Origin of the sequence: Prevotella sp. P5-126 (assembly GCF_002251185.1) — a bacterium.
In the GTDB taxonomy this organism is placed as follows: Bacteria; Bacteroidota; Bacteroidia; order Bacteroidales; family Bacteroidaceae; genus Prevotella.
On sequence record NZ_NPIZ01000067.1, the window covers coordinates 55,110 to 110,301 of the forward strand.

At 44.8% G+C, this 55,192-nt stretch carries 42 protein-coding genes, 2 tRNA genes and 1 pseudogene (1 of these 45 running past the window's edge); 12 read left to right on the top strand and 33 right to left on the bottom strand.

All coding sequences use genetic code 11. The features are described 5' to 3' along the window. The 5 genes from CIK90_RS07510 to CIK90_RS07530 all read right to left on the bottom strand — a co-directional run. A protein-coding gene (locus CIK90_RS07510) for a DUF3375 domain-containing protein (protein ID WP_094464748.1) crosses the window boundary here: on the bottom strand, nucleotides 1-1,413 show its 5' portion. The gene continues 45 nt to the left of window position 1, outside the view; 1,413 of the gene's 1,458 nt are visible here — the first part of the coding sequence; its start codon is at nucleotides 1,411-1,413; its stop codon lies beyond the left edge, outside the window. Nucleotides 1,414-1,443: 30 nt separating this feature from the next. Continuing rightward, on the bottom strand, nucleotides 1,444-1,959 hold the full coding sequence (locus CIK90_RS07515; RefSeq protein ID WP_094464750.1) for a hypothetical protein: 516 nt from the start codon (nucleotides 1,957-1,959) through the stop codon (nucleotides 1,444-1,446). Nucleotides 1,960-1,963: 4 nt separating this feature from the next. Next, nucleotides 1,964-2,146 carry a DNA cytosine methyltransferase gene (locus CIK90_RS07520; RefSeq protein WP_094464752.1) on the bottom strand — a complete coding sequence of 61 codons (183 nt, stop codon included), beginning with the start codon at nucleotides 2,144-2,146 and terminating at the stop codon, nucleotides 1,964-1,966. Nucleotides 2,147-2,246: 100 nt separating this feature from the next. Continuing rightward, nucleotides 2,247-3,806 (bottom strand): RNA-binding domain-containing protein, encoded by a 1,560-nt coding sequence (locus CIK90_RS07525; protein WP_094464754.1) that lies wholly within the window; start codon nucleotides 3,804-3,806, stop codon nucleotides 2,247-2,249. A gap of 80 nt (nucleotides 3,807-3,886) precedes the next feature. Beyond that, a complete protein-coding gene (locus CIK90_RS07530; protein ID WP_094390873.1) occupies nucleotides 3,887-4,102 on the bottom strand; it encodes a helix-turn-helix transcriptional regulator in 216 nt (71 codons plus the stop codon). 476 nt (nucleotides 4,103-4,578) lie between these two features. Here CIK90_RS07530 and CIK90_RS07535 point away from each other — a divergent pair, with 476 nt between their 5' ends. Beyond that, nucleotides 4,579-5,835 (top strand): ATP-binding protein, encoded by a 1,257-nt coding sequence (locus CIK90_RS07535; RefSeq protein WP_094464784.1) that lies wholly within the window; start codon nucleotides 4,579-4,581, stop codon nucleotides 5,833-5,835. Nucleotides 5,836-6,160: 325 nt separating this feature from the next. On the opposite strand, the gene CIK90_RS07540 is transcribed toward CIK90_RS07535, so the two are convergent. Then, a complete protein-coding gene (locus CIK90_RS07540; protein ID WP_094464756.1) occupies nucleotides 6,161-6,673 on the bottom strand; it encodes a macro domain-containing protein in 513 nt (170 codons plus the stop codon). 100 nt (nucleotides 6,674-6,773) lie between these two features. After that, entirely contained in the window at nucleotides 6,774-7,187 is a 414-nt protein-coding gene (locus CIK90_RS07545) for a hypothetical protein (RefSeq protein WP_144007243.1), read from the bottom strand. A 759-nt stretch (nucleotides 7,188-7,946) separates the two neighbouring features. Between CIK90_RS07545 and CIK90_RS13960 the strand changes: the two genes are divergently transcribed. Continuing rightward, entirely contained in the window at nucleotides 7,947-8,354 is a 408-nt protein-coding gene (locus tag CIK90_RS13960; RefSeq protein WP_144007244.1) for a hypothetical protein, read from the top strand. Here the strand turns inward: CIK90_RS13960 and CIK90_RS07550 are convergent. Then, nucleotides 8,291-9,247, bottom strand: a complete 957-nt coding sequence (locus tag CIK90_RS07550; protein ID WP_094440827.1) for an NAD-dependent epimerase/dehydratase family protein — start codon at nucleotides 9,245-9,247, stop codon at nucleotides 8,291-8,293. The two genes, CIK90_RS13960 and CIK90_RS07550, sit on opposite strands and share 64 nt — an antisense overlap. A 175-nt stretch (nucleotides 9,248-9,422) precedes the next feature. Here CIK90_RS07550 and kbl point away from each other — a divergent pair, with 175 nt between their 5' ends. The 5 genes from kbl to CIK90_RS07575 all read left to right on the top strand — a co-directional run bounded on the left by kbl (nucleotide 9,423) and on the right by CIK90_RS07575 (nucleotide 15,179). Continuing rightward, nucleotides 9,423-10,610: a glycine C-acetyltransferase gene (gene kbl, locus CIK90_RS07555; RefSeq protein ID WP_094390869.1), complete on the top strand. Its 1,188-nt coding sequence runs from the start codon at nucleotides 9,423-9,425 to the stop codon at nucleotides 10,608-10,610. A 379-nt stretch (nucleotides 10,611-10,989) separates the two neighbouring features. Continuing rightward, nucleotides 10,990-11,799: an N-acetylmuramic acid 6-phosphate etherase gene (locus tag CIK90_RS07560; protein WP_094390870.1), complete on the top strand. Its 810-nt coding sequence runs from the start codon at nucleotides 10,990-10,992 to the stop codon at nucleotides 11,797-11,799. A gap of 291 nt (nucleotides 11,800-12,090) precedes the next feature. Next, nucleotides 12,091-12,693 (top strand): dTDP-4-dehydrorhamnose 3,5-epimerase, encoded by a 603-nt coding sequence (rfbC, locus tag CIK90_RS07565; RefSeq protein ID WP_094464760.1) that lies wholly within the window; start codon nucleotides 12,091-12,093, stop codon nucleotides 12,691-12,693. Nucleotides 12,694-12,778: 85 nt separating this feature from the next. Next, the gene (locus CIK90_RS07570; RefSeq protein WP_094464762.1) at nucleotides 12,779-14,029 is read left to right on the top strand and encodes an adenylyltransferase/cytidyltransferase family protein; all 1,251 of its coding nucleotides are present in this window, start codon (nucleotides 12,779-12,781) and stop codon (nucleotides 14,027-14,029) included. Next, nucleotides 13,995-15,179 carry a sugar MFS transporter gene (locus CIK90_RS07575; RefSeq protein WP_094464786.1) on the top strand — a complete coding sequence of 395 codons (1,185 nt, stop codon included), beginning with the start codon at nucleotides 13,995-13,997 and terminating at the stop codon, nucleotides 15,177-15,179. Before CIK90_RS07570 ends, CIK90_RS07575 begins: the two co-directional genes overlap by 35 nt. A 506-nt stretch (nucleotides 15,180-15,685) precedes the next feature. Here CIK90_RS07575 and CIK90_RS07580 read toward each other — a convergent pair. The 9 genes from CIK90_RS07580 to CIK90_RS07620 all read right to left on the bottom strand — a co-directional run bounded on the left by CIK90_RS07580 (nucleotide 15,686) and on the right by CIK90_RS07620 (nucleotide 29,018). Then, a tRNA-Ser gene (locus tag CIK90_RS07580) sits at nucleotides 15,686-15,773 on the bottom strand. 133 nt (nucleotides 15,774-15,906) lie between these two features. After that, complete coding sequence (locus CIK90_RS07585) at nucleotides 15,907-16,698, bottom strand: TatD family hydrolase (protein WP_094464788.1); 792 nt, start codon at nucleotides 16,696-16,698, stop codon at nucleotides 15,907-15,909. Next, entirely contained in the window at nucleotides 16,698-17,675 is a 978-nt protein-coding gene (locus tag CIK90_RS07590; protein WP_371327163.1) for a polyprenyl synthetase family protein, read from the bottom strand. The genes CIK90_RS07585 and CIK90_RS07590 overlap by 1 nt, the downstream gene beginning before the upstream one ends. Nucleotides 17,676-17,706: 31 nt before the next feature. Continuing rightward, entirely contained in the window at nucleotides 17,707-18,435 is a 729-nt protein-coding gene (locus CIK90_RS07595; RefSeq protein WP_158214624.1) for an energy transducer TonB, read from the bottom strand. Between the two features lie 220 nt (nucleotides 18,436-18,655). Further along, complete coding sequence (locus CIK90_RS07600) at nucleotides 18,656-19,594, bottom strand: 4-hydroxy-3-methylbut-2-enyl diphosphate reductase (RefSeq protein WP_254046305.1); 939 nt, start codon at nucleotides 19,592-19,594, stop codon at nucleotides 18,656-18,658. Then, entirely contained in the window at nucleotides 19,591-20,697 is a 1,107-nt protein-coding gene (gene meaB / locus CIK90_RS07605) for a methylmalonyl Co-A mutase-associated GTPase MeaB (protein ID WP_094390510.1), read from the bottom strand. The genes CIK90_RS07600 and meaB overlap by 4 nt, the downstream gene beginning before the upstream one ends. 90 nt (nucleotides 20,698-20,787) lie before the next feature. After that, nucleotides 20,788-21,882 (bottom strand): DUF1573 domain-containing protein, encoded by a 1,095-nt coding sequence (locus CIK90_RS07610; protein ID WP_094390511.1) that lies wholly within the window; start codon nucleotides 21,880-21,882, stop codon nucleotides 20,788-20,790. Nucleotides 21,883-21,896: 14 nt separating this feature from the next. Continuing rightward, the gene (locus tag CIK90_RS07615) at nucleotides 21,897-27,317 is read right to left on the bottom strand and encodes an alpha-2-macroglobulin family protein (protein ID WP_094464764.1); all 5,421 of its coding nucleotides are present in this window, start codon (nucleotides 27,315-27,317) and stop codon (nucleotides 21,897-21,899) included. Between the two features lie 375 nt (nucleotides 27,318-27,692). Next, a complete protein-coding gene (locus CIK90_RS07620; RefSeq protein ID WP_094464766.1) occupies nucleotides 27,693-29,018 on the bottom strand; it encodes an MATE family efflux transporter in 1,326 nt (441 codons plus the stop codon). Nucleotides 29,019-29,130: 112 nt separating this feature from the next. Here CIK90_RS07620 and CIK90_RS07625 point away from each other — a divergent pair, with 112 nt between their 5' ends. Both CIK90_RS07625 and CIK90_RS07630 read left to right on the top strand, forming a co-directional pair. Beyond that, nucleotides 29,131-31,191, top strand: coding sequence for an acetate--CoA ligase family protein (locus CIK90_RS07625; protein ID WP_094464768.1), 2,061 nt, complete (start codon nucleotides 29,131-29,133; stop codon nucleotides 31,189-31,191). A 40-nt stretch (nucleotides 31,192-31,231) separates the two neighbouring features. Further along, a complete protein-coding gene (locus CIK90_RS07630) occupies nucleotides 31,232-33,727 on the top strand; it encodes a GH36-type glycosyl hydrolase domain-containing protein (protein WP_094390515.1) in 2,496 nt (831 codons plus the stop codon). 166 nt (nucleotides 33,728-33,893) lie between these two features. Here CIK90_RS07630 and CIK90_RS07635 read toward each other — a convergent pair whose 3' ends face one another. The 12 genes from CIK90_RS07635 to rsfS form a co-directional block, all read right to left on the bottom strand. Then, entirely contained in the window at nucleotides 33,894-34,463 is a 570-nt protein-coding gene (locus CIK90_RS07635) for an aminodeoxychorismate/anthranilate synthase component II (protein WP_094464770.1), read from the bottom strand. Next, on the bottom strand, nucleotides 34,460-35,884 hold the full coding sequence (locus CIK90_RS07640; protein WP_094390517.1) for an anthranilate synthase component I family protein: 1,425 nt from the start codon (nucleotides 35,882-35,884) through the stop codon (nucleotides 34,460-34,462). Before CIK90_RS07640 ends, CIK90_RS07635 begins: the two co-directional genes overlap by 4 nt. After that, nucleotides 35,871-37,079, bottom strand: a complete 1,209-nt coding sequence (gene trpB / locus CIK90_RS07645; RefSeq protein ID WP_094440174.1) for a tryptophan synthase subunit beta — start codon at nucleotides 37,077-37,079, stop codon at nucleotides 35,871-35,873. Before trpB ends, CIK90_RS07640 begins: the two co-directional genes overlap by 14 nt. A 36-nt stretch (nucleotides 37,080-37,115) precedes the next feature. Continuing rightward, complete coding sequence (trpA, locus tag CIK90_RS07650) at nucleotides 37,116-37,892, bottom strand: tryptophan synthase subunit alpha (protein ID WP_094390519.1); 777 nt, start codon at nucleotides 37,890-37,892, stop codon at nucleotides 37,116-37,118. Nucleotides 37,893-37,952: 60 nt separating this feature from the next. Then, a complete protein-coding gene (locus tag CIK90_RS07655) occupies nucleotides 37,953-38,576 on the bottom strand; it encodes a phosphoribosylanthranilate isomerase (protein ID WP_094447147.1) in 624 nt (207 codons plus the stop codon). Then, entirely contained in the window at nucleotides 38,573-39,379 is an 807-nt protein-coding gene (locus CIK90_RS07660; protein ID WP_094464772.1) for an indole-3-glycerol phosphate synthase TrpC, read from the bottom strand. Before CIK90_RS07660 ends, CIK90_RS07655 begins: the two co-directional genes overlap by 4 nt. A gap of 4 nt (nucleotides 39,380-39,383) precedes the next feature. Beyond that, a complete protein-coding gene (gene trpD, locus CIK90_RS07665) occupies nucleotides 39,384-40,385 on the bottom strand; it encodes an anthranilate phosphoribosyltransferase (protein ID WP_094464790.1) in 1,002 nt (333 codons plus the stop codon). Nucleotides 40,386-40,698: 313 nt separating this feature from the next. After that, nucleotides 40,699-41,697: a hypothetical protein gene (locus CIK90_RS07670; RefSeq protein WP_094390522.1), complete on the bottom strand. Its 999-nt coding sequence runs from the start codon at nucleotides 41,695-41,697 to the stop codon at nucleotides 40,699-40,701. A 710-nt stretch (nucleotides 41,698-42,407) separates the two neighbouring features. After that, nucleotides 42,408-43,361: a glycoside hydrolase family 5 protein gene (locus CIK90_RS07675; protein WP_094390551.1), complete on the bottom strand. Its 954-nt coding sequence runs from the start codon at nucleotides 43,359-43,361 to the stop codon at nucleotides 42,408-42,410. Nucleotides 43,362-43,424: 63 nt separating this feature from the next. Next, nucleotides 43,425-44,294: a phosphatidate cytidylyltransferase gene (locus CIK90_RS07680; protein WP_094464774.1), complete on the bottom strand. Its 870-nt coding sequence runs from the start codon at nucleotides 44,292-44,294 to the stop codon at nucleotides 43,425-43,427. Further along, complete coding sequence (gene ftsH / locus CIK90_RS07685; RefSeq protein ID WP_094464776.1) at nucleotides 44,291-46,357, bottom strand: ATP-dependent zinc metalloprotease FtsH; 2,067 nt, start codon at nucleotides 46,355-46,357, stop codon at nucleotides 44,291-44,293. Before ftsH ends, CIK90_RS07680 begins: the two co-directional genes overlap by 4 nt. Before the next feature lie 52 nt (nucleotides 46,358-46,409). Next, nucleotides 46,410-46,769, bottom strand: a complete 360-nt coding sequence (rsfS, locus tag CIK90_RS07690) for a ribosome silencing factor (RefSeq protein WP_094390525.1) — start codon at nucleotides 46,767-46,769, stop codon at nucleotides 46,410-46,412. A 147-nt stretch (nucleotides 46,770-46,916) separates the two neighbouring features. On the opposite strand from rsfS, the gene CIK90_RS07695 reads away from it, so the two are divergent. From CIK90_RS07695 to CIK90_RS07705, 3 genes and pseudogenes are all read left to right on the top strand, one after another. Further along, nucleotides 46,917-46,987: transfer RNA gene (locus CIK90_RS07695), tRNA-Gln, on the top strand. Between the two features lie 820 nt (nucleotides 46,988-47,807). After that, a pseudogene (locus CIK90_RS07700) lies at nucleotides 47,808-48,146 on the top strand (type II toxin-antitoxin system RelE/ParE family toxin). Nucleotides 48,147-48,148: 2 nt separating this feature from the next. After that, nucleotides 48,149-48,478, top strand: coding sequence for a helix-turn-helix transcriptional regulator (locus CIK90_RS07705; RefSeq protein WP_094434324.1), 330 nt, complete (start codon nucleotides 48,149-48,151; stop codon nucleotides 48,476-48,478). Between the two features lie 217 nt (nucleotides 48,479-48,695). On the opposite strand, the gene CIK90_RS07710 is transcribed toward CIK90_RS07705, so the two are convergent. From CIK90_RS07710 to CIK90_RS07725, 4 genes are all read right to left on the bottom strand, one after another. Then, nucleotides 48,696-49,853, bottom strand: a complete 1,158-nt coding sequence (locus tag CIK90_RS07710; protein WP_094440178.1) for an OmpA family protein — start codon at nucleotides 49,851-49,853, stop codon at nucleotides 48,696-48,698. 13 nt (nucleotides 49,854-49,866) lie between these two features. Next, nucleotides 49,867-50,472: a hypothetical protein gene (locus CIK90_RS07715; protein ID WP_094464778.1), complete on the bottom strand. Its 606-nt coding sequence runs from the start codon at nucleotides 50,470-50,472 to the stop codon at nucleotides 49,867-49,869. A 166-nt stretch (nucleotides 50,473-50,638) separates the two neighbouring features. Further along, nucleotides 50,639-53,755, bottom strand: coding sequence for a hypothetical protein (locus tag CIK90_RS07720; RefSeq protein ID WP_094464780.1), 3,117 nt, complete (start codon nucleotides 53,753-53,755; stop codon nucleotides 50,639-50,641). 238 nt (nucleotides 53,756-53,993) lie between these two features. Next, nucleotides 53,994-55,034 (bottom strand): site-specific integrase, encoded by a 1,041-nt coding sequence (locus CIK90_RS07725; protein WP_094464782.1) that lies wholly within the window; start codon nucleotides 55,032-55,034, stop codon nucleotides 53,994-53,996. Nucleotides 55,035-55,192 lie beyond the last annotated feature (158 nt).

Consider the following 55,192-nt stretch of genomic DNA (forward strand, 5'->3'; position numbering starts at 1 on the left):
CTCATAGTCAAACACAATGGCCTGACGCTTCTCTTCGTCAACAGACTTATGGGGAAACTGCCCCAATGCACCAAAATAAGCAAACAGTTCAGGAAGGCCCTGCTTCAAGGGAAATTGCTCCACGACATCTTGTAGTGTCACTTGGCTCTTATCTTTCATCGCCTCACGAATGTTTCGCACCAGCACTTTGCGATCTACATAGACATTGCTGAATACTTTGCCCAGTTCGCCCAGTTCTTCTATTGAAAGCGTGTCGGTCTCCGGCATGGTGTTATACTCAGTATTCTCACCCTGCTCAAATGTTATTTTCCTGTCAAACGGAATGTTAATCTCCATCCCATCATCAACAGACAGCGATATATCAGGCTTCTGGCCTTTTTTTGATATTTCAATCAGCGTGTTCTTGATTTCCTGAACCACCCGTTTACTAACATCTGCGCGCGACATCTCATTTTCCCGAATGATACGGCTCAGTTTATCAGCCATCTTGTCGTTGGTCTGATAAACTTTGCGTCCAGATTCGTACAAGTACTCCACCATGTTTTGCAAGAAGGTGTCGCCACTATCAATGTTCTTTTCCTTCAGTGTCTGGAACAGTTCAGCTATCAAGTCGTCTAACTCCGACTGCATTTCACGTGCCAGCAGGAACTCCCAAAATGCATAGAAGCTCTTACCCTGCGAACTGGACTTCAACTCATCCAGCGCGTCAAATGTATATTGCAAAATACCGCCCTTCTTTAGACCTGGGTCGATCTGTTTCTGATAGATTTCCTTGATGATGTTCTTGAAATTGTCGTCCACATCCTTGAAGTCCGTCAATAACTCTTTGGCCAATTTGTTGATTTGCAGGAACCTCGGGACAATCTCATATTCCTCATACACCTTCACGTCCTCGCCCATCTGTAGCTGCTGAATCTGATGCTCAATTTCCATCTTCTTGTCTTCCAGCAACTGCAAACGCTTCTCCCTGTCCTCGTTGGTATATTCTACCAACTCTCTCAGCTGACTGATTATCGACTTAAACTTTGATTCTGTGCCGATGTACTCTTCTTGCTTCAACCCCGCCAGCCAGTCTATCACCTTGCTTGAGTGCGATGATAACTCATAATGGATTTCCCCGTCTTCATTTCTGTAGTTGGTCAGAAAACCGCTATCCGTCCACTTTCTGATATATTTGGTCGCCTTTTCTTCATATGTATCTGTATAGAGGATGTCGCTCTCATCATCCTCATCGAACCCATGACTGTTCAGGTATTCCGCCAACAGACTGTGTATATTCTCGTGAGAAACAGCCGCCACATCACCATAGACTCTCGTCAAGAAGTCAATGATGATTCCGCTGCTCCGAGCCTTCAGTAGCGCCACGCTCGGAGAAGTTTTTAGAATATCTAATATATTATTCTGATTTACCATGTCAGCAATAGTCGTTTTCCTTTACTTCCCTTAATAACCAATCAACAAGATTCCTTTTAGAGGCAATCTCAACCTGTTGGACACATACAATGTCTCCAAAAAGGTCTTTACTTCGTTATAGTCATGGGTAATGGCGCCACCGCCAGTGTATTCGTTAAGAACAGCAATCACAAGGTACTCGATATCGAACATCATGCAGGCCTGGAAGATGTCTTTTAGGAATTGGTTGTTTCTCACGGCGCGCCCTGCTTCAACTTCTATAACAATTCGATGCTCTCTGTTTACTGCATCAGCATAGAAAGATTTGTCAATAGCATTATTCTCGCCAAAGAGCACCGGAACATCTATCTTCTCGTCACGTCCTTTACCTTTCTCCACATCATATCCGCAAGCCTCAAGATGCGGACGCAGGAGAGCCAACACGTCGTTCGACACCCTATGCTGTCCGTCAGCAAGAGTTGCCTCAATCTTCTTGAAACAATCAATGACCACTTGTATCTCAGGTGTCACACCATGTGACCGTGGAAAGAATTGAAAGTTTATCATATTACTATGTATTTAATTTGTTTCTGCTTATAACAATAACTTTGCAAAGAATTGTATTAGGATGATTCTTTTCATAGGTCGCATGAACGCTTGGCTCGAACTCATTAGCCCAAACCACTCGGAACCCAGCCTTTTCAAAACCAAGGTCAAGACCTCCGCAACCAGCAAAGAATGATATCACGTTCATTACAATTATTCTTTCTTCTTTTTATTTTTTTATTCTTGCTTACTTCTTACCATCTTCTTGTCCTATCGAGAGACTATCAAACGCCTATCCTACGTCCTTGCTACGATATTGTTTGAAGATTTTCTCTACCATTATCAGTTAGCGCATATTTCTGTTTCGGACTGTTTGGAATATCTTTTATCGTCGGTTCTACCAAGCCTGTATCAACGAGGGGTTTGAGGATAGTCTGGCGGAATCTGCTTTTGTTTTTCTCACCAGCACAATCCATCAACTCTGTGATAGAGCTAGAAGCCCTAAACAAGTAGTCAATTACAGACACCATCTTCTTCAACTGCACTTCGCTCAACTGGGGACAAACTGGGGACAGAACTAGGGACAAAGCTTGGGACAAACTGGGGACATCTACGATGTTTCCTGCGATGTTTTCTACGACATCACCGTCAATTTTACCGCCATTCTCATTGTTATAACTCTGTGAGACTTTCACATCAACCTTGAATGCCGTGATAAGATTAACGTTGAACTCTGCGGGTTGGTTGCCATTTTCCTTCAAGTCAGTCTGGACTTGTCCTACACCTCGATTGAACATATTGACATAGCCCAGCGTCTTCATGGCACTGGCTACAAGTGGATTGCGATAATCGTTCACACTTGGGAAATTCTCAGGGCGGGCATTGCCATACAAGCCGCCCGCATTCAGAATCTCCAGATGGCTGGCAAACTCATAAAAGCGAAGTGGCGTATTACTCTGCATATCGCGGTGCATACAGGCGTTGAGAAGAAGCTCTCGGATAGCCTGATAGGGGTAGTTGCTGACCATCTCCTCGCGAAGGATAGAAACAAAAACGGGTTTCTTCTTGATGACAGACAACTCCAAAAGCGATTCTATACGTGGCAGCAGTTCGCAATAGTTGCCTTCCAACTGCATTTCGTTCTCTACCTCACTGGTCACGTCCTCACCCTTGAAACACACATACTGCACATAAAGACCTGGCATAAAACGGCGCGGCTTGTAGCCAAATAGAACAACTGCTGCGTATGTGGGGCATTTGTGCTCCGTGTCATACATACCCACAGCGGCCATCTGTTCCTCGATGGGACGAGTGTCAGATTCCACCAACTCATTACCTAATAGCGGTATCAGATATTTTGTGCGCAACAAGTCCGTATTGATATCATTCAGTTTGGCAGCCAAACAAGGCATGGTGTCAAAGGTGGCCATGAAAGACATTCTTCGTTCTGCAAGGATGCGTTCTTCTGCCTCCGTAGCTATGTCGCGACGAGGACCGATACGTATAAAAGTGCGACCACGATAACGAACAGGCGGCAGATCGGATGGGCTGACCTCAGCAACCAACAAGTCACCTTCCGGAAACTGGAAACGGTCAACACTCATAACAGGTATAGGCAGGATGTTTCCGTTGCTGCGTATGGCTGCAATCTTCTTCAGTAATTCATCAGTGACCTTCAACCCCGACAACTCTCCGTTGTCGTAAGCGCCCAATATCAGGTAGCCATTCTTGCGCGAATTGGGCAGATCGTTAGCAAAGGCACAGATAGCCTCTTGGAACTTATCCATGTCACCTGTTGACGTGGTTCGCTCCACACGATAGGTTTCCGTGCTATACAGCAGTTCTTGTATTTCGTCTTTTGTTATCATTTGACTTCGTCTTCTTCCTTCTTGCAAGGCATAGCCAAAACAAACTTTAGCTCTGCTCTTGCTTCGTACGTCATTTCGACTTATTTCTCTTGATTGAATTCTTCCTGTCTCACCAACTCCTGCACAGGCACTTCAAGCGCATTGGCTATTGCAATGAGGGCTTCAAGGCTGGGCTGAGTGGTATTGGTGACCCATTTGGACACTGTAGCAGGATCCTTACCGAGTTTGTCGGATAGCCACTTGTTGTTTAGGTCACGTTCTGCGAGAACGACTCTTATACGATTTAACTTTGCCATGATAGATTTCTGTTGTTTGACGGCAAAGTTACAAAAAATAATCGAGACAAATGCTGATATGCTCAAAAAACTCCATAAATAAGCCAAAATTTGATTAAAAGACCAATCTTTTGATGAGTACATGACAATATTCATGCTTATTATTAAATATAATGTGTATTTGAAATATCTTTTGAAATGACTGACAACCATATGGTTTTCTCCGCGGAAATCGCATTCATATATGGAAGCAATGATAGTTCGAAGAAAGATGTGTTTGGTTCGGAGAAAAGTTCAGAGAAAATCATAAAAAGTTCGTTTCTCCAAATGCTTTGAGATTGTCTCAATTTGAAACTAAATTTTGGTCACTCTTCCTATCTCTGCATTAAAAATATGTCAAGATTGGCAGTTTTTTAATGTAAAACTTGTGTAGTAGAATAAAAAACGTTATCTTTGCATCGTAAAAAGTTGCCAATACTGGCAAAAATATAATGCAAATGATGGAGATAAAAAGAGACAGGTATCTAAAGCAGTTGATAGAAAGCCGTCAAAATAGCTTTATCAAAGTTGTAACAGGTATTCGTAGATGTGGCAAATCATATCTGCTGAACGTCTTGTTCTATCACTACCTATTAGATAATGGAGTGGCTGATGACCACATCATCCGCATTGACCTTGAAGACCGCATGAACAAGGAACTGAGAAATCCAGACACTATGCTTCACTATGTTCATGACAGAATCAAGGACAAAGAACTGTATTACATCATTATTGATGAAGTGCAATTGATGGATGAGTTTGTTGATGTGTTGAATAGTTTCCGTCATATTGATAATGCCGACACATACGTGACAGGCAGCAACTCTCACTTCCTGTCTTCGGATATCCCAACGGAGTTTCGTGGCAGAGGAGAAACCATCCATGTGAATCCGCTATCTTTTGCGGAGTTTTATTCTGCCGTTGGCGGTGACAAGCAGGATGCATGGCGTGAATATTACACCTATGGAGGTTTGCCACTTATACAGTCTTTTGAGACCGAAGAAAAGAAAATCAACTACTTGAAGGGTTTGTTTGAAACAGTTTATTTGGCAGATATTATCGAAAGGCATAAAATCAAAAACGATAATGAACTGCGTGAGTTGGTGCTAATTTTGGCTTCGTCTATAGGTGCTCCATGCAATCCTACTAAATTGTCGAACACCTTCAAAAGCGTTAAGAATGTAAGCATTGGCAGTCAGACGATTGCGAATTACCTCACCTATCTGTCTGAGTCGTTCCTGTTAAATAAAGCAATACGTTACGATATAAAAGGGAAGAAATACATCAACACACTATCCAAATACTATTTCTCGGACATCGGTTTGAGAAATGCTATCCTCGATATGCGCCAACAGGAAGAGACGCACATCATGGAGAACATCATCTACAATGAATTACTTGTACGTGGTTACAGTGTTGATGTCGGAATGGTTGAAATAAAGAAGCAGGACAAGGATGGCAAGTGGTTGCGCATCCAACTTGAGGTGGACTTCATCGCCACTCTTGGAAGCAAGAAATATTACGTGCAGTCAGCCTTGTCCATCCCTGACAGGGAGAAAGAGATACAGGAATCTCGCCCACTTACAAACATTAATGATTCTTTCAAAAAGGTTATCATTGTGAAGGACCACATCATGCCACGTCGCAATGAAGAAGGCATACTAACAATAGGTCTTTTCGACTTCCTTCTAAAAGAGGATAGTTTGGATTTATAGAACAAATAGTCCCTTACTTGGGATTTCTATTTTTGTTTGGCTTTACAGCCCCTTTTACATTCTCTTATCGTTTACGCGTATTTGTAATCGCATGATACACAATAGCGTTTATATTTGAAGAGGTGAAGTAAGTATAGATAACTACCGAAAGGTATAGATAGATAAATCCGCATAGCTCAGGTGAGTTATGCGGATTTTCTTTTTAGTTATTCCTTTCCAATAATAGAACGATACATGAGTAATTATGTTTTTTCTAGTATCAAGCCAGACTTTGCGATGCAGGATGAGTGATATTTAAGGAGCTGAGCTATAAGGCCCAGTTCCCCTACATATAATACCGGGCATCATCTTCAGAGAAGCAACAAATGATAACCTCTCCATCGTAGCCGTTTCGGATATGTTCGCAGATAACACGTTTTGCAATTTGTGCTGCTTCAGCTTTCGGAAAGCCAAATACTCCGGTACTGATACATGAAAAAGCAATACTCTTCAAATGATGTTCCTCTGCAAGTTGCATCGCGGTATCATAACAAGATTCCAGCATTTTGCGTTCATTGTCAGAGCCACCATACCATATAGGTCCAACGGTATGAATGACTTTCTTACAAGGCAGTTGATATGCTCCTGTCATTTTACTTTGACCCACATTACAGCCACCTAAGGTTCTACACTCTTTCAGAAGTCCAATACCAGCGGCTGTATGAATAGCGCCGTCCACGCCACCTCCACCCAGCAGAGTCTTGTTGGCAGCATTAACGATGGCATCTACTTCTAACTTAGTTATGTCACCTACAACAATTTTTATTTTCTCTCCGGTTTCAGATGTAATCGTTTTCATATCTTATATTTACTTGATTTTATGCCACAAAATTACGAAAAAAAAATCGAATGTTGTTCAAAAACATACCTATAACAGATACTTTTCTTCATTATGCATTTTACAATTCCTCTTCAGAATAAGAAAACATCAGAGAAATCACCAAGAGATGTGGCATTTCTGCCGACTCTTCCGTTTGCCAATACGTTGACTCTTGCAGGTCAAAAGCTTTGTCTCCAGTGTGATTTCCCTTTTCGTTCTCGCTATTAGCATATTTCACCTGCCATTGGTCGCGAGCAATGCGTTGCCCGTTGACATCTCTCAGATATATCTCAGCAACAGAGAGCGGAGTACCGTCTTGTGTATCGAAACACTGTAGAGCGATGTATCTGCCAGTTGCCGATTTGCAAAACTTCACACTCTGCCATCCGTTTCCTGACACCATAGCGCCGGTAGTAACGGGAATGACAGAATTGAGCTCGGGCTTGTTGCCTATATTATTGTGTTTGTTAGTCTTGACAAGGGTATCGTCCAACGTTTGGCAAGGGTATTGTCCAACGTTTGGCAAGAGTATTGTCTTACGTTTGGCAAAGTTTTTTTCAACGTTTGACAAAAGTATTATCCAACGTTTGACAAAAGTATTATCCAACGTTTGATAAAAGTATTATCTAACGTTTGATAAAGGTATTATCTAACGTTTGATAAAGGTATTATCCAACGTTTGATAAAAATATTATCAAGGTTTGAAAAAGCGTTGATAAACATCAGCACCCCCAATTAGACATCAACACCATGGCCCACTTAGTATATCTTGTTTACGATAGATGAAAAAAATTTGCGTGGTCGATGGTGGTCGATGGTGATCGAAAATTTTAGGCTTCGACTACCACTTAAATCTCTAAGCTACTGCATGTTATACTATAGGTATGGTCGAGTGGTCGAAATTTTCTTGAAAACTGAATTTTCTGTATGCGAACATTGCGCCACGCCGTGCATTGTGGAATCAAGGCTAAGAGAAGCAAATAGGGTTGGATTCCACATTGGGAAACCAGCCCTATCTTTCACATCATACAAATGTAATATGACGAAACATATTACTTTTTCTTCTTGCCAAACACGCCTTTGACTTTTCCAAATGCACCTTTAGCCGCAAATTTCACTCCATTCGCGCGAAGGAAACAACACAGACAATCCTCAACAGTACATCGACGAAGTAATAACATTTGCCCAAGAGGCAGCCCGCCGAGGATGTATTGTTGTTTTACGTCTATGGAACGAAGGGGACCATAATCAGATGAACGATTCCATTCTGAGAATGATAGCCGGTTATCAGCCTCAACCGTGGACTTCGAGAAACGACGGATGGAAACTTGCAGACAATCTGCTTATCGAAAATGACAACATGTTCGACTGGTCTGACCTCCAGCAGAAGAGCTATGGAGATGAAGAAGTGTTGGATTTCATCCTTCGTTTTCTCGCCATGGCAGAATTAAAGCGAGCTTTATTCTGCTCATTTGGCTTAACGAAAACGTTGGATTTCATCCTTCGTTTTCTCGCCATGGCAGAATTAAAGCGAGCTTTATTCTGCTCATTTGGCTTAACGAAAACGTTCTCCACTTGTATGTTCTTTCGATATGTTTATCCTTTGAGTTTTATGGTAAGTTTCTCAAGCATATCCTTTGTCATGGTGTCGAGGTCGTAGGTCGGACACCAGTCCCATTCATTTCGAGCGCAAGAGTCATCCATGCGGTCGGGCCAGCTCTCTGCGATGCTCTGTTTCAACGGATCTACATCGTAAACCATTTCAAACTCAGGTTTGTACTTCTTGATTGCAGCAAAGACGGTCTCTGGTCCAAAGCTGAGCGAAGCGATGTTGAACGCGTTGCGGTGAACAAGGCGTGTGGGGTCTGCCTCCATAATGTTGATGGCAGCCTTCAATGCATCCGGCATGTAGATCATGTCCATGAGTGTGCCCTCCTTAATCGGACAGACAAACTTCTCGCCACGAACGGCTGAGTAGTAGATGTCAACAGCGTAGTCTGTAGTGCCGCCGCCTGGAGGTGTCATGTATGAGATAACACCAGGATAGCGCACAGCGCGAGTATCTACACCATACTTGTTGAAGTAGTAATCGCTGAGAAGCTCTGTTGTTACCTTTGATACGCCGTAGATGGTGCGCGGACGCTGGATGGTGTCCTGCGGTGTGAGCATCTTTGGCGTGCTCAAACCAAACGAACCGATTGAACTCGGAGTGAATACAGCGCAACCGCACTCGCGAGCTACTTCGAGGATGTTCCATAGGCCGTCAATACCGATTTTCCATGCCAGGCGTGGCTTCGACTCTGCAACAACAGACAGTAATGCTGCGAGGTTGTAGATGGTGTCGATGTTGTACTTTTTCACTACATCGGCAATCATCTGAGGATTTGTTACATCGCATTCTGCCATTGGTCCTGCCTCTGCAAGTTCCCCTTTAGGCTCAGCGCCTTTTATGTAACCAGCTACAACATTTGCGTTTCCGTAAATGCTTCTTAACTTCCTTGTAAGCTCTGAGCCAATCTGGCCTGTTGATCCTATAACCAAGATAATGTTCATAGTATTATGTATTTTTAGCGTTTATAGGTACAAAGGAAAGCATTTTTTTCCAAATAGCAATACAAAACCGCTCATTTTTTTGTTCTATTGAAAAAAAACAAAAAAACCTTTTTTAGTTTGGAAAAAAATGAGTTATTTTGCATTTCAATAACTAAAACTTTTAAATAATCCTATTATGTACGGAAAAGTAAAAGAACATCTCGCAAGCGCATTGGAGAATCTGAAGCAAGCAGGCCTCTATAAAGAGGAGCGTATCATTGAAAGCCCACAGCAGGCAGCTATTCAGGTAAAGGGCAAGGAAGTGCTCAACTTCTGTGCAAACAACTATCTTGGTTTGGCTAATAACCCACGCCTCATTGAGGGTGCAAAGAAAATGATGGATCGCCGTGGTTTCGGTATGTCGTCGGTAAGATTCATTTGTGGTACACAGGATATCCATAAGGAACTTGAGGCAGCCATCTCAGAGTATTTCCAAACAGAAGATACTATCTTATATGCAGCATGCTTCGATGCCAATGGTGGCTTGTTTGGCTCGTTCCTCTCTGAGGAGGATGCTATCATCTCTGATGCACTCAACCACGCTTCTATCATCGACGGTGTGCGTTTGTGTAAGGCAAAGCGCTACCGCTATGCTAATGCAAACATGGAGGAATTGGAGAAGTGCTTGCAGGATGCCCAGGCTCAGCGCTTCCGTATCATTTGCACCGATGGTGTGTTCTCTATGGACGGCAATGTGGCACCTATTGATAAAATCTGTGACTTGGCAGAGAAATATGATGCTCTTGTCATGGTTGACGAGTCTCACTCTGCAGGTGTTGTGGGTGCAACGGGTCATGGTGTGAGTGAGCTTTGCAAGACATACGGTCGTGTAGATATCTATACCGGCACTTTGGGCAAAGCCTTCGGTGGTGCTCTCGGTGGATTCACTACTGGTCGTAAGGAGATTATCGACATGCTGCGCCAGAGCAGTCGTCCGTATCTCTTCTCCAATTCGTTGGCTCCATCAATCATCGGTGCAAGCCTTGAGGTGTTCAAGATGCTGAAGGAGGATAACACCATTCACGATCGCCTCGTAGAGAATGTAAACTACTTCCGCGACAAGATGCTCGCTGCCGGCTTTGACATCAAACCTACTCAGAGCGCTATCTGTGCTGTAATGCTCTACGATGCTCCGCTGTCTCAGCGCTATGCAAACCGCCTGCTTGAGGAAGGCATCTATGTTACGGGATTCTATTACCCCGTAGTTCCGAAAGGTGAGGCTCGCATCCGCGTTCAGCTCTCTGCCGGTCATACACGTGAGCAACTTGACAAGGCTATCGCTGCATTTATCAAGGTGGGCAAGGAACTTGGTGTGCTGAAATAGTATTACATCATTAACTGAGCCCGCTTTGAAAAAGGGCTCAGTTAATGATGTAATCTGAAACAAACTGCAAATTTGAAACATAAAATCTCCCGATATATTACTAAGAGGGTGCATCAAAAGTGATGTATCCCTCTTTTGTTTTTCTGAAAGGTACCTTATAATACTTTTCTCGCCATGGCAGAGTTTAAGTGTACTTAACTTCGTTGACTTTCCTCACGTTCGGAAAACTTCAAGCGAGCTTGATTTTTCGCTCACTTAAACGGAAAGTTAACTCTGCTCATCTGGCTTAACGAAAACGATCAAAAAAAACATCCTAATATGAACATGGTTCAATAATTTATTGTATTTTTGCACCTAACATCCAAAAAAGCATCACACAATGGACAAACGAATTACAGAGCAACCATCACACTATGACCATCTCGAACAAATGACCATAGCACAAATCACAGCTGATATAAACTGCGAGAACATGAAAGTTCCCGTTGCCATAGGCAATGCACTACCGGCAATCAACAAACTCATCGCTACGATAGAACAAAAACTGAAGTGTGGCGGAAGGCTATTCTATGTGGGATGTGGAACAGGCGGACGACTTGCAACACTCGACACCATAGAAGTGCAAAACACATACGGCACTGACGGCACACAAATACAAGCTATATTCCCTGGCGGAACGGAGTGTCTGACACAAACACGTGAGTCGCGTGAAGATGACACAAAAAACAGTTGGCAACAACTGATCGACAAAAACATTTCCACTGCCGACATCGTTGTAGGCATCTCAGCCAGCGGAACCACTCCGTTCGTACTTGCAGCATTGCAACACTGTCGTGCTAACGGCATCACAACAGGATGCATCGTCAACAACCCCAACTCACCCATAGCCAGCCAAGCCGACTATAAAGTGGAGGTTATAACAGGACCCGAGTTCGTCTCGGGAAGTACCCGAATGAAAGCCGGCAGCTCACAGAAACTGATATTCGACATGATAAGCACCACAGTACAGATACGTCTCGGACGTGTTGAAGGCAACAAAATGGTGAATGCAAAACTCATCAACGCAAAGCTCATCGACCGTGCTGTGAGAATTTTCATGGAGCGCAATCCCAAATACAAAGACTATGATGAAGTAAAAAAACTCATATTAAAAGCCGGTAGCGTGAAAAAAGCCGAAGCACTTCTATAAGGTATAAAACGTTTTTTAACCATTCAACAGAGGCTATTGCCATCAAGACATTCGTCACATCACCGGCAATTCCCATACTTATCATTACTCATAGACAATGGCTGTTTTGCAGATGCTGACAACAATACAGAACACTTTTCCATCATCTGCTATGAAGAAACACAGCAGCAAAAATGCAACAATAAATTTTGCAATGTCACAATAATACGCTAACTTTGCATAATACAACAATATCATATCGTTAGCGAATACATCGCAATTTCCTATCAACCCCTATAGAACAGGGTCATTATGAATGTAATAAAAACAAATATCGAAGGCGTACTGATTCTTGAACCAAAAGTGTTCAACGATGCACGCGGCTATTTCTTCGAATCCTTCTCACAGCGCGAATTCGACGAGAAGGTCAAACCAATACTGGGCCACACTATACGCTTCGTACAAGACAACGAGTCGATGTCAAGCTATGGAGTCATGCGCGGACTGCATTTCCAACGACCACCATTTACACAAAGTAAACTAGTGCGGTGTGTCAAGGGAGCTGTACTCGACGTTGCAGTAGATATACGTAAAGGATCACCTACATTTGGTCAACACGTTGCCGTAGAACTGACAGAAGACAACCACCGACAGTTTTTCATCTCCAAAGGATTTGCACATGGTTTCGCCGTACTATCGGAAACGGCAGTTTTCCAGTATAAGTGTGACGAATTCTACCACCCAGAGGCTGACGGCGGCATCTCTATCATGGACCAATCGTTGGGCATCAACTGGAAAATACCCACCGACCAAGCCCTACTGTCAGAAAAAGACACCAAACACCAGATGTTGGTCAACTTCGATAGTCCGTTCAATATAAATACAAATCTATATATTGAATCAGAGACACGCTGACGCCATTACCACTATAGAAATACAACCCAAAACTCATAAACAGGATGCACTTGTAACGTTGTGTCCACCTATTACAACAAAAAACATGAAGAAAAAAGTATTTGTAAGCGGCTGTTACGACCTACTACATTCCGGACATGTGGAGTTCTTTCAGCAAGCAGCACAATATGGCGACCTATACGTGGGCATCGGATCCGATGCCACCTATTTGGAATATAAACACCGCAAACCTATGTTTCCGCAAGAAGAACGCCTCTTCATGGTGAAAAACATCAAGGCGGTAAAAGAAGCCTATATCAACCAAGGAAGCGGAGTGATTGACTTTCTGCCCACACTCGACTTGGTGAAGCCCGACGTCTTTGTGGTCAATGCAGAAGGTGGTTCTGACGAGAAACGTAAACTCTGCAAAGAAAGAGGTATAGAATATGTGGAATTGCAACGCACACCACACGAAGGACTCCAAGCACGTTCGTCATCATCACTAAAGGCTGAACTTGCCAAAGGGCAACAAGAAACAGATACGACACAGGCTGGAAGCACAAACGGTGAATCTATCCCCACCCGACTGGACTTGGCAGGCACATGGATAGACCAACCATACGTGAGCATGCACCATCCCGGATGGGCCATCACCATCTCACTCGAACCAACATTTGAAGTAAGAGACCGTTGCGGACTATCAACATCAACACGAAAAATGATACAGAAGATATGGCCTGTGAAGCTCCCTAAGATGGATCCGGAAATGTTGGCGCGACTGGTATTCTGTTTTGAAAACAATCCTGAACGCCACGATGGAATCATATCAGGCGCACAAGACTCAATCGGCATCTGTATTCCAGGACTCTGCAGACACTATTACGACCACAATTTCTGGCCGGAAAAGATAGAGACAACACAGGACGAAATGACACTCCGATTCCTTGAAGACCATCTCGTAATGATACCGATGGCTCCCAGACGACCAGGATGTAGCGTGGTAGAGGATAAAGACATCACCCCCGACAAGGTGAAAGCTTTGGCTGATGCTGCTGATGCCTGCTGGACTGCCATCCTCGCACACAATATTGACGATTTTGCCGCAGCTTACAAAGCATCGTTTGAAGCACAAATTGCCATGTTCCCTGGCATGGTCACCCCCTCCATCAACGGCGAGAAGCTCCACGAAGCAAGCGTACAACCCACAATAGACCAATACAGCGCCATGGACGATGTACTGGCTTGGAAAATGCCTGGTGCAGGTGGAGGAGGATATCTCGCCTTGGTAGTAAAGGACAGTAAGAAATTTACAAATGCTCACCATGAAGCCATCAATCTTCAAATACGAAGGGCATAATTACCTTATCCCCTTCTTGCTCATCAGCTCCCTGTTTTTTATGTGGGGCTTTGCACATGGTATATTGGAAGTGTTAAACCCCCACTTCCAGGAATCATTCCATATCAGCAAAGCCATGTCGGCACTGACACAGGCTGCTGTCTATGGAGCTTATTTCCTCATGGCACTACCCGCAGGATGGATTATTCAGAAATGGGGATACCGCAAAGGGGTAACGACTGGACTCATGTTATTCGGCATCGGTGCACTGATGTTCATACCTGGATTACTGGTTAATAGCTTCTACTATTATGTGTTGTCACTATTCGTCATTGGGTGTGGACTGACATGTCTTGAAACAAGTGCAAACCCATATACTACCGTTCTCGGACATCCCGACAAGGCAGAGAGTCGAATCAACCTATCACAATCGCTCAACGGCATAGGATGGATTGTGGGACCGTTGGTGGGCGGTCAGCTGTTGTTCACTGGAGTAAGCATCGCCGTTCCCTATGCTATCGTTGGCATACTTGTACTTGTCGTGGCATTTATATTCTCTCGTGTCAAACTACCTGACCCTCGCAAAACCCATGAAGCGGAAACGCAAGAAACGAGAAAAGACATACCGATCAACGTTGTCGCCTTTACTTTCGGCATGCTCACTTTGTTTCTCTATGTAGCCGCTCAAACTGGCGTAAACAGTTTTTTCATCAATTACGCCGTAGAGTGTATCCACATCGAAAAACAAGAAGCCAGTATGTATCTTGCTTTTGGCGGCATGGGATTGTTTTTTGCAGGACGCCTGATAGGAGGAGTGTTGATGAACTATATCAAACCCAAATATATATTAATGGTATGTGCCATGCTCACCATATTCTCCACTCTTGTCATTGTCACTTGTAACGGTTTGGTATCGCTTGCAGCCTTCTTCGCTTTATATTTTGGTGAGAGCATCATGTTCCCTACCATTTTTTCCTTGGCATTAAGAGATGCAGGAACCCATACCAAGATAGCCTCATCGCTGCTCATTATGACCATTGTGGGTGGTGCCGTTGCTCCAATACTGATGGGATATATTGCCGACACAACAGGCAGCATGGCTACATCATTCACCATTCCCCTACTCTGTTATGTCGTAATTGCAGGATATGCCGCAACAAGAAGGAAATAGCGAACAACCATTCCACGTCAAGCATAAGAATTACTGTGTAGGCGGTATTTCCCCTTTCTTACCGTAACATCTCCCATCTATTTCCCATATTGCCCGTAAGTTCATTGGGACTTACTTAGGAGTTTCAGCGGACTTACTTAGGACTTACTTAGGAAATAGCACGCACAGGGAAGGAAGATTTCCTTTGGGCTTTTAACAATACAAAACGATATACGTATGTAAAGAAACAATATCAGAATTAGATATTTTACATCGTTACAGTTTTACAGTTTTACAGTTTTCAAAAACGTTTTTTGAGGCTCATTAGATAGTTTTTTGTGGTTTTTAACTGGTAAAAACGCTACGAACCCATCGTTTTTGCTTTTCAAAAACTGTAATACTGTAATACTGTAACGGCATGATGTTTTATACAAGTAAACATATTTCCATATCAGCACTCTATTAAAAGGTTTTCTAACAAGCACACAAAAAGGGAACCTGATTGATTCCCTTTAAGTTATTTTTCGCGGAGAGAGGGGGATTCGAACCCCCGAACCGGTTTTGCCGGTTACACGCTTTCCAGGCGTGCCTCTTCAGCCACTCGAGCACCTCTCCTTTGCGTTAGCGGATGCAAAATTACTACTTTTATTTTGCATTGGCAAGAAAAAGACAGAATATTTATATCCCGCAAACATCAACTTCGCCATGCGAAACAACCACATTATTTACCAACAAATAGATTGTTTTTCTACTGACAGACGGCAAGACGAGGGAAGATGCGCAAGACTGTCGATTCAGTGACTTCACATATCTTCTCTTCACTAACACCATACGCTTCTGCCAATCTTCTAATAATATGCTGAATGAATGCCGGTTCATTACGCTGACCGCGAAGAGGAACGGGAGCCATATAGGGAGAGTCGGTTTCAAAAACGATACGGTCAAGTGGAACACAAGCAGGAAGGACCTCTGGCAGATGGCTTTTCTTGAATGTTGATACACCGCCGATTCCCAATACAAAACCAGGAAAATCCAACAACTGACGAGCCTCTTGCTCATTTCCTGTGAAGCAATGGAATATGCCACCAGGAAGTTTGTCGGCATATCGACGGAGAATAGCCACCATTTCGTTTTGTGCCTTACGACAATGTATCACCAAAGGCAACTGCATCTCTACAGACCATCTTACCTGCTCTTCGAACACTTCAAGTTGTTCTGTTTCAAATTCACGACTCCAATAATAGTCGAGCCCCACCTCTCCAATAGCAATATAGGATGGATTGGTTAGAAGTGATTCGTGCATTTCGCTTAACACATCATGCCAATCAGCCTTCACCTCTTCCGGATGCAGTCCCATCATAGGAAAGGCATAATCAGGATAGCGCAGACAAAGAGCCGGCACACTCTCAAGCGAAGATCTGTCGATAGCGGGAATAAGAACTCGATGACACCCAGCGTCCTTTGCGCGCTGTACAACAGCCTCAAGGTCGTTTAGAAACTCCTCGCCATCAAGGTGTGTATGAGTATCGGTATAGTGCATCATTTGTTACGATGAAGCAATTGATCCATATACTGACGGAGCATCTGTTTTCGTTCGCCATCAACTCCAACCTTATCAAGACTCTCTGCTGCCTGTTGGAAATAATCATTGATCTTCTCCTCACAGAGTTGACGTATGCCAATCTCATCGTAGAGTCTGGTCACGGCAGCAACCTTTTCTTGTCGATCGAATGTAGTGGCCTCAACCCATCGAGTCAGTTCGGCACGTTGTTTGTCGGTTGCTCGGTTGAAAGCATTGATGAGCATATAGGTTTTCTTATTAGAGGTAATGTCGCCACCAATAGCCTTACCAAATACTTTTGAGTCACCATATACATCAAGCAGGTCATCTTGCAATTGGAAAGCGAGTCCCATACGTTCACCAAAGCGATAGAGATTTTCGACATCTTCTTTTGGTGCATCAGCCAATATAGCGCCAATCTTAGTAGCACAAGCCAACAACACCGAAGTTTTCAAGCGAATCATTTCGATATATTCCTCTTCGCGCACGTCATTTCGGGTTTCAAATGCCATGTCGTATTCCTGTCCTTCACCTATTTCCAATGCAGTCTCTGTAAAGCAGTCGAGCACCTGCGCCAGTTTTTCAGCAGGCACCTGTGCCATGCGCTGATAGGCCAAGACCAACATTGAGTCGCCCGACAGAATTGCTGTATTGGCATTCCAACGTTTGTGAACGGTCTCATGACCACGTCTGAGGTCAGCATTGTCCATGAGATCATCGTGCAACAACGTGTAGTTGTGATACGTTTCCAATCCACATGCAGGCATAAGGATGTCCTCTGGTTTATCCTTGTAGAGGTTGTATGCCATCAGCATCAGCACAGGTCGAATACGTTTGCCACCGAGCGACAACACATATCGGATTGGGTCATAGAGCGACTGTGGTTTACGGTCATACGGAAGTTTTTCCAAGAAATCGTTGACCGCTTGAAGGATTTCGTTTGATGATAGTATCATTGTTATTCGTTTTTATTGTTTCAAGATTTTTTTATAGTTTAAAGACGATAGGTATGCACACCTTAGTGCGGCATGGCTTGCCGTTCTGAATGCCAGGTTTCCATCTTGGCATCTGTTTTAGTACTCGTAGTGCTTCGTCGTCACATTCTTTCGACAACGACTGATGGATGGTTATTCCCGTGATTTTTCCATCTTTCTCCACATAGAAGAAAGCCACCACCTTGCCTTGTGTTTTGCGACTTTGTGCAACTTTTGGATAGGTCAGATTACGTGTAAGCCACTTCATCAGTTCTACGGCACCCCCAGGAAACTGTGGCAGATCTTCCACAATACGAAACATTAAGGGATTGTTGTTAGGGTCGATACCCACAGGAGTTAGCACCTTTGGGTCTTCTGTATCCACCTGCTGTGGTACAGAAGAATCATCTTCCCCATTTTTATCGCCATCAGTATCGTCTTGCTCGTTTTTCTCTTCATGAGCCAGTTCCACATTGTCATCCACCACTCGCAGTTGTTCACTCTCTTCTGCTTTGGCTCTGGCCGGTGGCATCTCAGCCATCTGCTGTTCGATGGACATAGGCACCAGTTCGTCTTCATGGACCAGTTCGCTGATATCCATATCTTCGTCTGTCTCCACATTGGGCATACTGTTCCATTCAAGTGAGACAAACAGCAGAGCCAACACCAGTACTAGTCCCAACAGGAAACCTGTGGTTCGCTGGTGATCGAGATCAACCTGTGGTATCTTTTTCTGTTCCATTTGTGCAAAGGTACGATTAAGTGAGCGAAAAACCAAATCCATTTGAGTTTTTCAGAACGTGAGTACCTAAAATCCGAAGGATTAAAGGTACGATTAAGTGAGCGAAAAACCAAATCCATTTGAGTTTTTCAGAACGTGAGTACCTAAAATCCGAAGGATTAAAGGTACGATTAAGTGAGCGAAAAACCAAATCCATTTGAGCTTTTCAGAACGTGAGTACCTAATCTGTCAACGCAACAATAGCATCACGACATTGTTCCATAAGCCATTTTGGTGTACTGGTAGCTCCACAAATGCCTACGGTTCCTATGCCTTCTAGCCATTCCGGTTGTATTTCCTCTGGTCCTTCTATGAGATGCGAATTGGGATTGATATGCAGGCATTCGTTATAGAGCACCTTTCCGTTACTGCTTTTCCGTCCACAGACAAACAGTATGAGGTCATGGTGTGTTGCAAACTGTGAGATATTAGGCATACGGTTAGCGACCTGTCTGCAAATAGTATCGAAACTCTGGAATACTGCATTAGGCTGAATATGTTCTTGAATATAGTCAATAATGCGGTGAAACTCATCGAGTGATTTTGTAGTCTGTGAGTACAGATAAATATCTCGTTCGAAATCAAGACACTTCACATCGTCGAATTTCTCAATGACGATAGCTTCGCCTTGAGTTTGTCCCACTAATCCAAGCACCTCTGCATGTCCATTTTTTCCGAAGATGACAATTTGTCCTCCGCCAGCCTCATATTGTTTTTTGATGCGTCTTTGCAACTGCAATACTACCGGACAGGTTGCATCTATAATTTCGATATTGTTTCGTTGTGCCAAGACGTAGGTTTCTGGCGGTTCGCCATGTGCTCTAAGTAACACTTTTACGTTGTGCAACTGTCTAAGGTCGTCATGGTTGATGGTGACAAGTCCCATCTGTCGCAATCGTTCGCATTCCATTCCATTATGAACGATGTCTCCTAAACAATACAACTTCGTTCCTTTAGCCAGTTCCTCCTCTGCTTTTTTTATGGCAGTAGTCACACCAAAACAAAAGCCGCTCCCTTTGTCTATTTCAATTTGGATTCCTCCGTCATTCCTTTTTACGGGAGACGTAGAGGAATCCTTTGTTTCACACGAATTGTTCATTTTCGGTTGTTCGTTCTTCATTTACCATTCTTGAGTTGTTCGAAATACAAATCGAGCAGATTTTGTGCAGCCACAAACGATGTCTGCTGTCCAGCCAAGACTTCCTTTTCTGCCTCTTGCATTCGTTTCTGTATGAGTGCATCATTATAGAAATTGAGTCGCAGATGCTCGTTGATACTTTCATACATCCAGTATTTAGCCTGCTCATTGCGGCGATAGTCGAAGTATCCATTGTCTTTGACAAAGTCGATATACTCATAGATCATATCCCATATTTCCTTGATACCCAAGCCATAGAATCCACTATAACATAGTACCTTGGGCAGCCAACCACTCTCAGGCATAGGGAAGAAGTGTAATGCATTGCGGAAATTGGTTGCAGCCAGATGACATTTATCAACATTTTCGCCATCACACTTATTGATAACAATACCGTCGCTGATTTCCATAATACCACGTTTGATGCCTTGAAGTTCATCGCCCGTACCAGCCAACTGTATGAGTAAGAAGAAATCGACCATAGAATGGCAAGCCGTTTCGCTCTGTCCTACGCCCACCGTTTCTACAAAGATTTTGTCGAATCCAGCAGCTTCACATAGGATAATCGACTCACGAGTTTTACGTGCCACTCCTCCCAAAGATCCTGCCGTTGGGCTAGGACGGATAAAAGAATCTGGATGAATAGACAGTTTCTCCATGCGCGTTTTATCTCCAAGGATACTACCTTTAGAGCGTTCGCTACTTGGGTCGATAGCCAATACTGCGAGTTTTCCACCTTTCTCTTTCAGCACATGTATGCCAAACTCGTCGATAGACGTTGATTTTCCTGCCCCCGGTACGCCACTTATACCCACACGGATACTATTGCCGCTATAGGGCAGACACTTATTGATAACCTCCTGTGCCTTAGCCTGATGATCAGGATTGACACTTTCTACGAGTGTGACAGCCTGTGAGAGCACAGTCACATCGCCTTTTACGATACCCTCCACCATTTCGGCAGCAGTCAGCTCGCGGCGTTTGAATCTATTACGTTTGAGATAAGGATTGATGATAGACGGCTGCTCTACGCCACCGTTCACTTGCAGTCCTGCAAATTCTGCGTTGTTTTCGGGATGTTCCATATATCGATAATTATGGGTTACGAATATTTTAGTCAATAATAGTTTCTTTTACATTGTAATGCCTCACATGCTTTTCCGTTAGGCTGACTATCAAGTTGCGCTAACCGGTATCACGACTTTCGAGTGGTCTGGATCGTTGGTAATCATCAGAATACGTGGTTGTGTACGTGCCTTTTTAATTTGGTCGCGCAATACAGTTATCTTCAAGCGTGCGGTTTCTCCCGGTTTAAGAATTCGCTTATTGAGCGACACACGCAATCCTACGGTAAAAAGTTGTATAGACGAGATTTTCAATTCGCTTCGTCCTGTATTTGTTATGTTGACGACATCACTCTTTTTTGATTTTCCTGCCATTACCACGTCCACCTTCTCTTTCGACAATTGCATGTTTGGTGCAAACTTTCTAAGTTCAGATGTCATTCCCTCGAATGCTGGCAGCAATACTGTAGATACTCCAACGAGATTGTCTGCCGTAGCTTTATCGCCCGGATTAGTTGCGAGATAGATGCTTGATTGCGTCAATCCGAATCCTCCGACCTTTTCCGACTGTAACGTGACCGATATGGTTGCGGTACGTCCTGGGTTGATTTTCTCAGGGACGACAGTTGCAGAGAGATACGATGGCAGGTGCATAAGATTAGGACGGCATGGCTTGTCGCTGTTATTATATACTTGTATCTGCTGTATAGGATGTTCTCCTTTGTTGACATTATCAAACTCCAGTTCATTTTTGTCGGTTCTCAATTCTCCAATCTCTATAGGGAAATTGCACGACACATCTTGATAGTCTGCCAGCACGACACCTTTCATACGTATATATACAGGTTTCTTAGTACCATTACTGATAATAGCTGCCTGCTTGTCGAAATGTCCAAGCATCCGTGCATCGTATGTCATCCGTATCTGGAAGCGTTCTCCCATACCAACCACGGTCTTAGGATATTCTACTACTGTACAGTTACAATCTGGATCTACCTTTTCGATTTTCAGTCGTCTTATGCTTTTGTTTCTGAACTCGAAGACAGCAGTAACGGGTTGTTGGAATCCTGTCTTACCCACATCTATTGTAGTTTTCTGGGCAATCAGTTTCTGTGCCATAGCCCCGATGGGTAGCATTGTCATCAGGCAACAGGCTGCAAGCCATCGCCATCCATTTGTTGTCTTTCTTTTGTTGTTTAAAATCATTATTTTGTTTTTTATTATTCAATATTGAGTGTCATCGAAGCGCCAGTTGCTTGGTATTCGGGGGCATAGGCACATTGTGCCGTACAAGTTCCCGTTTCATAGCATCCCGCTCTATCAACATAGTATTCTGTTTCTATCACATGTTTGCCTTTTGGCAGTTTTTCAAAGAAATAATGTGTGGCTCCATCCTTAGGTGCGCAATAAGCTCCGCGAAGGTATCCTGACAATTGACCGACAGGTTCGAGACATGCCGCCCGCTTATCCACCACCTCAACGAAGTCGAGGTTGCGCTTTGTTTCAATGGTAATACGCACCTTGATACGGTCGCCCACGTGCAACATGCTTGGTCCGCCCACCAATTGACGCTCTATGGTCAACGCCCCATTAGTTGCGGTAATTTGCTTAATGGGCTGTAAGGACTGTGCATAGACCGCTCCCCACGAAGCGTTATTGTCTGGCTTACGGATGGTGAGAGTCTTACCTTCCGATGGTTGAATAGTTGTTTTCACATAGCCCAATCCCGAAGTAGCCTTAGGCAGTTCCAATGGCTTCCCGTCAATCTCCATCTGTACCGGCTGTGGTGTTGCCAACACCTGTTCATTCCCTTGCAAGAACGCATAGATGGCGTTAACCGTATTGATAGGAGTATCCCATTGTTGGGTACGTTTCTGCTGAAGTAGCCAACGTCGCATCTCTTCGATGGTTGTTTCGTCATCGGGAGACACCATGTGCAAGGCCTCGATAGCCGCAACCTCCGTAGGAATCTTATAACTATACCACGAATTGAATGCCCGTGGTGTATCGAAATAGCGCCCCACCTCTTTGTTATAGACTGAATATTCCTTGATGCTCTTCACATCGTTGGCTGCCTCCGTATGCAAACCTTGCTGATGAAGGATTATGGCCTGCGTTGCCTTTCCATAGATGCTTATGCGCTTCGATTCTCTGCGCAATAATGTTATAAGGTAGTCGCTTGCCTTGCGAACCGATGTTGAAAGTTGGCGCTTGCTTATAGCGTTGACATAGAGCCAACGGAAAGCATTATCTCCAGGGAACGTAATGCGCTCACGTTTTGCCTCTCTGCGTTTGAGTTCTGTCACGGTTTCAAGCATTCTCTTGTCCATATAGTCCATGGCTTTGCGCAGCATGACATTAGTTCTACTATCTTCGCCTGTCAGGAGCGACAGACGTGCGAGCATCTGTGCCACCTCCATCGTAATATAGTCGTTGGATCGCATACCTTCATACCACGCGAAGCCTCCATCCGCATTTTGCAGACGTTGCAATTGTTGTCGGTTCTGCTCCTGTCTGTTGCTGACATTATAGTCGTTGAAGAAGTCTGCCAACTGACGTTTTTGTTCGCGTTCATTATCTGCTTCGGTCGCCCATGGTGTTTCATCGAGCAACAGGTCGCGGAGTTCTTGATTCTTCATCAGTTGCGCTTGGAGCGAGTTCGTTTCTTCTGTTTCGCGGCGCCATAGTTCAAACACATGCTTTACCTGCGGCAGTCGGTCAACAAGTGACTTGGCGAGAAAATTGGAATAATAGGCAGCCGCTTGTCCAATAGCACTTTTCTCTGAGGGTTGTCCTGCTGCCGCTAACGCCTGAACCATCATCCACACAGGGTTGTTGGTATATTCTATTGTCAATTTGCGATGTGTTGCTGTTTTGGCAAATAGTTTGTCGATATTCAGCGTCATGCCTCCGGCTTCGTATTGCGTGATAGGTTGTGTCACGATGACACGTTCGGTAGCTGGAAGCACTGCCAAATAGCGCTGTTCACCATCCGAATGGTTTTGTCCATTGGCGATGATGCGACAAATGAGGAGCGGGTGATTTCCGTCTGCCTGATAGTGGAATGTCGCAGAAGTGTTTTTTCCAGCATCGACACTAAATGTGGTATCTTCTGTATAAACCACTTTTTCGGTTTCAGCGTCAAGCAGTTCAAGTCGCACCGTTCCTGTCTCTACACTATTGCTGAGATTAGCGATGCGCACATTCCACTGGCTATTGTCGCCCTCACGAATAAACCGTGGCAGATTGGTCTCTACCATAATTTGTTTCTGTGCCACAATCTCACTCTCAATATATCCAGTACGGATGTCTTTGGTATGGGCTACTCCCATGAAGCGCCACGTGGTGAGCGTCTCAGGCATGGTGAAACGAATAGTTACCATACCTGCCGTATCTGTAGCGAGAGTTGGATAGAAGAATGCTGTTTCTGTCATGTTCTCGCGGAGGGCAACAGGCTTGTGCGTATTGTTTTCGTCAATTTTCGCCATTCCTGAGTCCTTCATTTTCGATTCCATAACAACACTCTCCATGCGGTCTGCACTTTCTTCTACAGCCTCATATACTCTCCCCACCTGTTTGGCCATTTCCTTCATTCTTATTCCATTTGTAGCGAACGAGCGCAACACCATTCCCATCATGCGATAGGGATAGACCGAATGATCGAACACGCCAACTGAGCGAATATCGTTTACAACATAGGGACAGGGAAGACTGTAATCGAGAAAAAGGCTGGAACTGTATAAGATTCTCCAGTTGCCATACGGCACTTGATAATAAATGCGGGGAGTGAACGACCATTGGTGTTTGGCGAGTGCATCAAGACTTTTATCGTATAGCACAGCCATGAGTTGTGCCGTTGCCGAACGTCCTTTGCTGTCTGCGACATGCAGTCTCCACTCTTCCTGCTGACCAGGGAGCAGACGGTTGCGGAAGGTTTCCCATCGCAGAGTCAATTTATTGTCTGGTTCCGGTGCATACAAAGTGGTTGTATGGCGATGATATTTTCCATTTTTCACCCATACGAACGAGAGCTGGATACCGTCGCCATATTCCGGTTTGTAGGTCAGTTTGCGATTCCACAATGTACCGTTTTCACGGCGGAAACCTTTTTCCACCACTTTATTGGCAACACAGATCTCGTAGGCCATATAGACGTCTGCATCAGAAGAACCCACTAGTAGGGTTACCGGACTACCGTCAGCTGGGAAACGATCGTGACTCACATAAAACCATTCGTCGGTCTGGACGGCAGGACGGTGGTCGTCGAGTGAGAACAACACAAAACCATGCTGCAAAGTATCGCCTTCGCATACGGCTTCGAGATGATGCTTGCCCGACGTATAAGCGGTCCATGATTGTCCAACCGTATCGTTGGCTTCTACGGTCTGCCATGGGTTTTGGTCAATACGGTATTTCACCTTTCCACCGATAGCTTGTCCGGCAGCATTGAAACGATTGATGCGCCATGGGGTATTTTGGTCTTTTCTGATTTTCGAAGGCAAGGTTGTAGTAAGCACAGAGGACCGTGTTCCCAACGGAAGCGACATAGTGGCTTGGCGAGTTTCTCCCTGCAAATCGGTAATATCTGCTTCTACAACAAACTGATAAAATCTTGGAGTTTTATCCTCTTTCTTCGATAATACTAATGGAACATTTACCTTCAATAGTCCATCGGCATCGGTTGTAGTTTCACCTGTTGCCACTACGCCATTATCGCCATCCATACTACGCCACCACCATGACTGCTGACGGCGCACTTGATAACGAACCTTTGCCTGCTGTACAGCCACACCCGAATAGGTTTTTGCTCTTGCACTCACAGTAATGGTGTCGCCCGCAGCATAGCGTTCCTTATACTCGTCAAATGCCACATCGAAGGTGGGTCGTTTATAGGTTTCAACACGAATATTCTGATTGCAACCGCCCATATTGAGTCGGCAATTGCCGGTGAGCATCTGTTCGGGCAATAGGAAATCGGAAGATGCCTTTCCATATTCATCGGTAGTCAGTTGCTTTTCAGCGATATTTCTGCCTCGTGCATCATAAAGTTTCAAGGTATAGGTTTTTCCATTCAGCGCATGGGTCTGCTTGTCGGTTTCCACCCGATAGGCAATGGCTGCCACATGAACGGTTTGTCCTGGACGATAGATGGCACGGTCGGTGAAGAGTTCTACGATATTGTCGGCTGTAGATTGTCCACCATAGGGATAGCGGTCACTATAGAGTTTCGGGCAATATTTATCCTGTGCAGTATAGGCAAAAAGTGGAGTCCAATTGTCCTTGGAGGTGGCTGTACGAAATGCTTCGCCTGCTGCGTTGGTGGTCAACAACATGGCTTTTTTGCCGTCACCTATATGCAACTTAGCTCCCGCAACGGGCTGTCCAGTCGTGGCATTAACCACCACATAACGCATTTTTCCATCGGGTTGTGCAAAAATCATAGTACGCAAATTGCTGACGCAACACAAATGGCGCTGCACTTCTTTTGTTTCAGGAATAGAAAATTCCAATAGATAAATGCCTGCAGGAAGTCCTGCCAACGTCACGGAATCGTTGAAAAGTTCGTATTCAGGACGTGGCGCAAAGGTACGGGTTTGTGCGGCAGACTTCTGTTCTACAAGGCCTTGGCGTATTCTGCGATAGGCCTCATCGTTGATTTGTCCCATGATGCGCTCCTTACTGTCGCCCTGCAAAGTTGTGCGGTAAACCCGAAGTGTGAGCGATGTGAGGTGTCGAAGATTGCGCAATCTGATGGTTTGTGAAACATGTGGAATGAAAAGTGTTTCATCAATATTGGCAGAATATTGCGGCGCTGTTAGTTCATGACGAAACACCAGAAGCTCCTTCAAGCGGTCGGCTGTTCCCCATCTTTCTATGGCTTGGTCGATATAAGCCACGGTCTGCATGGTAGAAGTCTCCTCATTGCGCATCATGCATCTGACACGCTCTACCGCAAGCCACCCTACTTCTTTCTCCTCCGCATAACGGCTGATGAGCGAATCAAGCGTAGCCACATCGTCCGCCGACTGACTTCGTTCTGCGAAATAGGCTGCCAAACATGCGGCACGACGGTTACCCGCTTGTTCATAGTAGGCTTGAGCCTCAGTCCACACATCCAATTCGCCTGCCACCACGCTGAGCATATCGTGACCAAAGCCATCTACTGTCTTTGCATCAAGCACAAATGGGGTGTAATCGGCTGTTGGAGTTTGCGCCAAAAGTGCAGGATTTGCCATTGCCAAGTGCCTACAACTGTCGGCTTTGGCTTTCCAATCGTTTCCGAAAGCGGTTGTTTCCTGTTCGTAGATTTGACAGAGTACAACGCAACAAACGGCCCGAAGCACCTTATCGGCTGTAGTGCTGGCTATGTTTTCCAGTTTTTGCACCTCCGAGAGGAGCGAATCGGGAGCTATTTCAGTTTGCAATTTGGTTTGCAGGAGTGCGGAACGCAAAAAATTGCCATACGATTTTTCCTTCAAAGCCTTCTCACGAATAGGTTTCAGCTGTCGAATGGCAGTTTGCGGAAGATCTTTTTTCTGCGCTTCTTCCACCTGTTTCCACAACATCTGATAGGTCTGCGCCGACACGTTTGTCAGTACAGAAAATACCATTATGAGGAGTAAAAAGGCTAATTTCTTCATCGCACATGCGTTATTAGTAGCACAAAAGTACAAAGAAAAAGTCAAAACACAAAGTGTTTTAACACGAATGGCGAGTTTTTTGCCTTTATTATCAAATATACGAGCAACATGAGGACGATTTCTTTTGTTTCAATTCGTTTCACTTCTATACGGACGTTGATCAGTTTTGCCGTCCTTTACCCTCCCTTCAAACTCCAATTATTTTCCGCATGAAAATGGGACTTACTTGGGACTTACATGAGATTTACGGCATACTTTTGTAGGCCAAGCGCATCCCGAACACATCCCGAAGGCATCCCGAAGACAGAGCACATTAATAATCAGAAAATAGATACGCTATTTGAGCCATAGAGCAAATGGCTCATAAAGGAGGCTTCACTTTAGCCTTATGTTACAAAACAACAGGGTCTGCACCAAACCACGAGTCAACAAATAAAGGGTCATCGCACACCAAAGGCCATGATTTCCCCATAGTGGCATGAGCAATAATGCCGTAAAAAAGAACACCATAGCTGCGACAACCGATGAAATCAACATGGCTCGAGTAGCGGTAATGCCGATAAAAATACCATCCCAAACAAAAGCTGCCACTCCTGCCAAGGGTAGAAGATAAGCCCAACCCACATACGAGCGGGATGCTTTCACCACAGAAACATTATCCGTAAGAAGATGCAAAAACGGTTCGCCACCCACAATATATACAATCGAAAAGAGCAAAGCCAATGCTCCACCCCAACGGAAAAGTCGTCGCACCACATCATGGAAAGCATTCGCATCTGAAGCTCCCCAATAACGGCCTCCAAGGGCTTCACCTGCGTAGGCAAATCCATCTAAAAAATATGACAACAGTAAGAATAGTTGCATCAAAAGTGCATTGACCGCAAGTACCACTTCGCCCTGACGTGCGCCAGCCGAAGTAAAGAACAAATTGACACCTACCAAGAACAACGTACGAAGGAATATATCACGATTTACACGGAAATAGCATCCCCATTCCGACCGCAACGATTGCCATCGAAAGCCACGACCCAGTCGGCGCCAAGACCTACGACCGCGAGACAAAAAGAATGACGGAGCCAACGACAATACAGCCACTATAAGTCCTGCATATTGTGCCACGACCGTTCCCAACGCCACTCCTTCTATTTGCATGTCGAGCGCATAGACGAAGAATAATGACGCACAGATGTTTACAACATTCTGAGCCACAGAAACCAGCATGGGAATGCGAGTATTCTGCATGCCGATAAACCACCCCGTCAATCCGTAGAGCGAAAGCACGGCAGGAGCTCCCCATACCGCAATATTGAAATAAATTTCTGCCAGTTGACGGACGCCTTCTCCGGGGTGGATCAACATCAACATCTGTTCACGCAACGGCCATTGAAAAACCAACAACAACGAAGCAATAGACAACGAAACTGCTACCGAGCGGCCCAACAACCTGACAATATCCTCCACCTGACGACGGCCACGAGCCTGGGCGGTCATTCCAGACATTCCCATGCGCAAAAATCCGAACACCCAATAAACCAGATTAAAAATCATACTACCCACCGCAATAGCGCCAATAAACGACGCACTCCCCATATGGCCCACGATGGCAGTATCTACCAAGCCAAGAAGCGGGACGGTAATATTGGTAACAATAGCCGGCAGAGCTATCTGAAGTATATTTTGGTCTGTCTTTGAAAGTTTCATACATGCAAAGGTACTATCAAAAGAAGAAAAAACACGAAGAAAAATCATTTTTTTCTTTGCATTTAGCCGACTATATCGTAACTTTGTAGGCAATTAAATCTATATTACTACTATGATTACTCCAGAACTGCTCCATCCACAGTCAATTGTTGTCATCGGTGGTTCAAACAATGTCCACAAGCCAGGAGGTGCCATCGTGCGTAATATCCTGCAAGGCAACTATCAAGGCACACTACGTATTGTCAACCCAAAGGAAGACGAAGTACAAGGCATCAAAGTGTTTCACGATGCTAAAGAACTGCCACCTACAGAACTCGCCATACTGGTGATTCCAGCAAAACTATGCCCAGAAAGTGTGGAACTGCTTGCCAGCGAAAAAGGCACAAAAGCCTTTATCATCATATCGGCTGGCTTTGGTGAAGAGACAAAAGCTGGAGCTGCAAGAGAGCAACGCATACTCGACACCTGTGAGCGATATGGGGCAGCACTCATCGGCCCCAACTGCATCGGACTGCTCAACAGAAATCATCATAGTGTGTTTACAAAACCTATCCCATCGCTTAATCCACAAGGTGTTGATTTCGTCAGCGGTTCGGGAGCTACTGCCGTATTCATCTTAGAGAGTGCCGTTATCAAAGGCCTACAATTTAACTCGGTATGGTCGATTGGCAACGGTAAACAAATCGGTATAGAAGACGTGCTTCAATACATGGACGAACACTTCGACCCTAACACCGACTCGAAAGTCAAACTGCTCTATATCGAAAACATATCCAACCCCGACAAACTGCTCTTCCATGCCTCATCACTTATTCGCAAAGGATGTCGCATTGCCGCTGTCAAAGCTGGAAGTAGTGAAAGCGGAAGCAGAGCTGCATCAAGCCATACAGGTGCCATTGCAAGTAGCGACTCGGCAGTAGAGGCACTCTTCCGTAAAGCAGGCATCGTGCGCTGCCATTCACGTGAGGAACTGACCACCGTGGGATGTATCTTCACCTTGCCACCATTGGCGGGCAAACGCTTCGCCATCGTCACCCACGCAGGAGGACCAGGCGTAATGCTGACCGATGCATTATCTAAAGGCGGACTGGAAGTTCCCAAGTTGGAAGGTCCTGTAGCAGAGGAACTCAAGAGCCAGTTGTTTGCAGGTTCGTCAGTAGCCAATCCTATCGACATATTGGCAACAGGAACCCCAGATCAATTGGGTATTACACTCGACTATTGCGATCAACGTTTCGACAATATCGATGCCATTGCTGTGATTTACGGAACACCAGGTCTGACCACACTCTATGAGGCCTACGAGGTACTACACAAAAAGATTGGCGAGTGTAAGAAGCCTATCTTCCCCATCCTACCCAGTCTGCATACCGCCGGACCAGAAGTGGCTGAGTTCTTGGCAAAAGGTCATGTAAACTTCAGCGACGAGGTGACTTTGGCTACTGCCCTCTCACAAGTGATGCGTACACCACAGCCAGCACCACCTGAAATAGAACTCTTCGGCGTGGATGTGCCTAAGATACGCGAAATCATTAGCGGTATTACCGACAACGGATATGTGTCACCCGACATCGTCCACCAACTACTGGAATGTGCCGGAATACCGATGGTACCCGAAATGGTAAGCGACGACAAACAAACTCTAATCGATTTTGCCAACCGCACAGGATATCCAGTAGTGGCGAAAGTAGTAGGACCCGTACACAAGAGTGATGTGGGCGGTGTGACACTCAACATCCGCACTCCTGAACATCTGGCATTGGAGTTTGACCGCATGATGAATATCAAAGATGCGCAAGGCGTCATGGTACAGAAGATGCTGAAAGGTACCGAACTCTTCATCGGCGCTAAGTATGAAGAACGATTCGGACACGTAGTGCTCTGCGGATTGGGCGGTATCTTTGTAGAAGTATTGAAAGATGTACAAAGCGGACTTGCACCGCTATCATACGGCGAAGCATACTCGATGATACGATCGCTACGTGGCTATAAAATCATCAAAGGCACACGTGGACAACAAGGCATCAACGAGCAGAAGTATGCAGAAATCATCGTGCGCTTATCTACACTACTTCGCTTTGCCACAGAGATAAAAGAGATGGACATCAACCCACTACTGGCTGACGCCGACGATATAGTGGCTGTAGATGCAAGAATACTTATAGAAAAATAACGAAACAAATAATATTAACAACTATCAAAATCAATTGACGATGGAAAACAAGCTCTATGGTCACTACAATGACCAACAACGTGAGTATGTCATCACAGACCCTAAGACCCCGTTTCCTTGGATAAACTATCTGGGCAACGAAGACTTCTTCTCACTCATCTCTAACACAGCAGGTGGATACAGTTTCTACAAAGACGCTAAGTTCCGCCGCATCACACGTTACCGCTACAACGGCGTACCAATGGACAACGGAGGACGCTACTTCTACATCAAGGATGGCGATACCGTGTGGAACCCAGGATGGAAGCCTTGCAAAACACCACTCGACTTCTACGAGTGCCGGCACGGTATGAACTACACACGCATTACTGGTGCAAAGAACGGTATAGAAGCCAGCGTACTATTCTTCGTTCCATTAAAGACATGGGCTGAAGTACAGCGCGTAACCTTGAAGAATACCACCAACGAAACTAAGCGTATCAAGCTCTTCTCGTTTGCTGAATGGTGTCTGTGGAATGCGGCTACCGACATGGAGAATTTCCAACGCAACTGGTCAACAGGTGAAGTGGAGATTGACGGTAGCGTTATCTACCATAAAACAGAATACAAAGAGCGCCGTAACCACTATGCATACTATGCTGTGGCTAATTCTAAAATCGACGGATATGATACAGACCGTGAGTCGTTCATCGGACTATACAACGAATTTTCAAACCCACAATGTGTCATGGCTGGCAAGCCAAGCAACAGCCTGGCACACGGATGGAGCCCTATTGCCTCACACTATATCGAGGTTGAACTGAAACCGGGTGAGACCAAAGACTATATCTTCATCCTCGGCTATGTAGAAAACGAACAAGACGAAAAGTTCTGCAAGGAAGATATCGAGCGCAAGAAAAAAGGTGAACTCATTTCTTCACAGGATAGCGACGTGACACTCGTCAACAAAACCAAAGCCAAGGCTACCATCGAGCGCTTCGCTACCGTAGAGGCTGTAGAGGCTGCTTTTGCTGAATTGCGCACCATGTGGGACGAACTACTCGATAAGTATGTAGTAAAGAGCGACGACGAGAACTTGAACAGAATGGTCAACATCTGGAACCAGTACCAATGTATGATTACCTTCAACTTCTCACGTTCTGCGTCATTCTTCGAAAGCGGCGTAGGACGTGGAATGGGATTCCGCGATTCCAACCAAGATCTTGTTGGCTTTGTTCATCAAGTACCAAGTCGTGCACGCCAGCGCATTATCGATATTGCATCAACACAATTCCCCGACGGAGGATGCTACCACCAATACCAACCACTCACCAAGCGCGGCAACAACGACATCGGTGGCGGTTTCAACGACGACCCCATGTGGCTCATCTTCGGTACAGTTGCTTATATCAAAGAGACGGGCGATTTCTCAATTCTCGACGAAATGGTACCTTGGGACAACGAGCCTGGAACAGAAGTCACACTATTTGAGCACCTGAAAATATCATTCAACCACGTAGTCAACAACCTCGGTCCTCACGCTCTACCACTCATCGGACGTGCCGATTGGAACGACTGTCTCAACCTGAACTGTTTCTCATGGGATCCCAACGAGAGTTTCCAAACTACCGAAAACAAGACAGAAGGTTCAAAGGCAGAATCCCTCATGATTGCCGGCCTCTTTGTACTCTGCGGCAGACAGTATGTAGAACTCTGCAAACAGATTGGCAAGCCAGAAGAAGCAGATCGTGCACTCGGACATATTAATAATATGGTGAAGGCCGTAAAGGAACACGGATGGGATGGCGAATGGTATCTGCGTGCATACGACTTCTATGGCAACAAGATTGGTTCTAACGAAAACGAGGAAGGAAAGATATTTATCGAGTCACAAGGATTCTGCACCATGGCAGGCATCGGACTTGAAGAAGGCATGTGCGACAAAGCAATCGACTCCTGCAAGAAATATCTCGACTGCGAACACGGTATGGTGCTCAACAATCCCGCATACACCACCTATCATGTGGAAATGGGTGAGATTTCTTCATACCCCGCAGGATATAAAGAGAATGCAGGTATCTTCTGTCACAACAACCCATGGGTTATCATCGGAGAAACTGTTGCAGGACGCGGTAACGATGCATGGGAACTCTTCCGCAAGATTTGTCCTATGTACATCAAAGACCAAGACCTCCACAAGGTTGAACCATACGTCAACTGTCAGATGGTGGCAGGTAAAGATGCTGCTAAACCCGGTGAAGGAAAGAACTCATGGTTGACCGGTACTGCCGCATGGATGTGGTATACAGTCAGTCAGTTCCTATTGGGTATCAAGCCTACATACGATGGTATTGAAATCGATCCTTGTCTCCCATCAGACATGAAGGAATATAGCATCAAACGTATTCTGCGCGGAGCCGAATTTGACATCGTAGTCAAAAACCCACGCGGAAGCGAGAAGGGTGTGAAACAGATTACCGTTGATGGTCAACCCATCGAAGGAAACGTCATCCCCTGCACAGCAGGTAAGCACGCTGTAGTTGTGGAAATGGTATAATACACAACAATCAATAGACCACGGTATCCAATTCAAATAGAGCATCGTAATTAGCAGTCAAGCTATCCCAACAGTTGCTCGATACAATGGTCAATCTAACTTAAGAGCCAGTCTGAACAACATCAGACTGGCTCTTTCTTCAGCATATAGTCAACTGGAATTCCGATTATTTACCTAGTTCTAACCAATTGGCAAGCATAGCATGTCCATCGGGAGTCAGCACACTCTCTGGATGAAACTGAATGCCGCGAATGTCATACTGCCTATGGCGAAGTGCCATAATCTGACCGTCATCGCTCTCGGCAGTTATTTCTAAGCAATCAGGAAAATTCTCACGATCAACCACCCATGAATGATAACGTCCAACTTCTATGCGACGAGGCAATCCGCGGAATATCGGATCATCTGCCACAATACTGCAAGGAGTGGCGATTCCATGATACACTTCCGAAAGATTGGCCACCTTACCACCAAACACTTCGCCAATAGCCTGATGACCCAGACACACACCAAGTATAGGTTTGCGACCAGCATAATGACGAATAACTGCCAGCAACAAACCTGCCTCAGAGGGAACACCCGGTCCGGGACTGAGGATAATCTTATCGTATTGTTCCAGTTGTTCCAATTGAAACTGGTCGTTACGTACTACGCTGACTGTTGCTCCCAACTCCTTCAACAGATGAGACAGATTGTATGTAAACGAGTCGTAGTTGTCAATAATCACTATATTCATAATTCTTCTGCCATTCGGATGGCCTTGACAAGGGCACCCAGTTTATTATTACATTCTTCTAACTCATAGTTGTCATTACTCTTGGCAACCACACCACTTCCAGCCTGGAACCACAGTTCGCCATTGCGACTGATAAAGGTTCGGATGACAATAGCTTGGTTTAAGTCGCCATTGAGCGATATACTACCTATACATCCGCCATAGGCTCCACGATTATGGGGCTCCAGTTCGCTTATAATCTGCATGGCACGTACCTTAGGCGCACCACTCAATGTACCCGCAGGAAAAGTATCGATAAAGGTACGGATGGTATTAGCTCCCTCGTCAAGCGTACCGCTAACACGGCTGACAAGATGAATGACATGACTGTAGAACTGCATATCCTTATAGAAATCAACTTTGACATCATGACAGTTGCGGCTCAGATCATTACGTGCCAGATCAACCAACATGACATGTTCGGCATTCTCCTTTGGGTCGTTACGTAGAAACTCGGCATTCTTCCGATCCTGTTCTGTATTGCCTGTACGACGGGTTGTGCCAGCAATAGGATCGATATAAGCCTTATTGCCCACGATGCGGTTATGGGTTTCGGGTGAGGAACCGAAGATACGAAACCCACCGAAATCAAAGTAGAACAAATAGGGCGAAGGATTGATGCTACGCAAAGCGCGATACAGTTTGAAGTCATCACCCTCATAGCGCTGTACAAAACGGCGACTGACCACTATCTGAAACACATCTCCACGCATACAATGTTCCACACATCGACGGATGTTAGCCTTATGTTCCTCATCGGTCAACGTAGATGTTGTATCGCCAACAGGATGAAAATCATAGGCTTTGACCGACGCCTTGTTGATGGCGCGAAGCAACATATCCATCTCAGAAGTATCATCAGGTCGTTCGCCAAGTGTGACAAGCGTCATGGTATTGTTAAAATGGTCGAACACAATAACATCGCGGAAGAGCACATAATAGATATCTGGGGCATCATTTTTCTCCATCGTTGTGTCACGCACAGCAATATTCTCAAAATAGCGCACAGCGTTAAACGACGTAAAGCCATAGAGTCCACAGTATTCCTGTCCTTCTCCACAAACGTGAAACGAATGTATAAAACGGTCAATGGCATCGGCGATAGCCAGTTTGCAACGGTCTCCATCATCGGTTCGTGGTAGCGTTTTCTGTTGGTTGGTACCATCGGGATATTTACAGGTCACCACTCCATGTCCTATAGCAATACTTGCCAAAGGATGAACACCAATAAACGAACGCGCATTGTCATTACCATGATAGTCAGAGCTCTCCATCAGCGCCGACTGTGGATATAGGTCTCGCAAGCGCATATAGACCCCAACGGGTGTATGCAGGTCGGCCAGAATATGCCGACAATAGGTTGTATAGTTAAAAGTTTCCATATTCTTTAGCCATTGATTTGTTACTGAGATAGGTTTCCACATCCTTATCACCGCGTCCGCTGACGGTCAGCACTACCACATCATCGGGTTTGAACAAATGTTTCATCTTGGCAAGTGCCGCAACAGCATGAGCACTCTCGATAGCAGGAATAATACCCTCCATACGAGTCAGTTCATAACCGGCATAGATGGCCTCATCATCATTGACAGCCAAAATATGGCTTCTGCCACGCGTTGCTAAGTCTGCATGCATCGGTCCAATACCAGGGTAGTCCAGTCCGGCACTAATGGTAAAGGCCTCTTTAATCTGTCCACCATCGGTCTGCATCACCAAAGTTCGTGCGCCATGTATGATTCCCTCTGTACCACAGTGCATTGTGGCGGCAGTATAGTCGGTATCAATACCATGTCCGGCAGCCTCAGCCAGATAGATTTGCACGCGGTCGTCATCAATATAATGGTAGATAGTACCTGCGGCATTTGAACCACCTCCCACACAAGCAATAAGATAGTCAGGATAGTCACGACCAACCTTTTCTTCCAATTGTACTTTGAGTTCCTCACTGATAACACTCTGCAAACGGGCAACGATATCAGGATAAGGATGTGGTCCCATCGTGCTACCTACTATATAGAAGGTATCTTGCGGATGACAACACCAGTCGCGAATAGCTTCTGAACAAGCATCACTCAATGTCATATTGCCAGTACGTACAGGATGTACTTTGGCGCCCAGCATGCGCATACGTTCCACATTAGTATGTTGACGCTCTACGTCAGTTGCTCCCATGAATATCTCACACTCCATATTCATCAGGGCACATACCGTTGCCGTTGCCACGCCATGCTGTCCAGCACCGGTTTCAGCAATAATGCGCGTCTTCCCCATACGCTTAGCCATCAGAATTTGTCCCACGGTATTATTAATCTTATGTGCACCAGTATGGTTCAAATCCTCACGTTTCAGATAGAGTTGGCAACCATATCGTTCGCTCATGCGCTTAGCATAGTACAGAGGTGACGGACGTCCTACGTAATCACGCAACAGCGCATAGTATTCGCGGCGAAAGTCCTCACTTTCCAGAATAGGGCGATAAGCCTGCTGCAAATCAGTTACACATTTATATAAGATTTCGGGAACGTAGGCTCCGCCAAACTTTCCGAAGAATCCTTTCTCGTCAACTTGATATTTCATATTGTATAGATGTTATAGTATGGATAATGGTCTGTTTTATTTTTGAAGAGCTTCATAGAGTGCATCGAGTGCTTGATTGGCATTACCAGTTTCTCTGAGTAGCGTCACAAACTTGCTACCGATAATAGCTCCTGCTGCATTCTGTTGCGCACTCTCTAAGGTCTGTTTGTTGCTGATGCCAAACCCTATCATGCGCGGATTGCGCAAATGCATATTATTGATGCGGTTGAAATAGGCAAGTTTAGCCTCATCGAAACTGTTTTGCGCACCAGTAATGGCAGCCGAACTGACCATATAAATAAAACCGTCAGTATGTTCATCGATGAATCGAATGCGCTCTTCACTGGTTTCAGGTGTAATCATCATGATAACTCGAATGTCATAACGGTCGGCAATAGGTTTGACCACATTCAGATAATCATCGAAAGGCAGATCAGGAATGATGGTTCCACTGATACCACTTTCAGCACAACGACTGAAATAGGTTTCATATCCCATGTGCATAACGGGATTCAGATAACCCATCAATACCAGGGGTATTGTGACTTCATCCTTGATGGCAGCCAACTGGCGCAACAGCAGATCGAGTGTCATTCCGTTTTTCAATGCTACAGTACCAGCACTCTGAATGACAGGACCATCTGCCAATGGGTCACTAAAGGGCATACCCACTTCTATCATATCGATGCCACGACGCTGCATGGTCTTGATGACATCTGCTGTATTGTCAATATCTGGACAGCCTGCACAGAAATACAACGATAGCAGTTTGCGCTGACTGGCATTTTGGAAAAGTTGATTTATCTTGTTCATTGTTTTTTATTCTTGTCGATGTTGTCGGAGTACCAACTCCTTATTTATTATTAATGTATATCACAATATTTCGCGAACAGTTTGCAGATATTGCTTGAGTAGCGCCACATCTTTATGACCAGGTGCTACTTCAAAACAACTATTGAGATCGATACCACACCATCGTGGATGTTGGAAGCGGAGTAGCTCTTCGGTGTTGTGCATGCCAAGTCCGCCACTCAATAGGAAAGGTGTAGTTCCCTTGTAATGACGCAACACCTCCCAGTCAAAACATTTTCCACTACCTCCATAATCTGGAGTCTTTGTATCGAATACGAAGTAATCTACAATTCCATCGTATGAGCCACATTGTTTCAAGTCGTTGACAGATGCCACACTGACAGCTTTGAGTAGCAATTCCACCCCATTCGCTTTCAGCTGACGACAAAATTCCGGTGTCTCTTGACCATGAAGTTGCACGCCATTGAGGTTGTAATCATTGATACATTGCAGAATATGCATTACCGAATCATTAACAAATACACCAATACGCTCCACACCGGCATCCGCCTCACAACGTGATACAGGACGACTGACGCAACGGGGAGATTTCTGATAGAAGATGAATCCCATCATATGAATACCCAACTGGGCTACTTGACGGATATTATCGGCATCGCGCATACCACATACTTTAACGATCATCGTGCCAAATCTTTGATAAACGCATCAAGAGCAAGTCCTGGATGTTCTTGTTTCATAAACTGTTCACCCATTAGAAATCCGCGATAGCCGGCAAGTCGAAGGCTATTGACCGTTTCGGGATTGGAGAGTCCACTTTCGCTGACCTTGCATCCTTCTTTTGGTAAACGGCTTGCCATGTGAAAACTGTTTTCCACATCAGTCACAAAACTTCCCAGATTACGATTGTTGATACCGTAAAGATCAGGAGCGAGGTCGGCATAATCGAGGTCGCGCTCACCATGCATCTCCAACAACACTTCCATTCCTAAATTGTGAGCTTCACGACACAGTTGACTGCAAGTATCATGGTCGATGGCTGCAGCTATTAGCAATACGGCAGAAGCTCCACAGCGACGAGCTTGTAACAACTGGTATTCGTCAATCACAAAATTCTTGTAAAGCACAGGGATAGTTACCCCACTCTGTCTCGCATCAACAATAAACGAGTCGTTACCGCCAAAATAAGTCTCATCGGTCAAGATACTCAAAGCGGCAGCACCATGCTGTTGATACGAGAGGGGAACCTCTGTTGCCAGTGCCGACTGGTGTATCCAACCTTTAGATGGTGAACGACGCTTGAACTCGGCAATAATGCCCGAAGTAGAATCTATAAGCGCTTTACGCATACTGCCACCCTCTGCCTGCTGTCCTTTGCTTTCCATCAGCCGATCGACCTCAGTAGCAAGTTTCCTTAATGGCAAAATTTGGCGGTTGCGCTCATTCTCAATTCGCTTATGGGCGATGATCTCTTCCAGAATATCCATAGCATCAATTGCGGTTGAGTTCCACAAACTTACGGAATGTAGCAAGAGCTTTTCCACTGTCAATACTCTCACGGGCAATATCTATACATTCCTCAATGCTCTTACTACCCTTTTCCATGACTTGAATACCAAAGGCAGCATTGGCAAGTACAATATTCTTTTGTGCGGGCAAAGCACGGTTTTCAAGTACAGCATCGAATATTTCCTTCGCCTCTTCCTCTGTAGCACCACCTTTAAGTTCTTCCGGACTTGCAACAGCAAAGCCAAGATCTTCAGGCCGGAACACCCGTTCATAGTCGTTGGTAGTCACTTTAAAGTCGCCAGTCAGTGATATTTCATCGTAACCATCAATACTATTGACGATACCATAGTCGATTCCAATTTTCTGATATACCTGACGGTAGAGTCGCATCTGGTCGAGATTGGCAACACCGAGCAACTGACACTTGGGCTGACTGGGATTGACCAACGGACCTAATAGGTTGAATACTGTAGGAAACTGCAATGCCTTGCGGATAGGACCGACAAATTTCATGGCCATGGCAAAGAGTTGGGCGTGTAGATATACGACACCAGCCTCGTTGATGCTTCGATTGAGTTTATCGATATCATCGGTAAAATCCACACCATGGTTTCTGATAACATTCGATGCGCCGCTTACCGATGTGGCTGCAAAGTTACCATGTTTTGCCACCTTATAGCCAGCACCGGCAATAACGAAGCACGAAGTCGTTGAAATATTAAACGTATTTTTGCGGTCACCACCAGTTCCCACCACATCAATATATCTGTCGCAATCGAGGATAGCAGGTACACCCGTTGCTAAAATACCGTCACGAAATCCCAGCAATTCATCCACTGTCACGCCACGCATTTGCAGTGCAGTGAGCAGTGCGATAATCTGTTCTTCAGGAAATTCGCTTTGTGTGATTCCCACAATGATGTTCTTCGTTTCTTCACGAGTCAGCGCCTCGTGATTCAACATTCTGTTCAAAATGTCTTTCATTTCCATGATGTTATTCTCCTTTTATTATTCATTTTATGTTTGTTATCTATAAAGAAAAGAGGCCCATCGTAAGAACGACAGGCCTCTTGTTTATTCTTTAAGTATCCACACGGCTGTTCGACTCACGATTCTTTCAATCTTGAGTTGCGCCACCACCATGCTGTAGATACAAATATTGTCATTGTCTTTTTTTGTTTAAATGATTATTCGGGTACAAAAGTAATCATTTTCTTTTAATCTGCAAATAAATCGCCAGAAAAAACTACATAACGCACATAAAAAGTATAAATCTCCTACAATTTGTTTTTTGTCATCACCTTACCATGATATCCTGAATATCTACATACCCCCTCATGCGTTCTTCGAGTTTATCTTTGAGATTGTCTTTCGGCTGAAGTCCCAGCTTTCTGCGGATATTAGCACGTTGGGTATTGATATTCGACTCCGTTTTATTGAGTAGCGAGCAAAGATCGCTGAGTTTTCTGTCACGCAGAATAAGCTGTACTATACGTCGCTCAGAAGGTGTCAGTTCGGGGAAAGCCTTCTCAATGCGCTGGCTAACTGAAGCCTCAGCACGTATGAATCGCGTCACATTGGCAATTATATGTCGCTGCGTTGTTTCATCAAACTGTGCCAACAGCAACCGTGTTTGGTCTTCCGTGTATTCAGCCCTTGCCAGTCTGATATACGATTTCACTTGTTTCTTATTGAGTCGCAAGATGTGCAGTAATTCCGCTTCATCGTGTTTCATCATCGTGTTTTCCTTCTGCAGTCGTTCCGCATTGCTGGAAATATGCACACCAAGTACTCCTGTATAGAGCAAAGTCAGCACCACGATAGCCAGACTCTGTATCATCATCGGATCGTTGGTAAATAGTGCACACAATACATACGCCAATATCGATACACCTATATTAATAAGTGAAAACATGGTCTGATACGTAGCAAGTGAGAAAGTGATATTTCCCAATAGCACTATCATTTGTATAAGGATAACCACATGCATGTGTTGCATATCTGGCACAATAGCTCCATAGATAGCATTTGTAGTCATCACCACCAGTGTGGTGAGTGTCATGAGCCTTACTACTGTATTGACACGAAACCATTGCAGTGCATATCCAACAAACCAGATCCAAGTAAGAGCCAACAATGTTCCATTGCTATACTTAAAAAATTCACTTGTAGGACCAGTCAGTTCCATCAGATTGGCAACCAATCCAATGGAAAGTAGGAACGTGTACCAGCAGGTAATCAGCTGGCGTTGTGTGTCAAGATAGTTTTTCTCCCTATGGAAGAATTTCTTGGCCATTTGAACGAACGGTTCAAAATCCGCTCTGAATGACATATCGTCGTTACTATACATAATGGTCTGGGGTGGGTTGGTAATTACTACATTGATATCGTTGACAAAATTACGAAAAAAGTTTGAGATTGACCGTTTTTTAGGTAAAAATTTGATAATTTATTGTGTTTTTGACTATATTTAAGGTGCTGTAAATTTGTATATTGCAGTATATTACTGTAATTTTGCAATCGTCAACAGGATGGATGCGCCGGGATAGAAGTTCCCATAACGAATCAATCAACCCGACTCATAAACACTACATGAATGACTATTTTGAAGATTTTACACCATGAAGCACTGATCTTTCTGTTAGTTACCGGTGCATTCACTTGATGACCTTCGTTGTTCGTATTCTCACCAAGCGTGGTATAGCACAAAAGCGAAGTATAAAAACACAAAAGGATATTATTATAGTTCTGTTTCTTACAGATGTGAATCTGCTACCCACAGAACCGAAAGGAGAAGTAAAGAGTGAGTGACTTCTCCATTTCGAAATTGCAACAGACAGCGATATTCATTAGTCCTTTTTTTATTCAAGAAAGAGCGACAGCCCAGCGGGGTCGTCGCTCTTTCCTATTTTTGTATTCATCATCATTAATCAGAATATCGGCTCAGACAGAATAATCCTCATCAAACAGATTCATCCCACTACACTTCATTTGGCAATGGGAATATTATTTATTGTATTTCCAAAGCAATCCTTTCACCAGTTTGCCATACTCCTTGATGACATCGTCGGGCCAAGGACCGGTGGCAGTAGCACGTGGCAAGAGCATTGAGCAACTCTCGTTTTTGTCGCTGATAGACCAGCATACCCAACTGATGCCAAGTCTTTCACACATCTGAATCCATTGTTCTTCACTCACAGGGTCAATCTTTCCATCACCACTGGCTTCAGTAGCACCACTTTCAGAGATAAACACGGGGATTCCTTTCTTTACAGCCTCTTCTGTTCGCTCACGCAGATAGTCGCCGTGTGTGGCTGCATAGAAATGTACGGTGTACATGATATTATTGAAACCCTGCAATGGACTCTCAGCCACCAAATGGATATCCTGATCCCAGTGTGGGCAACCTACGAGGACAATATTATCAGGGTCATACTTTCTGATTTCGAAAATCACCTCAGTAGCATACTTCTTCAGGTCAGCCCATGTATCTTCCACAGGTTCGTTATATATCTCGTAGATGACGTGCGGATACTTGCCGTAGCGCTGCGCCATACGACCGAAGAAGTCTTTAGCCTCAGCAGTTTTGAGGTTATGGCTGTGCCAGTCGATGATGACATAGACATTATTCTTGATAGCCGACTCAATGACCGGTGTCATGCACTGCATAGCGAAATCTGGATTCTCCAAGTAATTGTCTTCTATCAGTATTCCCATAGCGGCACGAATGACCGAAGCATTCCAATCCGTCTTGAGGGTCTTCACTACCTGTTTGTTATAGAATCGTGGCCAGAGATTATGCCATCCCAGACTGACGCCACGCAGGATAACAGGGTTTCCTTGTTGGTCACAGAGTTGTGCACCTTTCACTTGCAACTGTCCATACTGTTTTACGGGGTCTGCAGCCTTAACTGTTGCAGCTGCCATAAGCATAACGACAGCAAGAAAAAGCGTTTTCAATGCTGCCGGAAAGTGTTTATTCATCATTAGTTTTCTGTTTTGTTATTGTTAGGAGAAATTGGTTCAGAACAAAGAGATGGTGTAGAGATAGACCACAGCCGCAGGAATAGCCAAGAGCGAAGAGTCGAAGCGGTCGAGCATTCCTCCATGTCCTGGCAGTATATTGCCACTGTCCTTGATACCCATGGTGCGTTTAAACAGGCTCTCCACCAAATCGCCCCAGGTACCAAACACTACAACGACGAGTCCTAATCCGAGCCATTCCCATGTGGCCAGCATCGACGTCATGCCCAACAACTGCCCGTTATCTACATACTTAGCAATGACCCATGCCACAGCCAATACTACGACACATCCACCGATACTTCCTTCCCATGATTTTCCTGGCGATACTCTTGGGAAGAGTTTGTGACGTCCAAGTAGCGAGCCCACGCAGTAGGCACCCGTGTCGTTCATCCACAAGAAGACAAATACCGACAGTGGCAGTATGGGATTAAACATCACGATTCCCTCTGGTGTTGCATTAAATGCCAACACATTAAGCAGTGAGAACGGCAGTGCAATATACATCTGTGAGAACATCGTATATGCCCAGTCGTTGATTGGATCAGTTTGTTTCAGATAGAGTTCTGCAACGATAAGATAGATGACCGTCACCAGATAAGGGATAAACACCACCGATTTTGCCATTCCTCCATAGACATCGCTACAGAAGAAAGTCATGGCAAGGAAGAAATACACGCCAGCCACAGTAGTGATGAAGCGATTGATGGCCACCCCTTCGCGCTGATTTACCAGTCCTCCAAACTCCCATATAGTGAGTCCGGTGATGAATGCGAAGAGCAGCACCATAGCTTCAGGGCGCAGAAAACTTGCCACAATGGCAGCCACAAATAATATACCGGTAATGGCTCTTACTATAAAGTTTTTCATTGATTTTCTTCTTTGTTGTGATTATCCGTATCGTTGTCATCCACTGGTGTGGCATTATTCTCTTGTTGTGCTTTCAGTGCAGCCTCAGCCTCCAGTCGCTTGCCACGTTCCTCTGCCATGCGCTCTGCTTCCGCACGCTGCTGAGCCTCAAGCAATTCTTCTGCACGACTGGCCCATGGGCGCTTGCCGAATATTTTCTCCACATCCTCTGCGAATATCACCTCACGCTCTATCAGTAGCTGAGCCAATTGAGCATGTCCTTCCTTATGTTCGCTGAGAATCTGCTTGGCACGGTCATATTGTTCGTTGATCATCTTCAGCACCTCATCGTCCATCACCTTAGCGGTCGTTTCAGAGTAAGGACGCTGGAACTGGTATTCGCTATTGTTGTAATAGCAGATATTGGGCAATTTGTCACCCATACCGGCATAGGCAATCATGCCATAAGCCTGTTTGGTAGTGCGTTCCAGATCGTTCATCGCTCCAGTAGAGATATGTCCGATGAAGAGTTCCTCTGCCGCGCGTCCGCCCAACAGTGAGCACATCTCATCGAGCATAGCCTCCTTGGTTTGGATTACGCGCTCTTCGGGCAGATACCATGCAGCGCCCAGTGCTCCGCCACGTGGCACGATGCTCACTTTGACGAGTGGGTTAGCATGTTCTGTAAACCATGATATGGTAGCGTGACCCGCTTCGTGTATAGCGATCGAGCGTTTTTCCTCGTTGGTCATGATTTTGGTTTTCTTTTCCAATCCTCCGATGATGCGGTCAACCGCATCAAGGAAATCCTGCTTGCCCACTCTATGGCTATTGTGGCGCGCTGCAATCAGGGCAGCTTCGTTGCACACATTAGCAATATCAGCGCCAGAGAATCCTGGAGTCTGACGTGCCAAGAAGTCCACATCTACAGTATCGTCGAGTTTCAATGGTCTGAGGTGTACCATAAACACCTCCTTGCGTTCGTTCAAATCGGGCAGATCCACATGAATCTGTCTATCGAAGCGTCCTGCACGCAGCAGTGCCGAGTCGAGCATATCCGCACGGTTGGTGGCTGCCAGCGTAATAATTCCGCTGTTGGTACCAAATCCGTCCATCTCCGTGAGCAGCGCATTGAGCGTATTCTCACGTTCATCGTTTCCACCCATTGATGGATTTTTCGAGCGGGCACGTCCCACGGCGTCAATCTCGTCGATGAAGATGATGCAAGGAGCCTTTTGCTTAGCTTGTTGGAAGAGGTCGCGCACACGACTGGCCCCCACACCCACAAACATCTCTACGAAGTCACTTCCACTCATAGAGAAGAACGGCACGCCAGCTTCGCCCGCCACGGCTTTGGCAAGCAGCGTCTTACCCGTTCCTGGAGGGCCTACGAGCAGTGCGCCCTTGGGTATTTTTCCTCCCAGTTCAGTATATTTCTGTGGGTTTTTGAGGAAATCCACAATCTCTTGCATTTCCTGTTTTGCCCCGGCTTGACCAGCCACATCTTTAAAGGTAATGTTCAGTTCACCGCCCTTTTCATACATCTGAGCCTTTGACTTTCCTACATTGAATATTCCTCCGCTTCCTCCTTTGCCACCGCTCATACGGCGCATGATGAATATCCAAATAGCCACAATAATCACCAATGGCAAGACATTGATGAATATAGTATGAAGCAGTGCACTGTCCTGTTCATTGTCGTATGAGAAGTCGCCACTGAATTTCTTCTGTGCCCGCGCCTGCTCCACAAAGCGTTCCACTTGTTCCACAGAACCGATTTCCACTTCCACAGTAGGGTTCTGTCCCACTTGTTTCACACCACCGTTGAAAACATCTCTCAGGTGTTCCTTTTTAGGATACATGTGAAGTACATCCTTGTTTTTATTGACCACAATCTTCTGGGCATATCCTTTCATCACCATAGTCTGAAACTGGGTGTATGTTCGTTTTATGTTGACGCTGGATGAAGAGCCACCCTGTGTGAACATTGCGATGGCAATGCCAATGATGACAAGTCCATAAAGCCAGCTCATATTGAAGCGTGGCATATTCATGTTAGGTTCTTTCTTTTGATTATCGTTCATACCTTATATATAATATATGGCCCGCCGCATGGGGGCCGTCATTGTTTCAATGTCAGTCTAAGTCGGGAAGGTGTTTCACGTCAGCATCGTCCCAGAGATGTTCCAAATCGTAGTACTCTCTCACGTCCGGCAGAAACACGTGCACCATGACATCGGCAAAGTCGATAGCCACCCACTGTGCCGCTTCCGTTCCAGCCACCGCAATAGGTTTCTCTGCGAGTTCCTTTCTGACGGTTTCCGCCACCGAGTCCGCAATAGCATCCACCTGTGTAGGTGATGCACCTTGGCATATTACGAAATATTTGCAGATGGTGCCTTCAATGTGTTGCAAGTCAGCCACCACGATGTCTTTACCTTTTTTCTCTTGTATTCCTTTTATTATAGTTTCTACGAGTTGTGTCGATTGTTCCATTTTTATTCTATTTGAATTGCAAAGATAAGTTTATTTCTTGATAATAGTGCTTATTATGCTGTTTTTTTGCAGTTTTTTAGAAAAAAATCGCGTTTTTTTTTGTTGTTTCAAAAAAAAGCCGTACCTTTGCATCCGCAATTAAGGCATTGGGGTATGGTGTAATGGTAACACTGCAGATTCTGGTCCTGCCTTTCCTGGTTCGAATCCGGGTACCCCAACACAGTGAGAGTGTTGCAAACTACGATGGTTTGCGGCACTTATTTTTTTGCTTTTTCCTTAGTAAAATATGTTTCTGCCGATGAGTTTCATGTAGTCTGACCGTTACTTCATCAGAACTACATTCCTTTTCAGTTCGCCGCATCTCCCCTCTTTCTCCCATTCCGACCGTAATTTATTGGGACTTACTGCGGACTCACTTGGGACTTACTACGGAAGCACCACAGCCATGAGTCGATGAAACACACAGTGCCACAGCAGCGCAATTAGTATAGCAATGTAATAAAATAGTACCATGACTACATTTCCCGCTCCATTACAGTTTTACAGTTTTACAGTTTTCAAAAACGATTTTTTGGTCTAATTGAGTCGTTTTTCATGGTTCCCAACCCGTAAAACCGCTATAAAACCATCGTTTTTGCTTTTCAAAAACTGTAAAACTGTAAAACTGTAATAGAGTAATGAATGCAGAACGTATTACGCAAGTAAACATATTTCCATAATACATTACAAAGACGGAGTCATAAACTAAATACCAGAATGATCTTATGATAAAAATACGCTGAAACCTGCAGAATAGCTTAAAATAAACAGTTTTGTAATCTTCTCACCTCTAATAGAGGTACACAATTAAGTGGATTAACGAAAATCATATCTATTTACAAGTTGGATATTTCTTTATTCCAATTCAACCATTATAAGTTCTTTATGTGCATTTTCTCGCTTTCAAAATGTTAAAAATGAGCTATAAGATACATTTAAGTCCAAAATGTTTCTTGTTTATGAAACATAATATCTATCTTTGCAGCAAATTGAGAATGTATGGCACAAAACATCTTCCGTCTTGTCTTAACTGACGAGGCACAAAACTTTATTGAAAGTTTACCCGAAGCAGTATCTTACAAGATCTACTAAAACATCAAGCGTGTTGCAGGTGGAGAACGCAACAAGGAACTTTTCAAAAAGTTGGAAAACTCGGAAATATGGGAATTTCGTACATTGTACAACAAAACTGCTTATCGTTTATTTGCTTTTTGGGACAAAGAAAAAGAAACATTGGTAATTGCCACTCACGGAATCATCAAGAAAACCCAAAAAACGCCAAGCAAGGAAATTGCGAAAGCAGAAGCTATTAGAAAAGAATATTTTAAAAACAAATGATTATGGCACAGATGAATCTTACTCCATTGGACGATGTGCTTGACAAGCACTTTGGAAAAGTTGGCACTCCGAAACGTGACGCTTTTGAAAGTGACGTGGACGAAGCTTTACATGCTTGCCGTTTGGGAGAAGCCATCAAGAAAGCTCGTATAGAGCAGAACTTGACCCAAGAACAACTGGGTGAACGTATTGGTGTGAAAAGAGCACAAATCTCTCGATTAGAAAAAGGTTACAGCATAACTATACCTACTATGAGAAGAGTATTTAAGGCTCTTGGTGTAGTAACTGCAACCGTTGATTTAGGTACTGCAGGAAAAGTGGCTTTATGGTAAAGAATACCTAAAAAGGACTGCGTTGCCTATTGGCAATCGCAGTCCCAACCACTTTTAATAATTGTTTCTGTCCTGTTATTCAAGTTTCCGCTTATTTCTATCAGCCAGAAGTTTTAGTATCAGGACAATACAGATACCCACTAAAACGAAGTATCCTAAAAAAACACAGAAAATGATTGCAGAAGTATTCAATGCTCTAACTATTTATATCTGTTTATTATTTCGCAATCACAATAGACACACGGTTTTTGTCGTTTTCAGCAAACGGCTGCACACGTGCGCCCTTTGAATCAGAAGTGATACGGGCTTTGGCAATACCATACTGTTCGGTCAGCACTTTAACAACAGCATTGGCACGCTGAGCAGCGAGACGGTCGTTGATGGTATTGTTTCCAGTTCCTGCATCAGCATATCCAGTAACGGTCACCTTTGCTTCAGGATAAGAGTTGAGGAAATCAACCACTTCCTTGATTTTATCCTGTTCAGCCTTGGCAACAACTTTTGAATTGATGACAAAGAATACGTCGCGACGTATTTCTTCCACCTTCTTCACCTCTACGGTTTCAGCTTTAGGCTGTTCTACAGGAGCCACTGTCTGGGGAGCGGGTTCCACAACTTGCTGTGGCTGAGTTTCAATCACCTGAGGTTTCTGGCGTTTAGTATAGCTTTTGCCCAAATTGATGCGCACTCCTGCCAGTGCATTAAAGTACCAGTCGGCATTTCCAGCCTTCTTTGAGTTATACTTATCGCTGATGATATTGGCGTTACCCTCTACCATAAAGCTCAGTGTATTGTTGATGCGAATAGCCACATCCACACCTGCACGACCGAAAGGACGCACCTTTTTACCTTGCCAGAGATACTCCAGATTGTAGTCATCCACGTTTTTGAGCGTAGCAGCAATATTGTTGACCTCTCCATTGCCACCTGCCCAGTTGATGCCTCCACCGAGGAAAGCACTCACGTTCAGTGTGCGCATAGGATTCCAACCGCAGAAGAGGTTAGAGAGATTGACCATCACATCGAGTCCCGGAGCCACATATTTATATTTATAAGTAGCGTTGTAGGGTTTGTCTCCCACCTTTGCGCGGAAGCCAGCCCATCCGCCGCGGCTCCACAGACCGTTGGCTTGTGCGCGCACTCCAACTACTGGCGAGAACTGATATCCGATAGCTCCTTGGAAGTTTGGCGACAGGAGATCACCGAATTTAGCTTCTCCCAGGGTGTATTGTCCACCAGCCTGAACATCGAGGAACCAATGTTTCTTAAACTGATATTCGTTTCCGTCACGATCAGTATAAGTAGTTTGTGCATGGGCAGTAGCCATGCCGGTAGCCATCAGTGCAGCGGCTAATAATGTTTTAACAGGTTTCATTGTTTCTTCTTTTTTACTTGTGTGAATTTGTTGATTTCAGTTTTTTGAGGTTTTTCTCCCTCATTTCCTGCTGATAGGTATTTGTCATCGAGTCGCGCTTATCGCCGTCAATGACCGTATGGTCGCCCGAATGAGAATCCATCATACAGAGTTTCCATGCGCCCATATAATCTACAGGTTTGAAATAGAACACCGTTTTGATCACATCAGGACCTTCAGTCTTATCGGTGAGGAAGGCCGTGCACTTCACCTCGTTGAGGTAAGTCTGATTAAACTTGATGTAGTCGATATGGTGGCTCTTGATCTTCAAGCTCTTCAGCATGCCAATCATGCGGTTGAGCTGTTGGTTGTCGAGTGGCTCTGGTTCGAGATAGACCGAATCCGGATTGTTGTATGCCTTATGAATCATGGCAGCCGCATCGGTGTAGCCACCGTGTTCAGCATATCCAAAGAATTGATCTACGAGTTGCACCACAGCCGCAGAGTCGGCATTGGTCAGAGCCAGTTCAAAACCGGTTTCCTTTGGTTCGGGTTTGTTTTGTTTGCATCCGACAGCCATCAACACAACGAGTGCGACAGCCATCGTGAGGACTTGACCTTTATTGAATAAATGTTTCATATTATCTTGATTTTACATTGTAAATGAACCCAAATCGGTCATTAGACCGAAAAGGTTTGTCATGTATATTAACCTAATGACCAATTTGAGTTTAAAAAAGGCAGGCACGTGCTGTCTCAGCCATGCCTGCCCTCCCTCTTGATTTATATGAAAAAGTATTTAACTGTTACTTTCTTACAGTTCTTGCAACTTGTGATTCCTTGACTGTAACAACAACCTCAGTATTCAAAACACCCCATTCGTAAGTGATCTTAGCAGGGATAGTAATGTGGAAGGTACCAACGGTCAGACCGTTGTTGTTGTAAGTCAGCGTACCGTACTTGTTAGCCTGGATAGGATTCTCAGTAGGAGCGGTGTACTTCAGTTCAATCAGACTGGTTACTTTCTTCAGCAGATCATTAGAATTACCGTTCAAGTCGGTAGTTGCATTGTCAGTATCCAACTCGATCTTAGAAACCTTGTAGTAAGCGAAGTAGTCGGTAGAAGGGAATGCACGGTTAGGATCGGTGAAGTCGAAGCCGTTCCAGTTCTTGAAGGTCAGGTTAACCTTAGATGTTGTAGCAACAGCGTCGGTGAACTCAGCAGTAGCGCTCTCAACAGAGATAGGACGGATGAACTTCACGTCGAACTCGTTGTTGTTGATCTTGATGCCAGCACCCCAGCAGAGGCTTGACTTAACAGCAACACGTGCAGTGAGTACGTTAGCAAGTTCCTTTGGACTGTAAGCGTTGAGCAGTACAAGAGCCTTAGCATCCTTAGACATTTCAACAACACCATCAGCGGTCAGAGTAGCAATTTTGAAGGTCTTAGCCTTGTCTCCATAGAGAGTCAGACCGTCAGCACTTGCATAGAAATCGTGACCGTCAACGAAGGTGAACTTAGCATTTGCAGCTACAGTGCTGTTCAACTTGTCGTATGGAGCAGCCATCTTGTCAACGGTAATCTTATTGCCAACGAGTGAGTTCTTGATATCGAACTTGAATTCGTCGTTAGAAGTTGGTTTACCCATCTGCTCTACGTTACCGTGGATTTCATCGTAACCAGTACCTGCAGTCAAGTTATTCGCAGCATACCAAGATTGCTGAATCTTGTTCACGTTGCCGAAGTTAGCAACAGGATTGATGTTGATAGCAGAAGGAGTCCAAGTGAACTTCACGTAGATGTACTTGTTAGGAGCAGTCTTACCAGGCTTCAAAGTGTAGCGAACGTATGTGCTAATAGAAGTTGGCTTCTTACCAGTAGCGTCAGCTGTGTTGAAGTGTGTGTAAGCCTCGTTTCCAGACATTGTCCACTGGAGAACCTGAGTCATAGTACCGTTAACGTCAGCGGTAGTAACGATAACCTTACCAATCTTAGGACTGATAGCGTTAGCATTGATTGTATTCTTGTCGAACTGTGTCAGGTCAGTTGCAGAACCATCGAGCTGGTAAGTATCCTCGAATTCAACCTTAGACATGTTAACCTCATTGTCAGCAAGAATCTTGTTCTCGATTTCATACCAAGTCACCTTCTTGTTGAGGGCGGGGTTAGCATCGTCACAGTTCAGAGTGAATGCAGTGTTGTCAGCGAAGTCCTTAGTGATTTGAGTTGGATCAGCAGTAGTTACGTTTTCTGCAATCTTAATCTTCATGTAGGCAACAGCAGCAATCTTGTTGTGAACGGTATCGTTCAGGATAACACGTACCAGAGGTTCGCGACCGATGATGGCACGAGTCTGAGCAGCACCGTAAGCCTGTTGCTTACCGTTATCGTCAACAGCCTGAGGACGCAGGGTGTAACCGTCAGCAGCAATAGCAGCGTGAGCACTCTGTGAAGTCAAGTTAACACCAGTGTGGTAACCTACGAGTTCGAAGCTATATTTGAAACCAGCTTCCTTCACTTTCTCTTCAGTAGCGTTTTCAGTCTCTACAGTTGTATAACCATGACCGTTAACAAACCATGAAGTGCGAATCAAAGAACGAAGGTCGATACCCTTATCATTGTCGTACTTAACTTCTGCAACAGGAGTTACACCGTCTTCAGTAGAGCTAGTCTGTACAGCTTTAGTAGCAGGATCACTATAAATTGTGCTTGTTGCACTTGTGAACAACCATGCACGCCAGTCGGTATATACTGACTTAGCGCTAAGAATGTGTACGTTGCTGTAATCTGAAGTTGTAAGTGTTGCGAAGTCAGAAGTTACAGTAGCGTCGTCCTTAGTATATTGCAGAGCAACGAGAGTCATCTCGCGATTCTCACCAGACCAACCTTCATATGTCAACTGTTTGATAGCCTCACCATCATACTTTGCAGATACGTTCAGCTTACCATCTTTGTTCTCTACCTTCTTCACAGTAAAGATAGAAGTAGCAGCTGCACGAGTAAAGTCTGTATATTTAGCGCTGCTCATGAGGAACTTATAGTCCTTAGCTTCCTCAGTAACGTCAGCGTTAGAGGGGTTCAGGAAATAAGAAGCCTTCATATCAGGAGCGAAGTAGAGAGGAGACTCTACAGTCACACCATCAGCAAGCAGAGCGTAGAAAGGAGCATCAGCAAGGAAATCGTCATCAGCGTTAACCTTCTTCACGCCCAGAGGCTGATACTTATAGGTTGCGAGATCAATAGCCTCAACACCATCAACATAGTGAGATGGGTTGAATACCATTGCGCGGAGTACTGAGTTCAGGTTCAATACGATCTTACCATCAACTGCGTCTTTCACACCTACGAGAGTCAGCACGCCCTTCTCCCAAGTTGCGGTGATAGCGTTTTCTGCAGTTGCAGTGTAAGGAATGTTGGTAGATTCAACTTTCGTACCGTCCTGGTAGATGTCGAAGCAACCAGTCTCTGGATTGGGAACGTAGTATTTACCATTCTTACCGTTCTCACCGGCAGCACCGTTTTCACCGTTGGTTCCGTTTTCACCATCCTTACCATTTTCACCACGTGCTGGGAATTTAGAGTCAACGTAACCGTTACCTTCGTCGTACCACCAGTTACCATTGTCACCAATCTTCCAAGACTTACCGTTCTGACCGTCTTTACCGTTAGAAATAGTGTAGTTTTTAGTTTGACCGTTCTGATTCAGAGTAATGGTCATTCCGTTTTCAGTAGGAGTTACTGAGGTGAGGATTGCACCATTGTTGATTTGCGTCTGAATGTTCTTGATGGTCTCCGACAATTTGTCAATCTGCTCCTGCAGATTGCTAATGTCATCATCGTAGTCCTTACAAGACGTAACAGTGCCAACGGTTGCAACGGTCATCGCACCCATCAGCAATACGCTAAAATACTTTTTGTTCATACGATTAAAAAAAATTAATTAAACAATTATATAAATGCTACATTTCTTACAAAACCCCATTATCTCCTGTGCGGAGATTAGAAATTATCCCATCTGTCAACAAAAAGTATTGTTATTGGCATATTTTTTTGAGCAGACTGATATACTCGTCAATTTGGTGTTGACGTGATGATAGGCAGTTAAGTGTGGGTTATCATCCTGATACCAATCTGCACGGTTTTATGGCAGAAGGGGGTTATTAGCCGTTATTCTCTACTGCGGCTATTAGTTTTTCGTTGGCACGGTCAATGACGTCGGCATCAATACTCTTCAGATAAATCTGAGTGGTCTTTTCTGAGTGATGACCAAGACTGTCGCTGATCACACTGACAGGGATGTCCATACCGCGGGCAATGGTTGCCCAGGAGTGGCGAGCAACATACATGGTGAGTGGTTTGGATAGTCCCAAACGCATTGATAAGCGCTTTAAGTGATAGTTGACTTTACTTTGTTGCTGTTGGTATTGGCGGCGCAACTTGAGTGTTGCGTCATTGTTGAGCACTCCCAAGAGGTGATCGCCATCGAGTGAGGGGTGACGATCCACAATGGTTTGCATCTCTGGACGCCATGCCACTTGCAGTTCCTGCCCCGTCTTGCACCTTTTATAAATAAGGTGTCCGTTGCGGATGTCACATCTCCGTAGATTGGCAATATCCACAAACGACATGCCACGGGTGTAGAAACTGAACAGAAACAGGTCGCGTGCCAAGGCTTCGTCAGCATTGGTGGTGCGATATCCTGCCACCAGAGTAATGGTCTCAATATCTACCGCACGCTTAGGAGTGCGTGGGTATCCGGTGAATACTCGGTCGAAGGGTCGTTTGTCAGTAATTGACAGCTGTCTCACCGCTTTGTTGTAGATGGCTCGCAACACGCGCATGTAGAACGACACGGTGTTGAGCGTAAGTCCAGCCTGCTTCAAGTGGCTTTCAAATGCTTCTACTTCTTGACTGCCAATGGCATCAAGGGCAATATCGTGCCCACCACGAAATTGCAAGAAGCGATTCACAGCGCATGCGTAGGTTTCGCGTATGCGCTCTTTGTTGTTGGTTCGTAACTGTTCCACAAGTGTTTCGACAAACTCTGAAAGTGTCGTTGCCACAGTGGATAAACATGCTGGCACATAGTCAGTATGGGTCACGAGGTAGTCGGCTTGAGCCTTGTCCAGCGTGATGGATAGTTTACCTGGTGTCGCACTACCTTTCATAATTCCTTTCGGCAATTCAATTTTAATTATCATCTTGAATGTGTTTTTGTTTGCACAAAAGTAATAAGGTTTGCAATACGTAGCATTACCTCAACGTCGCTATTATAGATATTATTGTATGCAAAAACACAAAAAAAATGATTTTATATGCTTAGCGCATAATAATACATAATAATTGATAAAAGACATTA

What these genes read in the sequence shown, in the direction of transcription:
- CIK90_RS07515 (WP_094464750.1), bottom strand. Translation starts at nt 1,959, where the DNA reads ATGATAAACTTTCAATTCTTTCCACGGTCACATGGTGTGACACCTGAG.
- CIK90_RS07520 (WP_094464752.1), bottom strand. Translation starts at nt 2,146, where the DNA reads ATGAACGTGATATCATTCTTTGCTGGTTGCGGAGGTCTTGACCTTGGT.
- CIK90_RS07525 (WP_094464754.1), bottom strand. Translation starts at nt 3,806, where the DNA reads ATGATAACAAAAGACGAAATACAAGAACTGCTGTATAGCACGGAAACC.
- CIK90_RS07530 (WP_094390873.1), bottom strand. Translation starts at nt 4,102, where the DNA reads ATGGCAAAGTTAAATCGTATAAGAGTCGTTCTCGCAGAACGTGACCTA.
- CIK90_RS07535 (WP_094464784.1), top strand. Translation starts at nt 4,579, where the DNA reads ATGATGGAGATAAAAAGAGACAGGTATCTAAAGCAGTTGATAGAAAGC.
- CIK90_RS07540 (WP_094464756.1), bottom strand. Translation starts at nt 6,673, where the DNA reads ATGAAAACGATTACATCTGAAACCGGAGAGAAAATAAAAATTGTTGTA.
- CIK90_RS13960 (WP_144007244.1), top strand. Translation starts at nt 7,947, where the DNA reads ATGAACGATTCCATTCTGAGAATGATAGCCGGTTATCAGCCTCAACCG.
- CIK90_RS07550 (WP_094440827.1), bottom strand. Translation starts at nt 9,247, where the DNA reads ATGAACATTATCTTGGTTATAGGATCAACAGGCCAGATTGGCTCAGAG.
- kbl (WP_094390869.1), top strand. Translation starts at nt 9,423, where the DNA reads ATGTACGGAAAAGTAAAAGAACATCTCGCAAGCGCATTGGAGAATCTG.
- CIK90_RS07560 (WP_094390870.1), top strand. Translation starts at nt 10,990, where the DNA reads ATGGACAAACGAATTACAGAGCAACCATCACACTATGACCATCTCGAA.
- rfbC (WP_094464760.1), top strand. Translation starts at nt 12,091, where the DNA reads ATGAATGTAATAAAAACAAATATCGAAGGCGTACTGATTCTTGAACCA.
- CIK90_RS07570 (WP_094464762.1), top strand. Translation starts at nt 12,779, where the DNA reads ATGAAGAAAAAAGTATTTGTAAGCGGCTGTTACGACCTACTACATTCC.
- CIK90_RS07575 (WP_094464786.1), top strand. Translation starts at nt 13,995, where the DNA reads ATGAAGCCATCAATCTTCAAATACGAAGGGCATAATTACCTTATCCCC.
- CIK90_RS07585 (WP_094464788.1), bottom strand. Translation starts at nt 16,698, where the DNA reads ATGCACTATACCGATACTCATACACACCTTGATGGCGAGGAGTTTCTA.
- CIK90_RS07590 (WP_371327163.1), bottom strand. Translation starts at nt 17,675, where the DNA reads ATGATACTATCATCAAACGAAATCCTTCAAGCGGTCAACGATTTCTTG.
- CIK90_RS07595 (WP_158214624.1), bottom strand. Translation starts at nt 18,435, where the DNA reads ATGGAACAGAAAAAGATACCACAGGTTGATCTCGATCACCAGCGAACC.
- CIK90_RS07600 (WP_254046305.1), bottom strand. Translation starts at nt 19,594, where the DNA reads ATGAAGAACGAACAACCGAAAATGAACAATTCGTGTGAAACAAAGGAT.
- meaB (WP_094390510.1), bottom strand. Translation starts at nt 20,697, where the DNA reads ATGGAACATCCCGAAAACAACGCAGAATTTGCAGGACTGCAAGTGAAC.
- CIK90_RS07610 (WP_094390511.1), bottom strand. Translation starts at nt 21,882, where the DNA reads ATGATTTTAAACAACAAAAGAAAGACAACAAATGGATGGCGATGGCTT.
- CIK90_RS07615 (WP_094464764.1), bottom strand. Translation starts at nt 27,317, where the DNA reads ATGAAGAAATTAGCCTTTTTACTCCTCATAATGGTATTTTCTGTACTG.
- CIK90_RS07620 (WP_094464766.1), bottom strand. Translation starts at nt 29,018, where the DNA reads ATGAAACTTTCAAAGACAGACCAAAATATACTTCAGATAGCTCTGCCG.
- CIK90_RS07625 (WP_094464768.1), top strand. Translation starts at nt 29,131, where the DNA reads ATGATTACTCCAGAACTGCTCCATCCACAGTCAATTGTTGTCATCGGT.
- CIK90_RS07630 (WP_094390515.1), top strand. Translation starts at nt 31,232, where the DNA reads ATGGAAAACAAGCTCTATGGTCACTACAATGACCAACAACGTGAGTAT.
- CIK90_RS07635 (WP_094464770.1), bottom strand. Translation starts at nt 34,463, where the DNA reads ATGAATATAGTGATTATTGACAACTACGACTCGTTTACATACAATCTG.
- CIK90_RS07640 (WP_094390517.1), bottom strand. Translation starts at nt 35,884, where the DNA reads ATGGAAACTTTTAACTATACAACCTATTGTCGGCATATTCTGGCCGAC.
- trpB (WP_094440174.1), bottom strand. Translation starts at nt 37,079, where the DNA reads ATGAAATATCAAGTTGACGAGAAAGGATTCTTCGGAAAGTTTGGCGGA.
- trpA (WP_094390519.1), bottom strand. Translation starts at nt 37,892, where the DNA reads ATGAACAAGATAAATCAACTTTTCCAAAATGCCAGTCAGCGCAAACTG.
- CIK90_RS07655 (WP_094447147.1), bottom strand. Translation starts at nt 38,576, where the DNA reads ATGATCGTTAAAGTATGTGGTATGCGCGATGCCGATAATATCCGTCAA.
- CIK90_RS07660 (WP_094464772.1), bottom strand. Translation starts at nt 39,379, where the DNA reads ATGGATATTCTGGAAGAGATCATCGCCCATAAGCGAATTGAGAATGAG.
- trpD (WP_094464790.1), bottom strand. Translation starts at nt 40,385, where the DNA reads ATGAAAGACATTTTGAACAGAATGTTGAATCACGAGGCGCTGACTCGT.
- CIK90_RS07670 (WP_094390522.1), bottom strand. Translation starts at nt 41,697, where the DNA reads ATGGCCAAGAAATTCTTCCATAGGGAGAAAAACTATCTTGACACACAA.
- CIK90_RS07680 (WP_094464774.1), bottom strand. Translation starts at nt 44,294, where the DNA reads ATGAAAAACTTTATAGTAAGAGCCATTACCGGTATATTATTTGTGGCT.
- ftsH (WP_094464776.1), bottom strand. Translation starts at nt 46,357, where the DNA reads ATGAACGATAATCAAAAGAAAGAACCTAACATGAATATGCCACGCTTC.
- rsfS (WP_094390525.1), bottom strand. Translation starts at nt 46,769, where the DNA reads ATGGAACAATCGACACAACTCGTAGAAACTATAATAAAAGGAATACAA.
- CIK90_RS07705 (WP_094434324.1), top strand. Translation starts at nt 48,149, where the DNA reads ATGGCACAGATGAATCTTACTCCATTGGACGATGTGCTTGACAAGCAC.
- CIK90_RS07710 (WP_094440178.1), bottom strand. Translation starts at nt 49,853, where the DNA reads ATGAAACCTGTTAAAACATTATTAGCCGCTGCACTGATGGCTACCGGC.
- CIK90_RS07715 (WP_094464778.1), bottom strand. Translation starts at nt 50,472, where the DNA reads ATGAAACATTTATTCAATAAAGGTCAAGTCCTCACGATGGCTGTCGCA.
- CIK90_RS07720 (WP_094464780.1), bottom strand. Translation starts at nt 53,755, where the DNA reads ATGAACAAAAAGTATTTTAGCGTATTGCTGATGGGTGCGATGACCGTT.
- CIK90_RS07725 (WP_094464782.1), bottom strand. Translation starts at nt 55,034, where the DNA reads ATGATAATTAAAATTGAATTGCCGAAAGGAATTATGAAAGGTAGTGCG.